The organism is Comamonas sp. AG1104, assembly GCF_003350425.1.
Lineage (GTDB): Bacteria > Pseudomonadota > Gammaproteobacteria > Burkholderiales > Burkholderiaceae_C > Comamonas > Comamonas testosteroni.
In genome coordinates, this window is record NZ_QQAS01000008.1 from 110,493 (window position 1) to 167,414 (window position 56,922).

Annotated in this window: 48 protein-coding genes and 2 tRNA genes (2 of these 50 running past the window's edge); 26 read left to right on the plus strand and 24 right to left on the minus strand. The window is 63.1% G+C overall.

Annotated elements, in window-relative coordinates:
* Positions 1-1,487 carry the 5' portion of a sulfoacetaldehyde acetyltransferase gene (gene xsc / locus DFO48_RS20910; protein ID WP_114864644.1) on the minus strand. It extends 325 nt beyond the left edge of the window, so 1,487 of the gene's 1,812 nt are visible here — the first part of the coding sequence; it begins with the start codon at positions 1,485-1,487; the stop codon falls past the left edge of the window.
* Positions 1,488-1,621: 134 nt separating this feature from the next.
* Here xsc and DFO48_RS20915 point away from each other — a divergent pair, with 134 nt between their 5' ends.
* The 3 genes from DFO48_RS20915 to DFO48_RS20925 are packed head-to-tail and all read left to right on the plus strand — an operon-like array spanning position 1,622 to position 5,119.
* Positions 1,622-2,446: an IclR family transcriptional regulator gene (locus DFO48_RS20915; RefSeq protein ID WP_114864645.1), complete on the plus strand. Its 825-nt coding sequence runs from the start codon at positions 1,622-1,624 to the stop codon at positions 2,444-2,446.
* Positions 2,439-3,422: an AAA family ATPase gene (locus DFO48_RS20920; protein WP_114864646.1), complete on the plus strand. Its 984-nt coding sequence runs from the start codon at positions 2,439-2,441 to the stop codon at positions 3,420-3,422. The genes DFO48_RS20915 and DFO48_RS20920 overlap by 8 nt, the downstream gene beginning before the upstream one ends.
* Positions 3,419-5,119, plus strand: a complete 1,701-nt coding sequence (locus DFO48_RS20925; RefSeq protein WP_114864647.1) for a cobalt chelatase — start codon at positions 3,419-3,421, stop codon at positions 5,117-5,119. Before DFO48_RS20920 ends, DFO48_RS20925 begins: the two co-directional genes overlap by 4 nt.
* A gap of 163 nt (positions 5,120-5,282) precedes the next feature.
* Here DFO48_RS20925 and DFO48_RS20930 read toward each other — a convergent pair whose 3' ends face one another.
* The 4 genes from DFO48_RS20930 to DFO48_RS20945 form a co-directional block, all read right to left on the minus strand.
* Entirely contained in the window at positions 5,283-6,164 is an 882-nt protein-coding gene (locus DFO48_RS20930) for an ABC transporter permease subunit (protein WP_003072805.1), read from the minus strand.
* Positions 6,157-6,945 carry a taurine ABC transporter ATP-binding protein gene (locus DFO48_RS20935; protein WP_003072826.1) on the minus strand — a complete coding sequence of 263 codons (789 nt, stop codon included), beginning with the start codon at positions 6,943-6,945 and terminating at the stop codon, positions 6,157-6,159. Before DFO48_RS20935 ends, DFO48_RS20930 begins: the two co-directional genes overlap by 8 nt.
* A gap of 67 nt (positions 6,946-7,012) precedes the next feature.
* Entirely contained in the window at positions 7,013-8,020 is a 1,008-nt protein-coding gene (tauA, locus tag DFO48_RS20940) for a taurine ABC transporter substrate-binding protein (protein ID WP_003072828.1), read from the minus strand.
* Between the two features lie 565 nt (positions 8,021-8,585).
* Positions 8,586-10,007, minus strand: a complete 1,422-nt coding sequence (locus tag DFO48_RS20945) for an FAD-binding oxidoreductase (RefSeq protein WP_003072830.1) — start codon at positions 10,005-10,007, stop codon at positions 8,586-8,588.
* A gap of 753 nt (positions 10,008-10,760) precedes the next feature.
* Here DFO48_RS20945 and DFO48_RS20950 point away from each other — a divergent pair.
* Positions 10,761-11,159, plus strand: a complete 399-nt coding sequence (locus tag DFO48_RS20950; protein ID WP_003072832.1) for a nuclear transport factor 2 family protein — start codon at positions 10,761-10,763, stop codon at positions 11,157-11,159.
* 189 nt (positions 11,160-11,348) lie between these two features.
* On the plus strand, positions 11,349-12,785 hold the full coding sequence (locus DFO48_RS20955; protein WP_114864648.1) for an amino acid permease: 1,437 nt from the start codon (positions 11,349-11,351) through the stop codon (positions 12,783-12,785).
* Positions 12,786-12,838: 53 nt separating this feature from the next.
* On the opposite strand, the gene DFO48_RS20960 is transcribed toward DFO48_RS20955, so the two are convergent.
* Positions 12,839-14,362, minus strand: coding sequence for a PLP-dependent aminotransferase family protein (locus tag DFO48_RS20960; RefSeq protein WP_114864649.1), 1,524 nt, complete (start codon positions 14,360-14,362; stop codon positions 12,839-12,841).
* Between the two features lie 276 nt (positions 14,363-14,638).
* On the opposite strand from DFO48_RS20960, the gene DFO48_RS20965 reads away from it, so the two are divergent.
* The 3 genes from DFO48_RS20965 to greB all read left to right on the plus strand — a co-directional run bounded on the left by DFO48_RS20965 (position 14,639) and on the right by greB (position 15,608).
* A tRNA-Arg gene (locus tag DFO48_RS20965) sits at positions 14,639-14,715 on the plus strand.
* A gap of 148 nt (positions 14,716-14,863) precedes the next feature.
* Positions 14,864-14,940: transfer RNA gene (locus tag DFO48_RS20970), tRNA-Arg, on the plus strand.
* Positions 14,941-15,041: 101 nt separating this feature from the next.
* Positions 15,042-15,608, plus strand: coding sequence for a transcription elongation factor GreB (gene greB, locus DFO48_RS20975; RefSeq protein WP_003072843.1), 567 nt, complete (start codon positions 15,042-15,044; stop codon positions 15,606-15,608).
* A 135-nt stretch (positions 15,609-15,743) separates the two neighbouring features.
* Here the strand turns inward: greB and DFO48_RS20980 are convergent, their stop codons facing one another.
* From DFO48_RS20980 to DFO48_RS21000, 5 genes are all read right to left on the minus strand, one after another.
* Complete coding sequence (locus tag DFO48_RS20980) at positions 15,744-17,075, minus strand: lytic murein transglycosylase (protein ID WP_114864650.1); 1,332 nt, start codon at positions 17,073-17,075, stop codon at positions 15,744-15,746.
* Positions 17,076-17,195: 120 nt separating this feature from the next.
* Positions 17,196-19,451 carry a bifunctional (p)ppGpp synthetase/guanosine-3',5'-bis(diphosphate) 3'-pyrophosphohydrolase gene (locus DFO48_RS20985; protein WP_003072847.1) on the minus strand — a complete coding sequence of 752 codons (2,256 nt, stop codon included), beginning with the start codon at positions 19,449-19,451 and terminating at the stop codon, positions 17,196-17,198.
* 104 nt (positions 19,452-19,555) lie between these two features.
* On the minus strand, positions 19,556-19,759 hold the full coding sequence (rpoZ, locus tag DFO48_RS20990) for a DNA-directed RNA polymerase subunit omega (protein ID WP_003052081.1): 204 nt from the start codon (positions 19,757-19,759) through the stop codon (positions 19,556-19,558).
* An 18-nt stretch (positions 19,760-19,777) separates the two neighbouring features.
* A complete protein-coding gene (gene gmk, locus DFO48_RS20995; RefSeq protein ID WP_003072850.1) occupies positions 19,778-20,407 on the minus strand; it encodes a guanylate kinase in 630 nt (209 codons plus the stop codon).
* Positions 20,408-20,468: 61 nt separating this feature from the next.
* Positions 20,469-21,362 (minus strand): YicC/YloC family endoribonuclease, encoded by an 894-nt coding sequence (locus DFO48_RS21000; protein ID WP_034348093.1) that lies wholly within the window; start codon positions 21,360-21,362, stop codon positions 20,469-20,471.
* Positions 21,363-21,451: 89 nt separating this feature from the next.
* Here DFO48_RS21000 and DFO48_RS21005 point away from each other — a divergent pair, with 89 nt between their 5' ends.
* The 4 genes from DFO48_RS21005 (at position 21,452) to hemW (ending at position 25,514) form a co-directional block, all read left to right on the plus strand.
* A complete protein-coding gene (locus tag DFO48_RS21005; protein WP_034348094.1) occupies positions 21,452-22,483 on the plus strand; it encodes a serine/threonine-protein kinase in 1,032 nt (343 codons plus the stop codon).
* Positions 22,480-23,385: a PP2C family serine/threonine-protein phosphatase gene (locus DFO48_RS21010; protein WP_003072858.1), complete on the plus strand. Its 906-nt coding sequence runs from the start codon at positions 22,480-22,482 to the stop codon at positions 23,383-23,385. Before DFO48_RS21005 ends, DFO48_RS21010 begins: the two co-directional genes overlap by 4 nt.
* Positions 23,386-23,479: 94 nt before the next feature.
* Positions 23,480-24,079, plus strand: a complete 600-nt coding sequence (locus DFO48_RS21015) for a non-canonical purine NTP pyrophosphatase (RefSeq protein ID WP_003072860.1) — start codon at positions 23,480-23,482, stop codon at positions 24,077-24,079.
* A gap of 205 nt (positions 24,080-24,284) precedes the next feature.
* Entirely contained in the window at positions 24,285-25,514 is a 1,230-nt protein-coding gene (gene hemW, locus DFO48_RS21020) for a radical SAM family heme chaperone HemW (protein ID WP_114864651.1), read from the plus strand.
* A 14-nt stretch (positions 25,515-25,528) separates the two neighbouring features.
* Here hemW and DFO48_RS21025 read toward each other — a convergent pair whose 3' ends face one another.
* The 5 genes from DFO48_RS21025 to DFO48_RS21045 all read right to left on the minus strand — a co-directional run bounded on the left by DFO48_RS21025 (position 25,529) and on the right by DFO48_RS21045 (position 30,461).
* Positions 25,529-25,888, minus strand: coding sequence for an I78 family peptidase inhibitor (locus DFO48_RS21025; protein WP_114864652.1), 360 nt, complete (start codon positions 25,886-25,888; stop codon positions 25,529-25,531).
* A 152-nt stretch (positions 25,889-26,040) separates the two neighbouring features.
* Positions 26,041-27,378, minus strand: a complete 1,338-nt coding sequence (locus DFO48_RS21030; protein ID WP_114864653.1) for an SPOR domain-containing protein — start codon at positions 27,376-27,378, stop codon at positions 26,041-26,043.
* 98 nt (positions 27,379-27,476) lie between these two features.
* The gene (gene fahA / locus DFO48_RS21035) at positions 27,477-28,790 is read right to left on the minus strand and encodes a fumarylacetoacetase (RefSeq protein WP_114864654.1); all 1,314 of its coding nucleotides are present in this window, start codon (positions 28,788-28,790) and stop codon (positions 27,477-27,479) included.
* Between the two features lie 118 nt (positions 28,791-28,908).
* The gene (locus DFO48_RS21040; protein ID WP_114864655.1) at positions 28,909-29,730 is read right to left on the minus strand and encodes a 3-hydroxybutyrate dehydrogenase; all 822 of its coding nucleotides are present in this window, start codon (positions 29,728-29,730) and stop codon (positions 28,909-28,911) included.
* On the minus strand, positions 29,727-30,461 hold the full coding sequence (locus DFO48_RS21045; RefSeq protein WP_114864656.1) for a GntR family transcriptional regulator: 735 nt from the start codon (positions 30,459-30,461) through the stop codon (positions 29,727-29,729). Before DFO48_RS21045 ends, DFO48_RS21040 begins: the two co-directional genes overlap by 4 nt.
* Before the next feature lie 268 nt (positions 30,462-30,729).
* On the opposite strand from DFO48_RS21045, the gene DFO48_RS21050 reads away from it, so the two are divergent.
* The 4 genes from DFO48_RS21050 to DFO48_RS21065 all read left to right on the plus strand — a co-directional run bounded on the left by DFO48_RS21050 (position 30,730) and on the right by DFO48_RS21065 (position 35,092).
* Positions 30,730-32,949 carry a hypothetical protein gene (locus DFO48_RS21050; protein WP_114864657.1) on the plus strand — a complete coding sequence of 740 codons (2,220 nt, stop codon included), beginning with the start codon at positions 30,730-30,732 and terminating at the stop codon, positions 32,947-32,949.
* 169 nt (positions 32,950-33,118) lie between these two features.
* Entirely contained in the window at positions 33,119-34,396 is a 1,278-nt protein-coding gene (yedE, locus tag DFO48_RS21055) for a selenium metabolism membrane protein YedE/FdhT (protein ID WP_255413116.1), read from the plus strand.
* A 17-nt stretch (positions 34,397-34,413) separates the two neighbouring features.
* Positions 34,414-34,653 (plus strand): sulfurtransferase-like selenium metabolism protein YedF, encoded by a 240-nt coding sequence (yedF, locus tag DFO48_RS21060; RefSeq protein WP_114864658.1) that lies wholly within the window; start codon positions 34,414-34,416, stop codon positions 34,651-34,653.
* An 82-nt stretch (positions 34,654-34,735) separates the two neighbouring features.
* On the plus strand, positions 34,736-35,092 hold the full coding sequence (locus tag DFO48_RS21065) for a DsrE/DsrF/TusD sulfur relay family protein (RefSeq protein WP_114864659.1): 357 nt from the start codon (positions 34,736-34,738) through the stop codon (positions 35,090-35,092).
* 343 nt (positions 35,093-35,435) lie between these two features.
* On the opposite strand, the gene DFO48_RS21070 is transcribed toward DFO48_RS21065, so the two are convergent.
* Entirely contained in the window at positions 35,436-36,485 is a 1,050-nt protein-coding gene (locus tag DFO48_RS21070; RefSeq protein WP_114864660.1) for a DNA/RNA non-specific endonuclease, read from the minus strand.
* Between the two features lie 118 nt (positions 36,486-36,603).
* Positions 36,604-37,404, minus strand: coding sequence for an AraC family transcriptional regulator (locus DFO48_RS21075; RefSeq protein WP_114864661.1), 801 nt, complete (start codon positions 37,402-37,404; stop codon positions 36,604-36,606).
* 57 nt (positions 37,405-37,461) lie between these two features.
* On the opposite strand from DFO48_RS21075, the gene DFO48_RS21080 reads away from it, so the two are divergent.
* On the plus strand, positions 37,462-38,190 hold the full coding sequence (locus tag DFO48_RS21080) for an aspartate/glutamate racemase family protein (RefSeq protein WP_114864662.1): 729 nt from the start codon (positions 37,462-37,464) through the stop codon (positions 38,188-38,190).
* An 11-nt stretch (positions 38,191-38,201) separates the two neighbouring features.
* Here the strand turns inward: DFO48_RS21080 and DFO48_RS21085 are convergent, their stop codons facing one another.
* The 4 genes from DFO48_RS21085 to DFO48_RS21100 form a co-directional block, all read right to left on the minus strand.
* The gene (locus DFO48_RS21085) at positions 38,202-39,275 is read right to left on the minus strand and encodes an XdhC family protein (RefSeq protein WP_114864663.1); all 1,074 of its coding nucleotides are present in this window, start codon (positions 39,273-39,275) and stop codon (positions 38,202-38,204) included.
* 168 nt (positions 39,276-39,443) lie between these two features.
* Positions 39,444-40,739, minus strand: coding sequence for a cytochrome c (locus DFO48_RS21090; protein WP_114864664.1), 1,296 nt, complete (start codon positions 40,737-40,739; stop codon positions 39,444-39,446).
* Positions 40,740-40,762: 23 nt separating this feature from the next.
* The gene (locus tag DFO48_RS21095; RefSeq protein WP_114864665.1) at positions 40,763-43,057 is read right to left on the minus strand and encodes a xanthine dehydrogenase family protein molybdopterin-binding subunit; all 2,295 of its coding nucleotides are present in this window, start codon (positions 43,055-43,057) and stop codon (positions 40,763-40,765) included.
* A gap of 2 nt (positions 43,058-43,059) precedes the next feature.
* A complete protein-coding gene (locus DFO48_RS21100; RefSeq protein ID WP_003072903.1) occupies positions 43,060-43,668 on the minus strand; it encodes a (2Fe-2S)-binding protein in 609 nt (202 codons plus the stop codon).
* A gap of 466 nt (positions 43,669-44,134) precedes the next feature.
* Between DFO48_RS21100 and DFO48_RS21105 the strand changes: the two genes are divergently transcribed.
* Complete coding sequence (locus tag DFO48_RS21105; protein ID WP_114864666.1) at positions 44,135-44,614, plus strand: VOC family protein; 480 nt, start codon at positions 44,135-44,137, stop codon at positions 44,612-44,614.
* 307 nt (positions 44,615-44,921) lie between these two features.
* Positions 44,922-45,980 (plus strand): 3-keto-5-aminohexanoate cleavage protein, encoded by a 1,059-nt coding sequence (locus tag DFO48_RS21110; protein ID WP_003072908.1) that lies wholly within the window; start codon positions 44,922-44,924, stop codon positions 45,978-45,980.
* A gap of 487 nt (positions 45,981-46,467) precedes the next feature.
* On the opposite strand, the gene DFO48_RS21115 is transcribed toward DFO48_RS21110, so the two are convergent.
* Positions 46,468-47,310 (minus strand): TauD/TfdA family dioxygenase, encoded by an 843-nt coding sequence (locus DFO48_RS21115; protein WP_003072912.1) that lies wholly within the window; start codon positions 47,308-47,310, stop codon positions 46,468-46,470.
* Between the two features lie 349 nt (positions 47,311-47,659).
* On the opposite strand from DFO48_RS21115, the gene DFO48_RS21120 reads away from it, so the two are divergent.
* Positions 47,660-48,676: an AraC family transcriptional regulator gene (locus DFO48_RS21120; protein ID WP_114864667.1), complete on the plus strand. Its 1,017-nt coding sequence runs from the start codon at positions 47,660-47,662 to the stop codon at positions 48,674-48,676.
* A 73-nt stretch (positions 48,677-48,749) separates the two neighbouring features.
* Here the strand turns inward: DFO48_RS21120 and DFO48_RS21125 are convergent, their stop codons facing one another.
* Positions 48,750-49,667 (minus strand): LysR family transcriptional regulator, encoded by a 918-nt coding sequence (locus DFO48_RS21125; protein ID WP_003072917.1) that lies wholly within the window; start codon positions 49,665-49,667, stop codon positions 48,750-48,752.
* 112 nt (positions 49,668-49,779) lie between these two features.
* On the opposite strand from DFO48_RS21125, the gene DFO48_RS21130 reads away from it, so the two are divergent.
* The 6 genes from DFO48_RS21130 to DFO48_RS21155 all read left to right on the plus strand — a co-directional run.
* Positions 49,780-51,897, plus strand: coding sequence for a 3-hydroxyacyl-CoA dehydrogenase NAD-binding domain-containing protein (locus DFO48_RS21130; protein ID WP_114864668.1), 2,118 nt, complete (start codon positions 49,780-49,782; stop codon positions 51,895-51,897).
* A gap of 246 nt (positions 51,898-52,143) precedes the next feature.
* Positions 52,144-53,340: an acetyl-CoA C-acyltransferase gene (locus tag DFO48_RS21135; RefSeq protein ID WP_114864669.1), complete on the plus strand. Its 1,197-nt coding sequence runs from the start codon at positions 52,144-52,146 to the stop codon at positions 53,338-53,340.
* 148 nt (positions 53,341-53,488) lie between these two features.
* The gene (locus DFO48_RS21140; RefSeq protein WP_114864670.1) at positions 53,489-54,688 is read left to right on the plus strand and encodes an acyl-CoA dehydrogenase family protein; all 1,200 of its coding nucleotides are present in this window, start codon (positions 53,489-53,491) and stop codon (positions 54,686-54,688) included.
* Positions 54,689-54,861: 173 nt separating this feature from the next.
* A complete protein-coding gene (locus DFO48_RS21145; RefSeq protein WP_114864671.1) occupies positions 54,862-55,995 on the plus strand; it encodes an acyl-CoA dehydrogenase family protein in 1,134 nt (377 codons plus the stop codon).
* Between the two features lie 47 nt (positions 55,996-56,042).
* The gene (locus DFO48_RS21150; RefSeq protein WP_114864672.1) at positions 56,043-56,834 is read left to right on the plus strand and encodes an oxepin-CoA hydrolase, alternative type; all 792 of its coding nucleotides are present in this window, start codon (positions 56,043-56,045) and stop codon (positions 56,832-56,834) included.
* Between the two features lie 39 nt (positions 56,835-56,873).
* Positions 56,874-56,922 carry the beginning of a CaiB/BaiF CoA-transferase family protein gene (locus DFO48_RS21155; protein ID WP_114864673.1) on the plus strand. It continues 1,199 nt past the right edge of the window, so only the first 49 of its 1,248 coding nucleotides appear in the window; it begins with the start codon at positions 56,874-56,876; the stop codon falls past the right edge of the window.

Consider the following 56,922-nt stretch of genomic DNA (forward strand, 5'->3'; position numbering starts at 1 on the left):
GGGATGTCGTGGCGCACGGCGGTCATGATTTCCATCATGCTCATGCCCCAGGCACCGTCACCTGCATAGGCGATGGCCGGGCGATCGGGGGCTGCGCACTTGGCACCGATGATGGTGGGCAGGGCATAGCCGCAGTTGCCGAAACTCATGGGGGCAAAGAAGCTGCGCGGCTCGTCGAAGCGCAGATAGCTGTTGGCCACCGAGTTGATGTTGCCGATGTCGGTAGACACCATGACGCGCGCCGGCATGGCTTTTTCGAGTTCACGCAGCACCTGGCGGGGATGCAGATAGCTGCCGCCGGTCGGCGTGCGCTCGCCCTTGGCCTCTTCGATCATGTCCAGGCTGTATGCATCGCGTTCATGGGTCCAGCCGTCGAGCTCCTTTTCCCAGGCGGCTTTTTCCGTGGCGATGGTGTCGGCGCGCGCGGCCTTGGTGGCGTCACAGCCCAGCGTCACATCGGCCAGGCGCCTGCTCAGCTCGGCCGCTACGGCCTTGGCATCGCCGTTGATGCCCACGGCAATCTTCTTGACCAGGCCCAGATTGGTGTGATCGGCCTCGATCTGGATGATCTTGGCGGTCTTGGGCCAGTAGTCCATGCCATGCTGGGGCAGGGTGCCGAAGGGTCCCATGCGCGAACCCAGCGCAATCACCACGTCGGCCTGGGCGATCAGCTTCATGGCAGCCTTGGAGCCCTGGTAGCCGAGCGGGCCGGCCCACAGCGGGTGCTTGGCGGGGAAGGCATCGTTGCGCAGATAGCCGGTGGCCACGGGCGCGCCCAGGCGCTCGGCCAACTGCCTGGCTTCCTCCACGGCATCGCCCATGACCACGCCGCCGCCGGCCAGGATCACCGGGAACTTGGCGGTCTTGAGCAGCTCCACGGCGGCCTGCAGGCTGGCCTCGCCGCCATGGCCGCGGTCCACGCGCATGGGCTTGGGAATCTCGCACTCGATCTCGCCGTAGAAGTAATCACGCGGAATATTGAGCTGGGTCGGGCCCATCTCGGACATGGCGCGGTCGAAGACGCGGCCCGTGAACTCGGCCATGCGCTTGGGGTTGCAGACATGGCCCTGGTACTTGGTGAACTCCTGGAACATGGGCAGCTGATTGGCCTCCTGGAAGCCGCCCAGGCCCATGCCCATGGTGCCGGTCTCGGGAGTCACGATCACCACCGGGCTGTGCGCCCAGTAGGCTGCGGCAATCCCGGTCACGCAATTGCTGATGCCGGGGCCGTTCTGGCCGATCACCACGCCGTGGCGACCCGAGACGCGGGCATAGCCGTCGGCCATGTGGGCCGCACCTTGCTCATGCACCACCGGGATCAGGCGAATGCCTGCGGGCGCGAAGATGTCCATGGCATCCATGAAGGCGGAACCCATGATGCCGAACATCTCGCTGACGCCATTGGCGACGCAGGTTTCCACGAATGCTTCCGAAGGGGTCATCTTGTGAACGCCTTCAACCACTTTACGATTGTCCGTTGCAGCCATCTTTGTCTCCTTGAAAAATTGAAACCCATGGTTCCGAAAAAAGAAATAACGATGTCAGTCTATGGCATTTTTTCGAGTTTATGCAAGTAAATTTCTTTTTGCGGAACAAATTGACTCGAAAAATGGAAATTACTATGATCGACAGCGATATGAAGCACAGCGAAGACACCCCCTCGGCTCGCCTGGACGGAGACACGCCCAATCTGCGTTTGTTCGCGCTGCTGGAAGCCGTGGCGCAGAAGAGCCAGCCCTTCACCTTGCAAACCATGGTGGAAGAGACAGGGCTGCCCAAGCCGACCATGCACCGCATGCTTGCGCAGCTGGAGGGCGCCGGAATCCTGCAAAGAGATGGCAACGGCCGCCACTACGGCACGGGCCAGCGGCTGATGCGGCTGGCGCAGAACGTGTTGCTCAACAACACCACGCATGGCGCGCGGCATGCGGTGCTGACCCAGCTGGTGCGCGAGCTCGGCGAGAGCTGCAACATCACGGCTTTTTCGGGCAGCGAGGTCCTGTATCTGGACCGCGTGGAGACGCCGGCCCCGCTGCGCTTTTATCTGCATCCGGGCTCGCGCGTGCCCGCGCACTGTTCGGCCACGGGCAAGCTGTTCCTGAGCCAGATGTCGCCCGCACAGCGCCGCCGGCTGCTGGCCAATGTGCCGCTGGAAGCGTTCACCGGCAACACGCTGACGACCTTCGAGGCGCTGGAGCAGGAGCTCGATCAGGTGCGGACGCAGGGCTACGCCTTCGACAACGAGGAGTTCCTGCCCGGGTTGCTGTGCCTTGGTGTGCTGGTGCCTGCACCCAATGGCAACTCCAATATGGGGCTTGCCGTGCAGGCGCCCATCATGCGTTTTTCCAAGGAGAAGGCCTTGTCCTTTCTTCCCAAGCTGCAGGCGGCCGTCGAGGCGATCGCCCGCATTAACGATGACGTTCCACCGGAAACCGATGATGACTGACCTGAGCCAGCTGCAGCCCACCCGCACCGTCAGCGTGCGCGATGTATTTGGCATCGACACGGACATGAGCGTGCCGGCTTTTGCCGAGCCGAGCGAACATGTTCCCGCCATTGACAAGGCCTACCGCCTCAATCCGCAGGTGACGCAAGCCATCCTGGCGGGCTTCGCGCACAACCGGCGCGTCGTCATTCAGGGCCTGCATGGCACGGGAAAATCCACGCATATCGAGCAGGTGGCCGCCAGGTTGAACTGGCCCTGCGTGCGCGTGAATCTGGACGGTCATATCAGCCGCCTGGATCTGGTGGGCAAGGACAGCATCGTGCTGCAGGAAGGCAAGCAGGTGACCCAGTTCCAGGAAGGCATTCTGCCCTGGGCACTGCAGCGGCCCGTGGCCATGGTGTTTGACGAGTACGACGCCGGACGCCCCGACGTGATGTTTGTCATCCAGCGGGTTCTGGAGCGTGAGGGCAGCTTTACCCTGCTCGATCAAAAGCGCGTGATCCAGCCGCATCCGTGCTTTCGGCTGTTTGCCACCATGAACACCCTGGGGCAGGGCAATCTCAACGGGCTCTATCACGGCACGCAGCAGCTCAACCATGCCCAGCTCGATCGCTGGAATCTGGTCACCAGCCTGAACTATCTGCCCCCGGCCGAGGAAGCGGCCATCGTGCTGGCGCGTGTGCCGGAGCTCGCCACAGCCGACGGGCGCCGCAAGGTGGAAGCCATGGTGGCGCTGGCCGGGTTGACGCGCAAGGGCTTTGCCGTGGGGGATCTGACCTTGCTGATGTCTCCGCGCACGGTGATCAACTGGGCGGAAAACATTTCCATCTTTCACGATCTGAAGCTGGCCTTCGAGCTGTCGTTCCTCAACAAATGCGAGCCTGCAGAGCGCGCCATCGTGAGCGAATATTTCCAGCGCTGCTTCGCCCAGGAGCTGGCGCAGCCCGCAGAACCAGCACTGGCGTTGCTGGCATGAGCGCCGGGACCTCCGGCCCTGCCTCGCTGTCCCGCATGGAGGCCTGGGGCGGCGCCATGCTGCGCGCGGTCACCGGCGACGCCAGCCTGCAATGGAGCGGTCAGACGCTGTACCGCGGCACCACGCCCATACCCCAGGCGGCGGCCCACCATAGCCAGGTGCCGGTGCAGCAGACGGATCAGCGCGGCCTGCTCGACAGCATGGGGCTGCGTCTGCAGTGGAGCGACCAGGCCCTGTTCCAGGCACATCTGCCCGAGGACCCGGTGGAGCGCATGGTGTTCGAGCTGCTCGAGCAGTTGCGCGTGGAGAGCCTGGTGCCCGATGCCTGGCCCGGAGCGCGCGAGAACATGCGCCAGCGCTTTGTGAACTGGTGCCAGGCATTCGTGGATTCCGGCCTGACGGAAAGCAGTCTTGGCATCTTGCTGTTTACGGTGGCCATCACGGCCTGGAGCCGGCTGACCGGGCATGAGATACCGGAGCGCATGGCTGATCTGGTGGAGTCCACGCGGATGTCCATGGCTTGCCCGCTGGGCCGGCACTGGGATCGGCTGCGGCGCTTCAGAGACCGGCAGCTCCAGTTTGTCGAGCCAGCCCTGGCCGTCAGCCGCTGGGTCGGCATGGCGGTGCGTGCGGCGCAGGAGGATGCGCCGCGCGGTGCCGGCGGCCCCAGGCGACGCAGCAGTTTTGCCCTGCCTCTGCACTTTGAGTCTCAGAGTCAGGACGGCATGCCCGTGGCGCAAAGCGGCGACAGCCGGGCCTGGGCCGGTACCGCGCAAAGCTACCGGGTTTTCACGCGCGAGTTCGATAGGGAGGTGCAGGCCGGTGAATTGATCCGCGCGTTGCAGCTGGCCCAGTTCCGGGAGCAGATGGATGAGGAACTGGCGCGCTCGGGATTGCAGCAGGCCGGGCGGCTGGCGCGCTATCTGCAGCAGCGCCTGGCCAGCACGCAGCGCAATGGCTGGAACTTCGGGCTGGAGGAAGGCCATCTGGACGGCAGCCGCCTGTCCCAGCTGGTGACGGACCCGCAGCAGCGCGCGATTTTCAAGGACGAAATGCAGCGCCCCGTCAACGAGACCGCAGTCACCATTCTCATGGACTGCTCGGGATCCATGAAAACCTTTGCCAAGCCCCTGTCGCTGTTGCTCGACGTGCTGGGGCGAGCGCTGGAGATGGCCGGTGCGAGCGTGGAGATACTGGGTTTTTCCACGCAGGCCTGGAATGGCGGCAGAACGCGCCGCCGCTGGCAGCGCGCCGGCCAGCCCCAGTTTCCGGGGCGTCTCAACGAGCGCCTGCACATTGTCTTCAAGGACGGGGCCAAGCCCTGGCGTCACGCCCGGCATGGCATTGCGGCGCTGCGCAAGCCCGACATCTTTCGTGAAGGCATCGACGGCGAGGCCGTGGAATGGGCGTGCCAGAGGCTGCGCGCCAAGACCGCGCAGCGTCGTATCCTGCTCGTGATCTCCGATGGCTGTCCCATGGACACGGCGACCCATCAGGCCAATGACGAGCATTATCTGGATCAGCATCTGCGGCAGGTTCTTGCCGCCCAGGAGCGTATGGGCGGCGTGAAGGTCTGTGCCCTGGGCGTAGGGCTGGATTTGGGGGTCTTCTACCGTCAAAGGCTTGCCGTCGATCTGCAGCACGATATCGACGAGGCCCTGCTGTTTTCGGTGGCCGAGATGCTGTGCAAACGATGACAGGGATGGACTGTGCGACCCATCCCTGCGATGGGGCCGCACACGGCTGAGCAACTATACCCAGCAAGCCAAAAAAAGAGGCGGCGGGAAGGCGCAATGTCTGCTCCGTCGCCTGCTTGTCCGACTACTCCCCGCCGCTCGCGCAGGCGGGAAGTGACAGGGCTTACATGCGTCCCTTCCATGGAACCAGGCGCTTTTCGACCCAGCGCATGAACAGATCGAACACATAGGCGATCACACCGATGACGATGATGCCCATGATCACGATGTCGGTGCGCAGGAAGTTCGAGGCGTTGAGCACCATCTGACCCAGACCCACGTTCGCTGCCACCATTTCGGCGGCCACCAGAGTCGTCCAGCCAAAGCCGATGGCAATGCGCATGCCCACCAGAATGTCGGGCAGGGCCGCCGGCAAGATCACATGGCGGATCACCTGGAAGTAGCTTGCTCCCATCGAATAGGCGGCATTGATCTGCTCCTGTGCGGCGCTGCGCATGCCCGAGCGTGCCGCCAGAGCCAAGGGCGCAAAGCAGCTCAGGAAGATCAGCAGAATCTTCGGCGTTTCATCGATGCCGAACCAGATGATGATCAGCGGCAGATAGGCCAGTGGTGGCAGGGGGCGGTAGAACTCGATGGGGGGGTCGAAGATGCCGCGTGCAAAGCGCGACATCCCCATCGCAATGCCTAGTGGAACGGCAATCAGGAAGGCCAGCCAGAACGCCACGGTCACGCGCAGCAGACTTGCCGAGAAATGCTGCCACAGCGGTTTGTCGTTGGCCTGCCCGGTCAGGTATTCATAGAACTGCTGGAACACCGCCTGCGGGCTGGGCAGGAACAAGGGCTTGATCCAGCCGAGATTGGTGGCGGCGAACCACAGTGCCAGCAGCAAGGCCACGGTGACGATGCTGATGCCAAGGCTGGAGCCTTCGCCGGGGGTCTTGAAGCGACTGGTCTTCACCGGTCCTGACGCCTGCGGGGCAGTGGCCTTGGGCTGCACGCGCGCTGTCGTGGCGGGCAGATGGTTGATTTGGACTGCTTCAGACATTGGCAGGCTCCCGGTGGTGAATCAGACTCAGAACTTCTTCGCGCATCCTGATGAAGTCGGGGCGCGACTTGACGGCACGCGCATCGCCGGTGCGCAGAAACTCATGGCAGAACGGCATGTCGTCGTAGACATGGGAGATGCGGCCCGGGCTGGGGCTCATGACGATCAGCCGGCTGGCCAGAAACAGCGCCTCCTCCACCGAATGGGTGATGAAGAACACCATCTTGTGGGTGGCATGCCATACCCGCAGCAGGATTTCCTGAACCTGTTCGCGCGTGAAGGCATCAAGCGCACCCATGGGTTCATCCATTAGCAGTAGTGCCGGATCGTTGGCCAGCGCGCGGGCAATGCCGACACGTTGCTGCATGCCGCCAGACAGTTCATAGACAGCACGCCTGGCGTAGTTCTGCAAGCCCACGAGACCCAGTTTCTCTTCGGCGATCTGCGTGCGCGTCTTCAGATCCATGCCGCGCATGCGCAGTCCCAGCGCGACGTTGTCGATCACATTGAGCCATGGCATCAGCGCATGCTTCTGAAACACCACCCCCTGATTGGCTCCGGGGCCCTGAATGGGTTTTCCGTCCAGCAGGATCTGGCCGCTGGAAGGTGCCAGAAAACCTGCCATGCAGTTGAGCAGCGTGGTCTTGCCGCAGCCCGATGCCCCCAGCGCGACCACGAAGTCGCCTTCATGCATGGTCAGGTTGACGGGCGCCAGGGCCTGCAAGTGCCCGCCCTTGACCTCGTAATTGACGGTCAGGTCACGTATATCCAGAGTCGGCATGACATTGCCCTCCTATGTGAAACAAAGCTGGGAGCCACGACGGGAAACTCCCGTCGTGGGCGGGCAGTCAGCGGCCGATTGCCTGCTTGACATAGCTGCTGTTGACGTACGCGGCGTAGTCGGGCTTGACCTCCTGGATTCGTCCCTGCGACTTCAGAAACGTTGCAGTATTGGTCATTGCCTTGGCCGCACCGCCTTCCAGCCACTGCACGCCGAGCTGCTCCTCGGCGCTGGGGAAGCGGTAAAGCGCCATGGCTGCGGGCACGTCCTTGGGGTCGGCCTTGCTCCATTTGGCAATCGCCTTGATCTCGGGCGAATCGGGAGTCCACCTGGCCAGGTTGTCGCGCACCTGGGCGCTGGCCCGATTCAGGGCCTTGATGAAGGCCACCATGAACTGGGGATTTTCCTGGGCGAACTTGCTGCTCACAGCAATGCCCTCAAAGGTGGGATAGCCCATCTGCGCAATGGAGCCGGAGGTGGCAATCACCTTGCCCTTTTGCTTGACCTTGGCCAGCACCGGATCCCAGACGAAGGTGCCGTCAATATCGCCGCGCTCCCAGGCAGCGGCAATCTCTGGCGGGCGCATGTTCATGATGTTGACCTTGCGTGCGTCAACGCCTTCCTTGCCCAGGGCCGCGACCAGCTGGTAGTGTGCGGTGGAGACGAACGGCACGCCTATGCGTTTGCCCTCCATGCTCTTGAAATTGCTGATGCCGCCGCCATCACGTGCCACCAGGGCTTCGGCGCTGGCGATGTCTGCAGAGATCCAGAGCAGCTTGATGTCCTGCCCCTGACTGGCGGCTGCGGTCAGCGGGCTGGATCCCACCTCTCCCATCTGCACGTCACCCGAGGCCATCGCCCGTATCACGTCGCCGCCGCCCGAGAACATGCGCCAGTTGATCTTGTAGCCCGTCTCCTTTTCCACCTCGCCCGACTCCATGACCAGTCGCAGAGGCACCAGCATGTCCTGGTTGGCGAAGGTCACGGTTTTCTGCTGCGCCAGCGCGAAGCCGGTCATGGCCAGTGCTGCTGTCGCGGCACCCGCTTTCAGCATCCATCGTTTTTGCATTTTCATTGCCAATTTCTCCTTGGTTAGAGCGATATCGGTTGAAGACTTAGACCAGAGAACCCTTGCTGTGCTCACTCTTGCTGACTTGCTTTCCCATTCCCGCTTCTGGCTGAACCGGTTGAAAGCCGCATCGCGAGGCTCAAAGAGCTTTCTGAGCGGATCGTAGTGAGCAACCTTGTGAGGCCAGTAGGGCCAGTTGATGTGAATCGTTAGGTCCAGTCGCGCACGGCCTCGGATGGTGCGTGCAGCACGGGTTGGCGTGCACCGCGACCGTGCATTGCAAAGCCTTGCATGGCGCGGCTTGCACGGGATATCTCGGTTCTGGTGGAAGGCGTTTTTGCGGTGTCCGCATGGGCTTAGGTGGTTTCACTGATCGCGGACAGATGCGGGAGGATTGGGCTGTCCGAGAGGCATGAGCGCTTGCGCAATATGCGTGCCACAGGGGCGGTTTTTCCTGTGGCCGGGACGCCCGAGAGGGGGCTGCACCGCATCCGTAGATAGGATGAAAAAAAAGCACCTTCCTTGCGGAAGGTGCTCTTCGTTGCGTGAAGCCGAACGGCGGCTGGCAGGGTCAGTTTTTCTCGTCGTTCATGTGATACCAGTGGTAGAGAAAGCGCTGGCCCATGCGGCGAAATGGTGCAAATGCCTCCGAGCGCACCATATTGAACACATTCGGATATTCGAGCGATGAGTTGTAGATTGGCAACTCGAAGGCCTTGAGGTTCTGGCCTGCGATGCGCTGGGCCATGCGACGGCCTGCATGCGCAGAGAACGACACGCCATTGCCGCCATAGCCGACCGCATAGAAGACGCTTTGCCTTGGATCGGGCTGGGTGATGCGCGGCATCATGTCGTGGCTTACATCGACCCAGCCCCACCAGGAGTAGTCCACCTGGATTCCCTTGAGGGCCGGGAACTTGTGGTGCAGGCCCTCAACCAGCTTGGCCATATGGACCGGATTGGGCGCATCGGCGCCGGTGATCGAGCTGCGGCTGCCGATCTGCACGCGGTTGTCGGGCAGCTTGCGGTAGTAAAAGCGCAGGGTGCGGGTGTCGGTGATGACTTGCGTGGTCTTGAAATTGGTGGCGGCCAGCTCTTCTTGCGTCAAGGGCCTGGTGACCAGCGAGTTCGAGAGAATCGGCATGATCTTGGAGCGCAGGCTGGGGTGAAGTCCGTTGCTGGTATAGCCGCCGGTGGCAAAGCCGACGGCGCGTGCCTTGACCGTGCCGCCCGGTGTCTGCAGGTAATGCACTCCGTTTCGCGTTTCCATGCCCAGCACGGGACTGGCGGGATGCACCTTCACTCCCAGCTCGCGGGCCTTGCGCAGATAGCCGAACGCCAGCTTGAGCGGATGCACGCCAATGCCGTCGGGCTCATGCATCGCGCCACGGCAGTCGGCGTCGTCGACATAGTCGCGGCGCACTGCGTCGACGCTGAGTATGCGGGCGTCATAGCCGAAGACTTCGCGCATGACGCGGGTCTCGTTGCGCAGAAAATCCATTTTTCGGTCGCGGTGGGCAATATACAAATGCCCTCCCGGTTGCGGCTCGCATTCTGGAAACTCGGCAACCAGGTTCTTGAAGGTGTCGAATCCTTCGCGGATTTCCGCGTCCAGCTTCAGGGCCACGTCCTTGCCCCAGCGCTCTATCCACTGCGAGCGATACAGACGGCCGCTGGCATTCTGGCCCTGGCCGCCGTTGCGGCTGGTGCAGCCCCAGGCGCTCTGGTTGGCTTCGAGAACCACGGCGCGAATACCGTGTTCGCGGGCCAGAAACAGCGCAGTGGACAGGCCCGTGAAGCCCGAGCCGACGATGACCACATCGGCTTCCATGTCGCCGCAGACCGGGCCATCGTCGTCAGGCGGTCTGCCTGCCGTTCCTACCCAGTAGGTCGGAGCGTAGCCGGCGCCATGTCCGGGGTTTCTTGCAACCAGGGGGTCGTACTGCGGGTCGTATGGATTCAGATGGCTGGGGCGGATGTCCTCGGCTTTCATGGCGGTGGTCTCCTGGTGTGGCTGCGTTTGAAGCGGCGCTCTATTGCTATGGAATTGATGTGCGCAAAGTCAATGCTGATGCACTGCTTGCGATGTCCAGAGCAGCATAGCCAGCCCCCTGTGTCGCTGGTTAGGGCCACGGCACAGGTTTTGATGGAGCCAGCTTGCAAGCCTGGTCATTCGAACCTCGGGATTGCCGCAGAGGGGCTGCGGCGAGTCTCTTGCAAACCGGGCGCCCCATCGAGTCGCACTCGCCGGGCGGGGCTGCGTGCTGGCCTGCTTCAGGCCGGCATGACCAGGCGGTGTCACTCGCCACCTCAGGGGGATGCATTGGAGTCCACCGCAACCTGTGCAGCCAGCGGGCGTTGCCGTGAGCTTTCCCTGCGCCTGCGGCGGCGATGACCGCATTGAGCGTGTTGATGCTCTCCTATCGTTTTCACCTAAATGAGGCCGCACAAGAGGCGTTTGCCGACGGGCCTCGGTCTGCATCCGCAAGAGCTGCGGCAGAGCGTCTCGCTCAGAGGAAATGCGGCCTTTTTCAAGGCATTTTTTCGGTGCGTGCCGCCGTCTTTGCGCGAGGGGTCCGCGCCTTGCGCGGCAAGGCCTTGGACTTAACGATAGCCAGCAACTGGTCCTACGAAATGGAGCCAGTGCTACCTACCATGAGCCATCGGAATTTCAGGCATTTTTCGATCGAAAGGGGTCGCTTTTGCAATGGTCGGCCCCATGACATGACAGCAATCTGGAGAGCATATGAGCAAGCAAGAATCCCAACCCGATGTCCAGTTTCTGGCGCGTTTCTCCGACGCGTGGAATCGGCATGACATTGACGCATTGATGGACTTCATGGCCGACGAATGCGAGTTTCACGCCGTAGCCGGCCCTGATCTGATGGGGCGCAGTTTTGTGGGCCGGGAGGCGGTACGCGAGGGCTTTCAGCTGGCCTGGCAGGCCTTCCCCGATGCCGCCTGGGTGGACGGAGAGCATTTCGTCCAGGGCGCGCGCGGCGTCTCGGAAAGCACCTTCAAAGGCACCAAGGCCGACGGCCTGCGGGTAGAGGCGCGCATGGTCGATGTGTTCACCTTTCGCGACGGCAAGATCGCCGTCAAGAACGCCTACCGCAAGGATCGTCCTCCAGTGGCGCTTTCCTGACACACGTCAGGCCTGCGGGCACACCTTCTTGCCTTACGGTGGGAGGCGTTGCACGCAGGGCTTCTCACGACAATTTTCAAGCAGATAACTGAACGACCACGGCAACGGCCTGCACGAGCAGCAAGGCACGACCAGATACATAAAGCCGTGGCGACCGGCATTCCCATGCCGGCAAGACAGGAGACAAAAATGATTGGAAATCCGCATTCGTCGCCGGACGGGCTGTCGCACAGCCTCAAACAGCGGCACATGACCATGATTGCCCTGGGCGGCGTCATCGGAGCCGGGCTGTTCGTCGGCAGCGGCGTGGTCATCAAGTCGGCCGGGCCGGCGGCCGTCATCTCTTTTCTGATCACCGGCCTGCTGGTGGTGCTGGTGATGCGCATGCTGGGCGAGATGGCCTGTTCCATGACAGGCGGCTCGTTTTACGAGTACGCCCGGGAAGCCTGGCGCGACCGGCCCGCCGTGGGGCAGCTGGCGGGGTTTCTGACGGGCTGGATGTACTGGTACTTCTGGGTCATCGTCGTGGCCATCGAAGCGGTGGCGGGGGCTGAGCTGGTGCGCTACTGGCTGCCCGACGTGCCGGCCTGGAGCATCAGTCTGGTCCTGCTGGTCATGATGACGCTGACTAATCTGGTCTCGGTCAAATCCTTTGGCGAGTGCGAGTTCTGGCTGGCTTCCGTGAAGGTGGCGGCCATCGTGGTGTTTCTGTTCATCGCCGGCGTCTATGTGCTGGGCCTGACACCGGGAGGCGGCGGAATGCATGTCGCCAACCTGAGCCAGAACGGCGGCTTCATGCCCAACGGCATCGTTCCGGTGCTCACGGGCGCGGTGGCCGCGACCGGCTTCTATTTCGGCGCGGAGATTGTGACGATTGCGGCGGCCGAAACCGCTGAGCCCCAGAAGGCCGTGGCCAAGGCCACGAATTCGGTCATCCTGCGCGTGCTGGTGTTCTATGTGGGATCGGTGCTGCTGGTGGCCTGCCTGGTGCCATGGAACTCCACCGGCATGTCCACGCCCTATGTCAGCGCTCTCGATGCCATGGGCGTGCCGGCCGCAGCCCAGATCATGAATGCAGTGGTGCTGACCGCCGTGCTGTCGGCGCTCAACTCCGGGCTTTATGCTTCGTCGCGCATGCTGTTTGCGCTGACGCGACGCGGCGATGCGCCCAAGGTGCTGGCCCAGGTCAGCCGCAACGGCGTGCCCGTGTACGCGATTTTGGTGGCCACATTGTTCGGCTACGGCGCCATCGTCATGTCCTATCTGTCTCCCGACAAGGTGTTCGCCTTTCTCGTGAACTCCTACGGAACGGTTGCCATCTTTGTCTATATCCTGATTGCGATTTCCCAGCTGCGCCTGCGCTCGCGTCTGGAGCGCGAAGCGCCGCATCTGCTCAAGGTGCGCATGTGGTGCTTCCCTTATCTGACCTGGCTGGCGATTGCGGGCATGCTGTCCATCGTGGTGGCCATGGGCTTCATTCCCGAGCAGCGCACGCCGCTGGCCCTGGGTGTGGCCAGCCTGTGCATCTTGCTGATTGCCTATCGCGTGCGCCAGGCGTTGCGGCGCGGAATGAGTCCCGAGGGGCTGCTCGACGAGCTGGCTCCGCCCAAGCTGCACAAGAGTTGATGAGACCAACAAAAGCCCCGGACCCTGAGTCCGGGGCTTTTTGTTTTGCGCCTCTACAGGCAGTGCATGGCTTCTGCCAGGGCCTTGATGCCCTGGGAGATTTGTCCCGCAGGAATGGATTGGTAGCCCAGGCGTATGAAGTTGCCCGTGTTGCGAGGGGAAGTGAAGAACACATCGCCGGGCTCGATCAGCACTCCATGCTCGGCGGCCTGGCGTGCCAGTGACTGTGCGGGCACATGGTCGGGCAGTTGCACCCAGCACGAGCCGCCGCCGCGTACCGGCGTGATGCGGCATTGGGGCAGGTAGCGAGCCATGGCTGCCGTCAGCTCGGCATGACGCTCTTTCTGGGCCTGGCCGAGGCGGCGCAGCTGGGCTTCGTAGTGGCCCAGCGAGATGAACATGGCCAATGTGCGCTGGATGAAGGTGGACGGATGGCGGATCATCAGACGGCGCAGCGCGCGCAGCTCCTTGATCAGCTCGGGCGGAGCCACGATATAGCCCACGCGAAGGCCGGGTGCCAGACTCTTGGAGAGACTGCCGATATAGATCACGCGGTTGTTGCGGTCCAGGCTTTTGAGTGCCGGGATGGGTTGTTCGTCGAAGCTGCTTTCGCTTTCGTAGTCGTCCTCGATGATGATGAGATCGTGCTTTTGTGCGGCCTCGAGCAGGGCTTCGCGCCGCTCCAGCGGCATGGTGACGCCGGTGGGGCACTGATGGCTGGGCGTGACGTAGAGGTACTCGAGCTTGCGCATGGCATTGACGATAGGCAGCCCATCGCCATCCACGCCAATGGGGATGACCTGCGAGGTGCGGCTGCTGAAGATATTGCGCGCATCGGGGTAGCAGGGGTTTTCGATGCCGATGGAGGTGCCCTCGCGCATCAGCAAATCGGCCACCATGTACAGCGCATGCTGGGCGCCGACAGTGATGATGATTTCGTCGGGTGACGCCCAGACGCCGCGGCGCGGCAGGATCTTGGTCTGCACCTGCTGGATGAGGCTGTCGTCGTCGCGGGTGATGTGATCGGGTGCCCACATGCGGATGTCCACCACGCCCAGGGACTTGAGGCAGCATTCGCGCCAGGCGGCGGTGGGAAACAGCTCCTTGTCGAACTGGCCGTAGAGAAACGGATAGGGGAACTGCTGCCAGTCGTCTTCCTTGACGATGCTGCGCTGCAGGCTGGGGCGCATCCACAGGCGGCGCGACCAGTCCGTGTGCGCCTCGGTGTCCGCATTCCTGACGTTGCCGGGGTTGCGCTCTGCGGTGCGGCCCTGCAGTACATCGGGGTGGATGAAATGGCCTTTTCTCTCGCGGCTCAGCAAAAAGGCCTCTTCGGTCAACTGCTGGTAGGCCATGACCACGGTGATGCGGCCCACGCCCAGCAGCTTGGCCAGCTCACGACTTGAGGGGACGGCATCCCCGGGCGCGAGAATGCCGGTGAGGATGGCATCGACCAGCATTTCGCGAATCTGGCCCTGCAGGCTCAGCGAGGGCCTGGCGCTGCGGCGAAACAACTGCTCCCACATGGCCACGGATGGAGGAATCGAAGGCGAGGCCTGTTTTCTGTCTGTCGTCATTGATGGTTCTGAATGCACTGCCGCAGCCCGTGGTGGCCTGGAGCGACCGGCTGCCCTGACGCGCGGGGTCTGGTTCTTTGGGGTCCATGAACGAGACATCGCAGAGGCCGCCAGCAGCTTGCTGGCGGACCGGTTTCAGCGCTCGAGATTAGCGCATATGCACGTGCTTGGAATCAGGCTTTTCATGTGGTTGCACGCGCGCAGCGGCGCCCGGAATTTGAAAATCCTGGGAGATTTTTCTGCAAGCCCCAAAATATGTATATAATTTGAGGCTTAGCGGCTGTAGCTCAGCTGGATAGAGTACTTGGCTACGAACCAAGGGGTCGTGGGTTCGATTCCTGCCAGCCGCACCAAACGACAAGCCTCAGAACTGAAAAGTTCTGAGGCTTTTTCGTTTCTGCTCTGCCTGTTGCGACGGGGCTGACGTGCCTGGAGGGTCTTGGAAGAAAAATTCGGGTTTTCACCGAGTAGCTTCAAAAACTGTATATAATTCGAGGCTTAGCGGCTGTAGCTCAGCTGGATAGAGTACTTGGCTACGAACCAAGGGGTCGTGGGTTCGATTCCTGCCAGCCGCACCAAACGACAAGCCTCAGAACTGCAAGGTTCTGAGGCTTTTTCGTTTCCGGGCTTTGACGAGCCCTGGCCTGATCAGTCATCGATCTGTGTGAAGATCGGCCTCATGAGCAAGGCTTTCACCAAAGAATCGGACGGCGACGACGATGATGACGTCGGCGCTCTGCCGCCATTGCCCGCAGGCGGCAAGAACTACATCACGCCCCGGGGCTACCAGCGCATCAAGGACGAGCTGCTGGATCTGATCGACAACGAGCGCCCCAAGATCGTGGAGATCGTGCACTGGGCGGCCAGCAACGGCGACCGCTCCGAAAACGGCGACTATCTCTACGGCAAGAAGCGCCTGCGCGAGATCGATCGCCGCATCCGCTTTCTGACCAAGCGGCTGGAGATCGCCGAGGTCGTCGATCCTGGCGTGCACGCAGGCAGCGACCAGGTCTTTTTCGGCGCCACGGTCAGCTACGTGGATGACGAGGGCGTGGAGCGCACCATCACCATCATGGGCATTGACGAGGCGGACAGCGCGCAGAACCAGGTCAGCTGGATTGCCCCGGTTTCGCGCGCGTTGCTCAAGGCGCGCGTGGGCGATGAGGTGGCCTTGCCCACGCCGGCCGGCGTGCGCATGCTGGAGATTCTGGACGTCAGCTATCCTGAGCCCACAACTCGATCCTGAGTTCAGCGGCAACAAAAAAGCGCGGTTTCCGTATCGGATGCCGCGCTTTCATTTTGTGAGCTGCACTCGCTTTATTTCCAACGATTTCAGATAGTTTTAATATTGAAATCATTGATAGATAAGCGATAAAAGCTATTATTTTTGAGGATGATTGCCAGCCTGCAGGCGTTGCAGCAGCTCCAGCGTGGGGTAACCGTCTGCCGCCAGACCCTGGCTCTGCTGGTACTGACGAAGCCCTGCGCGGGTGGCCGGGCCCATCACGCCGTCGGCCGCTCCGGTGGCAAAGCCGAGCTGCGTCAGGGCGGTCTGCAGCGCCCGTGTCTGCTCACGCGTCAGTGCGCCGAGATCGCGCGGCCATTCGGCGCTGACGCCGCCATTGCCTGCCAGTTGCGATGCAAGCAGGCCCACGGCGAGTGCATAGTTGGTGGAGTTGTTGTAGCGCAGGATGGCGCGGAAGTTGCTGCCCACCATGAAGGCCGGACCACGGACACCGGCCGGTGCAATGATGCTGGCTCCGGCCATCGCGGGCAAGGCCTGGCCGTTCACGCTTTGCACGCCTTCTGCAGCCCAGGCATTGCTGTTCTGGCGCGTGGAAAGTTCGGTGCGCGCGTAATCGAAATTGGCTGGCAGGCGCACTTCAGCGCCCCAGGGTTCGCCAGGGTTCCAGCCCGAGCTTGCAAGATAGTTGGCCGTGGAGGCGGCCACATCGGCCATGGAGCCCCAGATGTCGCGGCGGCCGTCTCCATCGGCATCGACTGCATATTGCAGGAAGACCGAGGGCAGAAACTGTGTGTTGCCCATGGCACCGGCCCACGAGCTGATCATATGGGCGGCATCGATGTCGCCGTTGTCGATGATGCGCAGCGCGGCAATCAGCTCCTTCTGAGCCCATTCGGCGCGGCGGCCGTCGAAGGCGAGAGTGGCTAGTGCATCCACGGCCGAGAAGCTGCCGAAATTGCTGCCGTAGTTGCTCTCCATGCCCCAGATGGCTGCAATCACGGGTGCCGGCACGCCATAACGCTGGCTGGCCGCTTGCAGACTGGCTGCGTATTCCTGCATCTTGAGCTTGCCGGTCTTGATGCGCTGTGCGGAGACGGCGCTGTCCAGATACTGCCAGGGCGTGCGCGTGAACTCGGGCTGCGAGCGGTCGAGCTTGATGATGCTGGGTTGCAGCTTGGCGCCTGCCAGGGCGCTGCGCAGTGTGCGCTCCGAAATGCCTGCTGCGCGTGCACGTGGGGCAAATTCCTGCTTCCAGTGTGCAAAGTTGCTGGCCTGTATGGGACTTTCCATCGCTGCTTCGTCAGTGCCTTGCTCTGTTTTGGCAGGCTGTGCCGGTTCGGACACCGCTGCTGCTGGAGGCTCGGACCGGGTGGCGCAGCCTGCGAGCAGGGCTGTTGCGATGGCGGTGATCAGCAACGGCTGACGGACATTCAGAAGCGAAGGTGCGGTTTGGAGCATGAATGCCATTGTCGCTTGCTGCCGTGGCCTGAGGGCTGTTGCATGGCGGGATAGCGCCCGCAGAATGCAACAAAATCTTTCGCCCATGAAAAAGGCCGCCCGAGGCGGCCTTGTGGAGCATGGAGGAGGTCAGGCCATGACGCGGCTGGCACGAATGACCGAGTGCAGGCGGCGCAGATTGCGCAGCGCATTCTCCAGCTGAACGCTGTTCTGCACGGAGATGACAAAGCGCAGGTCGGTGGTGCCGATCGCGGCTTCGTCGGTCATCTCGACGCGCACGATATCGGCTTCGGCGTTCGATAGCTCGGCTGCCACGCGGGCCAGCACGCCCTTGTTGTTTTGCACCGTGACCACGATGCCGGCCTCGAACAGGCGCGTGACGTCGTCGGACCAGTCCACCGTGATGAAACGGTCGGCATCCTTTTCACGCAGCTTGATGGCATTGTTGCAATGGGCGTGGTGCACGACCAGGCCCTGACCGCCCAGGTAGCCCAGAATCGGGTCGCCCGGCACGGGGCGGCAGCAGTGCGAGTAATAGACCGAACTGCTCTCGTCGCCGTTGAGCGTGACTGCGCCCTGGAAGGGGCGGTTGTGCGTGTTGAAGCGCTCCTGCGTGATGAGCAGGGCATCCGGGCGCACACCCTGCTTGGTCATGAAGCTGGTCATGCGCGCGGCCACCAGGGAGGCGATGCGGCGACCCATGCCGATATCGACCATGAGGTCTGCGGGCGTGCGGTTGCCCGTGATGCGCAAAATCTCGTCCCAGACGCCCTTGTTGGCATCGTCCTGCGACGGTACGCTATCAATGCCTTCGGCACGCAGGGCCTGGGCCAGCAGAGTTTCTCCGAGCTGGCCGGCTTCGGTCTGGGCCGCATTCTTGAGGTAGGAGCGAATCTTGGAGCGGGCGCGTCCGGTTTTCACAAAGCTCAGCCAGGCCGGATTGGGCGTGGAGGTCTCGGAGGTGATGATCTGCACCACATCGCCGCTCTTGAGTTCAGTGCGCAGGGGCACTTCCTCGTCATTGATCTTGGCGGCCGTGGTGCGATGCCCGATCTTGCTGTGGATGGCGTAGGCAAAGTCCACCACCGTGGCACCGCGCGGCATGGCCATGATCTCGCTCTTGGGCGTGAACACGTACACGGCATCGGGAAAGAGGTCCACCTTGACGTGATCCCAGAACTCCGCCGCGTCGCGGGTCTCGTTCTGGATATCGAGCAGGGACTGCAGCCACTGGGTGGACAGATGCTCGGAGTCATGACCTTGCTGCGCCTTGTACAGCCAGTGGGCCGCGACGCCGGCCTCGGCCACGATGTTCATCTCTTCCGTGCGAATCTGGAATTCGATGCTGACGCTGGAGGGGCCGACCAGCGTGGTGTGCAGCGACTGGTAGCCATTGCTCTTGGCAATGGCGATGTAGTCCTTGAAGCGGCCCGGCATGGGCTTGTACTTCTGGTGCAGCACCCCGAGGGCCGTGTAGCAGTCCAGCGTCTTGGGGACGATGATGCGAAAGCCGTAGATGTCGGTGACCTTGGCAAAGCTCAGCTGGTTCTTCTGCATGCGCTGGTACAGCGAGTACAGCGTGCTCTCGCGGCCCAGCAGCCGCACTGGCAGACTGTGTGTGGCAAAGGCAGTGCTGACCTCATCCTGCACGCGCTGCACCAGATCACGGCGGCGCGTGCGCGAGCGGTCTATGGCTTTTTCCAGCGTGGCATAGCGCCAGGGATGCAGATGCTTGAACGACAGATCCTGCAGCTCGCGATAGGTCTGGTTCAGACCCAGGCGGTGCGCGATGGGAGCGTAGATCTCCAGTGTCTCGGACGAGATGCGGCCCCACTTGCTGCGCGGCATGTCGCTCATGGTGCGCATATTGTGGGTGCGGTCGGCCAGCTTGATCAGGATGACGCGCACATCGCGCGCCATGGCCAGCAGCATCTTGCGAAAGGACTCGGCCTGGTTTTCCTCGCGGGTATTGAACTGCAGCTTGTCCAGCTTGGTCAGCCCGTCCACCAACTCGGCCACATCCTCGCCAAAGCGCTCCTTCAGATCCAGCTTGGTGATGCCGCAATCCTCCATGGAGTCATGCAGCAGGGCCGCCATCAGCGCGGGGGCATCGAGCTTCCAGTTGGCGCAGATCCCCGTGACCGCGATGGGGTGGGTGATATAGGGGTCTCCACTGCTGCGCCACTGATCTGTATGTGCTTGATCTGCGTAGACATATGCCTGGCGCACGCGCTCGGCGCTGTCGGCATCCAGATAGCCCAGATGCTCCATCAACCCGTCAAAAGCAGCAGCCGACACACGTGCAGCCTGCTCAGCGGGCATGCGCTGAGGCTTGGCCGGTGCCGTAGAAGAAGGTGCAATCGTCGAGTTCTGGGCCGCTGTCATATTCCTTAAATGTAGCCTGCAAGTACCGAGTGCAAGGTGATAGGTACAAAAAAGCACCGACGAGCGGTGCTTAATTGTCTATTTTGGTGCTGCGATGCAACAGCTTAACCCGGCACCTTCTTCAGCATTTCCAGGCCTACCTTGCCGTCTGCGATTTCACGCAGGGCAGTGACGCTGGCCTTGTTCTTGGTTTCAATCTTGGGGGTATGGCCTTGATTGAGCATGCGGGCGCGGTAAGTCGCGGCCAAAACGAGCTGGAAGCGGTTGGGGATCTGCTCCAGGCTATCTTCAACAGTAATGCGTGCCATCAGGAACTCCGGGAACGGTCAGTTGGATTCAGGGATATTGAGCGACTCGAAGGTGTCGGCGCGAAGGCGCCGCTGGGCCGCATATTTGAGGCGTTGCGCGTGAATGATCGCCTTGAGATCAAAGAGCGCACTCTCAAACAGTTCGTTGATTATAACGAAGTCGAATTTTGCGACCTGCGCCATTTCCTCTTCGGCGTTCTTCAGGCGCATTTCAATGACTTCGGGTGCGTCCTCGCCACGATTTTCCAGGCGCGCGCGCAGCTCGTCCCAGCTGGGCGGCAGGATGAAGATCAGCACAGCATTGGGAAAGGCCTGCTTGACCTGCAGGGCGCCCTGGTAGTCGATCTCGAGCAGCACATCGGTGCCGCTCTGGATGCGCTCTTCAAGAGACCTCTTGGCCGTGCCGTAGCGGCGGCTGTGCACATTGGCCCATTCGACAAAGCCGCTGTTGGCGACCATGGCGTCGAATTCGGCGTCCGAGACGAAGTAGTACTCGCGGCCGTGCTTTTCCTGGCCGCGCGGCGCGCGCGTGGTGTGGGAGACGGAGGGGTAGACGCGTGCGTCGAATTCACGCAGAGCGCGTACCAGAGAGGATTTGCCGGCACCGCTGGGTGCCGACACGACAAATAGATTTCCGGGATGGTCCATGACTTTGGGCATGACTTTGGGCATGAATCGAGCGTACGGGGTAGGTACGCTCAGGGCTTGCTTACTCGATGTTCTGCACTTGTTCGCGCATTTGCTCGATCAGCACCTTCATGTCGACGCTGATGCGGGTCAGCTCCAGCGTGGCTGATTTGGAGCCGAGGGTGTTGGCTTCACGGTGCAATTCCTGGATCAGGAAGTCCAGGCGCTTGCCGATGTCGCCACCCTTTTTGAGCAGACGCTCGATTTCGTCGAGGTGAGAGCCCAGACGCGTGACTTCTTCTGCCACGTCGATGCGGATGGCAAAGGCCGTGGCTTCGGCCAGGGCACGGTCCTGGGCGGCCTCGGGGGCAACCGAGCCTTCACCGAGGGCCATGGCCTCCTTCCAGCGCTCGAGGAACTTCTGGCGCTGCTGCTCCACCAGTTGCGGCACCAGCGGCGCGGCGGTCTTGGCCAGCGCGCGCAGCTGCTTGATGCGGTCGAGCAGCATGTCGGCCAGGCGCTCGCCCTCACGGGCGCGAGCTGCGAGCAGTTCGGTGATGGCCTGTTCGGCCAGGGCCGGAGCAATCTCGCTCCAGTCCGTGGTGGCGGAGGCGGTGCCGCTGCACAGGCGCAGCACATCGGCCACGGACAGGTCGCGTGCCTTGGGCAGCCAGGCCTGAACCGAGTCCTGCAAGGTCACAAGGCGTTGCAGCTGGGTGGGTGCGGGAATGGGCAGGGATTGGTTGCTGGAGACGTCGATGGCGGCTCGTACTTCCACCTTGCCGCGCTTGAGGCGCGCGGTGAGCAAGGTGCGCAGGGCCGGTTCAAGGGCGCGCAGTTCGTCGGGAAGGCGGAAGGACAAATCCAGAAAGCGGCTATTGACCGCGCGGATCTCAAGGCCCAGACGGCTGTTGGACTGGGACTCTTGACCACCCTCAACGGATGCGCTGTGCTGGGCACTGGCGTATCCGGTCATGCTGTAAACTGGCATTGGACTTTTGATGGATGCTTGCAATTTCCCGATTATCCGGGTTTCGTATCATCCTTGAGGTTTACCGGTAAAAAATGTCTACAAAAACCAAGCCAGCCCCCCTACCGTCGGGCAGCACAATAGGCGGATACCGGGTGGTGCGCAGGATTTCCTCGGGGGGGTTCGGGATTGTCTACCTGGCTCTGGACGCCGATGGCCAGCAGGTAGCGATCAAGGAGTACCTGCCGGCTTCGCTTGCCACTCGGGCACCTGCCGAACTGCAGCCCATGGTGGCGCCAGAAAAGCTGTCTCTCTATCGACTCGGGCTCAAGAGCTTTTTCGAGGAAGGACGCTCGCTGGCGCAGATTTCCCACGCCTCCGTGGTGAGCGTGCTGAATTTCTTTCGTGAAAACGAAACCGTCTACATGGTGATGAACTACCTGGAAGGGGCGACCCTGCAGGAGTTCATCGTCACGGCGCGCGAGCTCAAGGCCGACAAGGTGTTCAGGGAGTCGACGATTCGCTCTCTGTTTGATGAGGTGCTGCGTGGCCTGCGCATCGTGCATCAGCACAAGATGCTGCATCTGGACATCAAGCCCGCCAATATCTTCATCACGAATGACGACAAGGCCGTGCTGATCGATTTCGGCGCGGCGCGTGAAGTGCTGTCCAAGGAGGGCAACTTCATTCGTCCCATGTACACGCCGGGCTTTGCTGCCCCTGAGATGTACCGGCGCGATTCCCAGCTGGGTCCCTGGACCGATATCTACGCCATTGGCGCCTGCATCTATGCCTGCATGCAGGGCATACCGCCCAACGAAGCTCCGCAGCGTCAGGACAAGGACCGTCTGGCCCTGGCCTTGAACAAGCTGCGCGGCGTGTATTCGGACAATCTGATCGAGGTGGTGGAGTGGTGCATGGCGATGGATCCGCTCTCGCGCCCGCAGTCGGTATTTGCTCTGCAAAAAGAGCTGAGCCGCGAAGGCGAGCGTCGCTATACCAAGCTCAGCATGCAGGAGCGCATGCGCATGCAGTTTGACAACATGGTGCAGGACGCCAGGAAGAATCTTCAGAAACTCGGCGGCTCCGAACGTGGAGCGGTGACCGACAGCAATCGCAAACCATGAAATTTTCCGTCTTCCAGCTCAGCCGCCGAGGAGGCCGTGCCCTCAACGAAGACCGCATGGGCTACTGCTATACGCGAGAGGCGGCGTTGTTCGTGCTGGCGGACGGCATGGGCGGGCATCCGGACGGCGAAGTGGCCGCACAGATAGCATTGCAGGTGGTTTCCACGCTTTTTCAGCAAAAGGCCAAGCCCATGCTGGAAGAGCCTGCCCTGTTTCTGGAAGAGGCGCTGCTGCATGCCCATCGCCAGATCCTGCGTTATGCCAGCACCAAGGGCATGATGGACACACCGCGCACCACGCTGGTTGCGGCCGTGCTGCAGGATGGCAAGGTGACCTGGATCCACTGCGGCGACTCGCGTCTGTACTGGGTGCGCGACGGGCAGCTCGTGGAGCGAACGCGGGACCATTCCTACAGCGAGATGCGCAAGGTCTCCGGTGCATTGGCACCGGCCAACCGCAATGTGCTGTTCACCTGCCTGGGCTCGCCTTCCAAGCCCATCTTCGATGTGAGCGAGACAAGGCGGCTTGAAGAGGGCGATCAGCTGATGCTGTGCTCCGATGGTCTCTGGGGGGCGGTCCCGACACCGGAAATTCTCCAGATCATGAGTGGCAAGGCCGTGGCCCATTTTGTGCCCATGCTGGTCGATACGGCGCTCAAGCGAGCCGGGGACGCCAGCGACAATGTCACCGTGCTGGCACTGGTATGGGAAACGCCGAATAATTTCGAACCGTCTTCCATCTCCACGCAGGAGATCGAAGGTCAGGGCTTCGAGTCCACGATACAGGTGGGGCCGATCGACGAATGCGAGGATGAACTCGACGATGAGGCCATCGAGCGATCGATTGCAGAAATCAACGAGGCCATACGCCGTTCGGCACAGCGCCAGAAAGCCAAGACCTGAACACGGTTGCGCGCTGCAATAGGCGCTGGCTTGAAACTACTGAATCAATAGCTGATTGCGCAAGCGCCATAAGCGCTTGCATGGATTTTTTATTATGAAAATTGTGCTGGCATCCAACAACCGCGGAAAGCTCGTCGAGTTGCAGGCCATGTTTGCCCCGCTGGGCGTGGAGCTGATCCGCCAAGGCGATCTGTTCGAGGGAGAAGCTCCCGAGCCCTATGGCACTTTTGTGGAGAATGCCCTGTCCAAGGCGCGCTTTGCGGCCGAGAAGACCGGCTTGCCTGCCATTGCCGATGATGCCGGCATGTGTGTGGATCATTTCGGCGGTCTGCCCGGTGTGGACACGGCCTACTATTGCACCCAGTTCGGCTACGAGAAAAGCGACGAAAACAATGTGCGCGCGCTGCTCGAGCAGATGCAGGGCGTGACCAACCGCCGTGCCGCCATGGTCAGCACCCTGGTGGGCGTGCGTTCGCCCAAGGACCCAGAGCCGCTGATTGCCGTAGGTCGCGTGCAGGCTTTGCTCACGACCGAGCGCCGTGGCAGCAATGGCTTTGGCTTTGACCCGGTACTGCTGATCCCCGAGCTGGGCTTGACCTTTGCCGAGATGGAGCCCGAGCTCAAGCATGCACACAGCCATCGAGGACTTTCTTCTCGGAAGATGATCGCGATGGTGAAAGAGAGATGGTTATAACCAGCGGTCTTTGACCGCACTCCCCCTGAGGCGCTTTGCCTAGGCGGCCCCGCGCCTTCCCCCTTTCTCTGCGCGCTATGGAAGGGGGACGACAGCCTCGCTGCGGGGCGGCGGGGCCGCCTAGGCCCTTGCTTGCTGTCCCCCGGTTGGGGTGTGCCAGTTTTAGCGGTGTCGGTTTTGTTTGCGCTAGAAAAGCATATTTCCCATGATCCCCATTCAGCCTCAAACAGAGACTGCCGAAGCGGCGGTGCAGCGCGATATTCAGCACTACATGCGGCCCGGTACATTGCAGCTGGGCAGCTTGCCGCCGCTGTCTCTGTATGTGCACCTGCCCTGGTGCCTGAAGAAATGCCCGTATTGCGATTTCAACTCGCATGCCTGGGCCAAGGGAGATGCGCTGCCCGAGGATCGCTATATCGATGCTCTGATGGCCGATCTGGAGTCTGCACTGCCGCTGATCTGGGGGCGCACGGTGCACAGCGTCTTCATGGGCGGGGGCACGCCCAGCCTGTTTTCGCCCGAATCCATGGACAAGCTGATTGCCGGTCTGCGCGCGCGTCTGCGCATGGAGCCCGATTGCGAAATCACCATGGAAGCCAACCCCGGTACCTTCGAGAAGGACCGCTTCAAGGCCTTCCGTGCGGCCGGCGTGAACCGCCTGTCAATCGGAGTGCAGAGCTTTGACGACCGCTATCTGCAGGCTGTGGGCCGTGTGCATGATGCGGCGCAGGCCCAGGCTGCGGTGCGCGAGGCGGCCGACAATTTCGAGACCTTCAACATCGATCTCATGTATGCGCTGCCCGGCCAGAGCCTGGTCGATCTGCAGCGCGATGTGGACACGGCACTGTCGTTTGCACCGCCACATCTGTCGATTTATCACCTCACCATTGAGCCAAACACCTATTTCGCCAAATATCCGCCCGTGGTGCCGGAGGACGATACGGCCTATGAGATGCTGGACCTGATCACGGCCAGCACCCAGGGAGCCGGCATGCAGCGCTACGAAGTCTCGGCCTATGCCAAGGATGGTCACCAGTGCTTTCACAACAGCAACTACTGGCAGTTCGGCGACTATCTGGGCATTGGCGCTGGTGCGCACAGCAAGCTGAGCTTTGCCCACCGCATCGTGCGCCAGGTGCGTTTCCGCGATCCGGCCCGCTACATGGACATGGCGCTGGCCGGAACGCCCTTGGCACAGGACAACGAGGTCAAGCGTGCCGAGCTGCCGTTCGAATACATGCTCAACGCGCTGCGCCTGCGCGGCGGCTTTGCCTTGCAGGAGTTCATGGAGCGCACGGGCCTGCCCATGTCGGCCATTGCCAAGGGGCTCGATCAGGCCCAGGCCAAGGGCCTGATCAGCCGTGATCTGGGCCGCGTGGTGCCCACCGAGCGCGGCTTTGACTTTCTGAGCGACCTGCAGGAAATGTTCCTGTAAGTCCTGCTGGGTGCTCAGCCGCAGCGCAGCGCCGTGATCTTGCCTGCTTCATTGGTGATGACGTTCAGGCGCTCCTGGTTGTATTCCATGGTCGCGGGCTGACCCTCGCGCAGCACGCGCAGCAGATACGAGCCGGATTTCTGGCGGATGGTCTCCAGCGTCGACGCCACCGTGCTGTGGCCGATATAGATCTGTACGGGCTCCGCATGGCATACCTGCAGTTGACGCGCAGGCGGGGCGGTCGTGCCGCCTGCGACCGTGCCGTTGCTGGCGCAGCCAGCCATCAGCACAGCCATGCAGGCAGCAGCCATGCCCAGCAAAGGGCGGGTGGAAATATGCAGATTGGGGGTTCGATGCTTCATGCCCCACACCATAGCGCCCCCCAGGTCCCCGCGCCTGCCAGACCAGGCCCCGATATGCAAGCGGGTGCAACAAGGTTGTTGGCGAAATTGATAGCTATAAACGCAATGCAACCAAGGGATTTACTGTGTTTTTTGCATAAGTTCCTGGCGTGCTTGCGTCTGGTCTATGGCTTGTGGGTTTCGTCTGTACTCTGAAAGATGCCGGCTTCGATATTTGCGGCCTGCAGCTTGCGCGCAGCCTTTTCAGCGCGCTTTCGGCTCTCGAAGGGGCCGCTGCGCACTCGGGTGACTTCCCCTTTGTTGCTGCTCATCTTCTGCGTCAGCGCGGGCAGTCTGGACTTTTGCAGCTGCGCCAGTACCTTGTCTGCATTGCCGGCCTCGGAATAGACGCCCAGATTCAGATAGAACTTGCCAGGAACCAGATCCGAGCCGGCTTGCGGCGCCGCTTTTGACGCCGCTTGTGACGCAGCTGTTACGGGCTGCTCTTTGGGCTCCGCTGCAGGCTTGGCGGCGGGCTTGTCAGCCGGTGCTGCCGGCGGTTGTGCGCCAGGCTCGGCCTGGGCCGCCGTCTTGTCTTGCACCTGGGCAGGTGCTGGAGGCACCGCTTTGCCGGCGCTGCCGTCCGTTTCGGCTGCGGCGGTGGGCACCGGCTCTGGCGGACGGGTCTCGGGCTGGGCGGCTGCGGCGGGACCTGCCGGGGCCGGGCTTGCCATGGGGCGAGGGGCGGAGGCGCTGTCTGCAGCGGGCCGGGTGATGGCTGCAGGCTCGGCGCTCCTGGGAGGTACAGGGTTGCCTGCGGGCAGCAATGCCAGGCCTGCGCCTGCGAGCGCTGCAACAGGCAGGGCCAGCACCAGCATGGCTGCGGTTCTGTTGCGAGGAGAGCCGACTTGTGCCTGCAAGGCGGCATGGGCGGCAGCCATATTGGGTGCGTCCGTGATCGCCTGCAGCGTCTGGGCCCTGATCTTGCGCCAGTACCAGCCATTGCCCAGCAGGCCGGGTACGGCTACGGCGACCAGCCACAGCGCAATGCCCAGGCCCAGAGCCATGGCTTCGGGCAGAGCCGGGCGCAGGCCAAACCACCAGATCAGCGCGGTTGCCGTGACGGCTGCCAGGTATTTGGCAGCCTCGCGCCACAGGCCGTGCAGGCTGCACCAGGCCAGGGTCAGCAAGGCGGCCGCCATATTCCAGCTGGGCAGGCTGCGGTCCAGGGCATCGAAGCGCTTGAACTGGGCCAGGTAAAAGTCGCGCGAGCGCGGGTTCAGGCGGCTGGCATAGAGTTGGGGCAGCAGGCCGCTGTCCTCCTCTTCAGGCGCAGCGCTCTGCCCGGGCTCGTGTTGCAGACTGTGCTGCATGGAATAGGCCGCGGCTGCAAAGGCTCCTGCAATGGAGGCAGGCAGGGGGCTGGCATCCGAGCGTGCAGGCTGGTCCAGCACGGGCTCCTGGCGCTGGTTTCGGCCAGCAGGGGCGAGCGCAGGGGTGGGGGTGTCCGAAGCGGAAGGCATGGCTGCAATTGTGTCATGGCGTTACGAGCGGGCCGAAGGCAGATTCCCAACAAAAAACCGGCGCCAGGCCGGTTCTTTGGGGGATGGCCGAGGCGCGCTCAGGCCTGGTGCGCGGGCAGCACGGTGGCGCGGCATTCGCCAAAGCCGATGCGCGCGACTCCGGGCTTTTCGCACCAGCCGGTAAAGACCACGGCGTCGCCGTCGAGCAAGAAGGTGCGGGTTTCGCCGTTGCTCAGGCTCAAGGGCTTTTTGCCGCCTTCGGTGATTTCCAGCAGGGCGCCGGCTTCGGCCATGGTGGGGCCGGACAGCGTGCCCGTGCCCAGCAGGTCGCCGGGTTGCAGATCGCAGCCGTTGACGGTGTGGTGGGCAATCAGCTGGGCCATGGTCCAGTAGGCGTGGCGGTAGCTGGTCCGGGTGATCTGCTCGGCGGCCTTGCCTTCGGCGCGCATCCTCTCGGTCTGGATGGCGACCGTGAGCTGCACATCGAGCGCACCGCGCTGCGAGTTGGCCTCGCAGCTGAGGTAGGGCAGGGGCTGCGGGTCCTCGGAGGGGCGCACGAATGCCGTGCGATAGGGCTCCAGTGCTTCCAGCGTCACGATCCAGGGCGAGATGCTGGTGGCGAAGTTCTTGGACAGGAAGGGGCCCAGCGGCTGGTATTCCCAGGCCTGAACGTCGCGTGCCGACCAGTCGTTGAGCAGGCACAGGCCGAAGATGTGGTGTTCGGCGTCCTCGATGCCGATGGCCTCGCCCCAGGCATTGGCCGAACCTGCATAGATGCCCATCTCCAGCTCATAGTCGAGGCGGTTGCAGGGCTTGAGCACGGGGTCGGAATCGGGGGCCTTGAGCTGGCCGTTGGGGCGCTTGAAGTCCACGCCAGAGATGCGGATGCTGGAAGCACGACCGTGGTAGCCGATGGGCACCCACTTGTAGTTTTCCATCAGCGGGTTGGTGGGGCGAAACAGCTTGCCCACATTGGTGGCGTGATGCACGGAGGTGTAGAAGTCCGTGTAGTCGCCCACCTGTGCGGGGACGCTGTACTCCACATCGGCCTGGGGCACGAGGCAGGCCTTGAGGGCGGCTTCTTCGGCGGCGCCGGCACGCAGGGCGCGCGACAGGGCCAGGCGCAGGGCCGACCATGACGCAGGGCCCATGGCCATCAAGCTGTTGAGCTGACCCTGCGCCGCTGCTTCGACCTGGGCCTGCACATCGCCGCTCAGTGCCTGGGCATCGCGAACGGCCGCCATGTCCAGCACCTGGTCGCCAATCGCCACGCCGCCGCGAAAAGTCTCGCTGCTGTTCTTGCGACGAAAGACTGCAAACGGCAGGTTCTGGATGGGGAAGTCGCTGCTGCCTGTGTTGGCGCTGGTGACCCAGCTTTGCAGGCCGGCGTCGTGGGTTTCGTTCAATGCCATGTTCGTCTCCTTAAACGATTTGAATAAAAACAGGCTGCAGCGCTGATCTGCTGTGCGCTGTCAGCCATTGATCTATGACCGATCCATGGGATCTGGCTTGTGCTGGCTTGTGGACCTTTCATGCCGCGGTAAAGCCTCCATCCATATTCCACTGTGCACCACGCACCTGGGCGGCGTTGTCGCTGGCCACGAAGCTGACCAGCGCCGCAACCTGCTCCACCGTTACAAAAGCCTGCGAGGGTTGCTTGGCTCCCAGCAACTTGGCGCGGGCTGCGGGCTCGTCCAGGTTTTCGCGTAGCGCCAGGGCCTGGATCTGGGCCTGTACCAGCGGTGTGAGCACCCAGCCGGGGCAGATGGCGTTGCAGGTCACGGGCGTGGTGGCCAGCTCCAGCGCCACGGATTTGCTCAGGCCCAGCAGGCCGTGCTTGCTGGCCACATAGGCGGGCTTGTGGGCCACGCCGACCAGGCCGCTGACGGATGCCATATTGATGATGCGCCCCCAGCCGCGCTCCAGCATGGCCGGTGTGCAGGCTTGTATGGTGTGAAACGGTGCGCTCAGGTTGACGGCCAGCATGGTGTTCCACTGGGCCGCAGGGAAGCTGAGCACCGACTCCACATGCTGCATGCCTGCGTTGTTGACCAGAATGTCCACTTCCCCCAGATCGGCGGCAATACGTCGGGCCAGGGGAGCAATGGCTTCGCCGTCAGCCAGGTCGAGCGCGTAATAGCGGGCTGCCACACCCAGTGCCTGCAGCTCGGCCAGCTGGGCATCGGTGCGAGCGCTGGGGGCGGCGCTGCCATGCAGGGCAATGGCGGCACCTTCGCCGGCCAGTTGTCTGGCAACGGCCCAGCCTATGCCGCTGGTGGAGCCGGTGATCCAGGCCACGCGGCCGCTATGGGGCTTGGAGAGCTGCTGGACTTGGGGCAGGACGGTGTTCATTTGAGCAGGTCCATTTCGATATGCACGTATTCGCTGATGAAGCGTACCTTGGCCCAATAGACGATCAGGCCTTGTGGATTGCAGGCCCAGCGCAACGCCTGCATCAATGGCGTGCCCAGCGGCACGCCCAGATGCTCGGCAATCAGCTCGTCGGCCGGGGCTACGCTCAGATACTGGCGGGCCGTGGCGATCTGCGCTGGATCATTTCCCAGCGCCTGAGCCAGCGTGGTGCGCTCCAGCTGTTCTTGCAGCCTGGGGTAGAGGTTCTGTTCCAGGTACAGCTCGGACAGGCAAAAGCGTGCATCGCCGTGCTTGTGCACGCGCAAAAAATAGGTATAGGCAGGGGCCAGTTCGCCAGGGGAAGGGAAGCCGGCCGGAATGGGCGGCACGCAGTCATTCGCCTGCTGCAGCGTGGTCTGCTGAATCAGCTCGCCAAAGGCCACCAGCTCCTGCCAGGTCGTGGGCAGCAAAAAGGATGGGGGCTTGTAGGGCTGGCCCACGACCTTGGTGCCGCCGCGCTTGCGGGTCTCCAGCAGGCCTTCGTCGACCAGCGCATGTACGGCCATGCGCACCGTGGTGCGCGAGACGCTGTGCAGGGCCTCAAGCTCCTCGACCGTGGGAATGCTTTGTCCGACCGGCCACTCGCCCGTCGCTATCTTGTTGCGAAACAGCCGGGCCAGCTGCAGGTGCAGCTTGTCGCGAGATTGGGAGGCGGTGGACGTAGCAGTCATAAGCAACGGTTTCGCGGGGCAGTGTAGCAAATAAAGTATCTAAAAAAGTACTTTATTAAAGAAAACAAGCAGCCACTCACGATGGCGCGATAAGGCAGTGGGAGGGAGTGCAGACCAGCCCCAAGAAGCGCAAGAGTTCACAAATGTCACCATTCAGCCAGTGCAAATGACTTTTAAACTCCTCGCTTTTGATAGCGGATAGTGCAGGCAGCCATTGGTTGCAATGTGCTTTGACAAGGGCAATCCTTGCCTGGGAGTTGGTAGTTTCATGCAGAAGCAGTACGAGTGGCAGTTTTTCCGCGCCGGCGAGGTGGACCAGGTGGTGATTCGCACGGGCCAGGACATTGCCCATATTGGTGAGCTGGATCAGAAGCTGTGGGTGGCTCTGGCCTGTCCCACGCGAGGCATTGAGTTCGACAGCGCAACGCTGGATTTGATTGATGTCAGCAAGGACGGGCGCATTCGCCCCCCCGAGCTGGTGGCCGCCTGTGAATGGGCCGTGGCAAGAGTGCGTGACCCGCAGGTTCTGGCCGATGGCGGCGATGTGCTGCAACTGGACAGCATCAACGACGCGACGCAAGAAGGCGCGCTGCTGCTGGCAGAGGCCAGGCGCGTGCTGGAACTTGCAGGCCAGCCCGATGCCCGCGCCATCACGCTGGCTCAGGTGCAGGAGCGTCTGGCTTCGCTGCAGGCCCTGCGCTTCAACGGCGACGGCGTAGTCAACGCGGCCACGGCAGAAGGCAATGAGGCGGTGGCAGGCCTGATCGCCCGCATTCAGGAGCTTTATGGCGCGGTGGATGGCCACGATGGCGTGCCGGGAATCGATCGCGCCAAGGCCGAAGCTTTCTGGGCAGATCTGCACAGCCTGCAGACCTGGTTTGCTCAGGCGGCCGAGTTGGGCTGTCATCTGCAGCCGCGCGCGCTGGCGCTGGCGGCTGCCGGGGCTGTGAACGCCGTGCAGGCCAAGGTCGATGACTTTTTTGCCCGTACGCGTCTGGTGGAGTTCGATACCAACGCTCGTGCTCCTCTCAACCCGACCGAAGAAGGCTATGCCGCCCTGGGCGCGCAGGTGCTCAGCAATACCTCCGAATCGCTGGCCGCGCTGCCGCTGGCCGCAGTGACGGGCGAGCGCAGCCTGCCGCTGGTGAATGGCGTCAACCCCGCCTGGGCCGCTGCCCTGCAGACCCTGCGCGAGCAGGCCGTGCAGCCCGTGTTTGGCGAGGCGCTGACAGTGCTGAGCGAAGCGCAGTGGGAGCAGCTCAAGACCATGCTGGCCAACTGCCAGCAATGGCTGGCCGCCTGCCCCGCCACGCCCCTGGGGGCAATCAGCGAAGCCGAGGTGCAGCAACTGCTGGCCAGCGGCATGCAAGCAGCGCTGACCCAGTTGCTGGACCATGACGACGCTGAAAAAGAGCATGCCGTGCAGGCCAGGGCGCTGGAAAAGCTGATTCGCCTGCAGCGCGATCTGCTGGAGCTGCTCAACAACTTTGTCTCCTTCTCCAGCTTCTATCGCCGCGAAGGTGCGGCCTTTCAGGCCGGCACGCTATTTCTCGACGGCCGCAGCTGCGACCTGACGGTGGAAGTGGCAGATGCCGCAGCCCACTCGGCGCTGGCGGCCATGGCCAAGACCTATCTGGCTTACTGCGAATGCAAGCGCGAAGGGCAGAAGAAGACCATCGCTGCGGCCTTCACGGCTGGCGACGTGGACTTTCTGTTCGTGGGCCGCAACGGCGTGTTCTATGACCGCGCGGGCAACGACTGGGATGCCACCATCGTCAAGCTCATCGACAACCCGACCAGCATCGGCCAGGCCTTCTTCTCGCCCTACAAGAAGTTTGTACGCATGATCGAGGAGCAGGTGGCCAAGCATGCAGCCGCCAAGAACGATGTGGTGAACGCCAGCCTGAGCGACAACGCCACCAAGCTGGTGACGGCCCCCAAGGATCTGACCCCGGCAACTGCAGCCCCCGCCGCGGCGCGCAAGACCGATGTGGGCACGGTGGCGGCGATTGGCGTGGCATTGGGCTCGCTGAGCGCCGTGATCGTCGGCATCTTTGGCAAGTTCATCGAGCTGGGGCCATGGATTCCCATGGCGATTCTGGGCATCATCCTGGCCATCTCGGGGCCGAGCATGCTGATTGCCTGGCTCAAGCTGCGCCAGCGCAGCCTGGGGCCGATTCTCGATGCCAGCGGCTGGGCCATCAATGGCCGCATGAACATCAATCTGGGTCTGGGCCGCAGCCTGTCGCAGACGGCCAAGGTGCCAGCCAACGCCAAGCGCAACTACACCGACCCTTATGCCGACAGCCATGGCCTGCGCAACAGCCTGTGTGTGCTGGCACTGGTGGCGGCCGCCGCGCTGCTGGCCTGGCGCATGCACTGGCTGGACGCCGTGCTGCCCGTCAGCTGGCAGCACGGCCCTGCAGTCGCTGGCGCGGCCACGGCCATGGAGCCAGCTGCACCTGCGGGTGGCGCAGCAGCAAGGTAAGGTAAGCACCGCTGCCTTGTGCATGTGCCAGAGTGCAGATGGATAATCGCCAGCCATGTCTGAAACCAGGGTCAACCCTGGTTTCTAGCCCCTGAGCGGGCCACTTTTGTAGCCATCCACCAGCTTGTTGAAGACGCAAAAGCCAAGGGTTTTTGCGTCTTTTTTGCTGGTGCGACTGGAAAAACGTCCACGCAGCTTCGCGTGGCAGGAAAGCAAGGCAATGAGCTGGCAAGATTTCAAGCACCAATATCTGGTGCGTTTCTGGTCGCCCGTGCCCGCAGTGATTGCGGCCGGCGTCCTTTCTGCGTATTACTTCGGCATTACCGGCACCTTCTGGGCCGTGACGGGGGAATTCACCCGCTGGGGCGGGCATATCCTGCAGTTCCTCGGTGTCGATCTCTCCGATTGGGGCTATTTCAAGGTCATCGGGCTGCAAGGCACGCCGCTCACACGCGTGGACGGGCTGATGATCATCGGCATGTTTGTCGGCTGCTTCTCGGCTGCGCTTTGGGCCAATAACGTCAAGCTGCGTCAGCCCAACCACCGCATTCGCGTGTTTCAGGCCATTGTGGGCGGCATCATCGCGGGCTTTGGCGCGCGTCTGGCCATGGGCTGCAATCTGGCGGCGTTCTTTACCGGCATTCCGCAGTTTTCGCTGCATGCCTGGTTCTTCGCCATTGCCACGGCCATCGGCTCGCTGGCCGGTGCCAAGGTCAGTCTGCTGCCAATGTTCCGGATTCCCGTCAAGCTGCAGAAAGTGACGGCACCCAAGCCCCTGGAGCAAAGCGAGGCCCAGGCCAGGCGGCGCTTTCGCATCGGCGTGGCGCTGTTCCTGGCCTGTGTGGCCTGGGGCATCTGCAAGGCTGCCGAAGCGCCCAGGCTGGGCATGGCGATTCTGTTCGGTCTGGCCTTCGGCCTGATCATCGAGCGTGCCCAGGTCTGCTTTACCTCGGCCTTTCGCGATCTGTGGATCACGGGCCGCACGCAGATGGCCAAGGCCATCATCGCGGGCATGGCCGTGGGCACCATCGGCATCTACAGCTATGTGCAACTGGGCATGGATCCCAAGATCTTCTGGGCCGGCCCCAATGCCGTCATCGGCGGCCTGTTGTTCGGCTTCGGCATTGTGCTGGCCGGCGGCTGTGAAACCGGCTGGATGTACCGTGCCGTCGAAGGCCAGGTGCATTTCTGGTGGGTGGGTCTGGGCAATGTGATCGGATCGACCTTGCTGGCGCTGGTCTGGGACGACATCTCGCCCGTGCTGGCCACCAGTTACGACAAGGTCAATCTGCTCAAGGCGCTGGGCCCGCAGGGCGGCCTGTTGCTGACCTATGTGATGCTGGGTATCTCGCTGGCTCTGGTGCTGTGGTGGGAAAAGCGTTTCTTTGCCAAAAAATCCCGTCTGGCCGCTGCCACAACAGCTGCCCCTGCCTCGCGCATTGCCTGAATCTCAAGGAAACCATCATGAGTGACACCAAATACGTTCCCGATTTCCGCCTCGACATGCTGGGCGAGCCCTGCCCATACCCCGCCGTTGCCACGCTGGAGGCCATGCCCAGCCTGCAGCCGGGCCAGATTCTGGAAGTGGTCTCGGACTGCCCGCAGTCCATCAACAATATTCCGCTGGATGCCAGGAATCACGGCTATGAGGTGCTGGAGATTCAGCAGGACGGGCCGACGATTCGATACTTGATCAGGAAGTAGCTCCCCCTGAGGCGCTTGCTTGCTGTCTCTTTGTCGGGTTGTGCCAGTTCTGGGCGTTGCGCTATTTGCTAAGGAATTTTTAATGTCCCAAAAAATCGTCATCATCGTTCACGCCGCGCCCTATGGCAGCGAGCGCTGCCTATCGGCGCTGCGCGTGGCGACAGCCTTGCGCGGCCATGATGCCAGGCCTGAGGTGAAAGTCTTTTTGATGTCCGACGCCACCGTGGTCGGCCTGCCCAATCAGCACGATGGTGCGGGCAGCGGTCTGCAGGCCATGGTCGAGCATCTGGTTGCCGAGGGCGTGAGCGTCAGGCTGTGCCGCACCTGTGCACTGGCTCGAGGCCTGGCCGCGCTGACACTGATTGCCGGCGTGGAAATAGGCACTCTGCCTGAACTGGCAGACTGGACGCTGGCGGCCGACAAGGTCATCACCTTCTAAGAAGGACGTTCACAGCATCGTTCAATACCGCCCGCATGGTTGCGGTATTGAAGGCTGGGGGCAGCGGTCCGTCCTGGAGTGCGGCTCTGCACTTACCGAGCATCTTGGATGTCCATGCATTCAAAGCGTGGTTTCACCGGCATGGCCAATGAGCGCACCCGCCACAAGGCCTGGCTGCTGCCGGATGTGATTCTCAAGCTGGAGGGCAGGCAGGCTTGAATCCGCAGAGTCTCTGTGAATCTGGTTTTGCTATTAAAAATGTAGCTTTTTGCGATTGTCAATCATTGATTTCAATATGAAACCTCATTGAAAACATTGAATGGATTGCGCAAGCAGCTCACTTTTATGCGTGAGGCAGATTCACGGCCGACAGCAGCGGCATGCCGGTGCGGCGCGTGAACTCCTCGTAGCTGATGGGCGGTCCCATGCGGGTGTCGGCACTATTGGCCTGCCAGTACACCCAGCTCTTGCCGGTGCTGGCGTCATAGACCAGCTTGAAGAGGTAGTCGGGCACCGCCACCTTGCCCGCACCGATGGTCGAGGCATTTTTGCTGAACACCGGGCCGGTGAAGACATAGACGTCGCCCCGGGCACGCAGCGCGTATTTGCGCGTGGCCTGTTCCACCTGGCTCCAGGCTCCCGCGTTGTGCACCTGGTTTTGCGGAACCATATTGGCGAGGCTGAAACTCTGGGCCATGGCCTCGGGCGTGCTCATGTCGGCTGCCGGGGCCATATGGCCGCGCGAGAAGCCGGAGCGCTTGTAGTCATCAAGCTCGGAGCGCTCGGCGCGCGGCAGGCGGGCATCGGCATAGAACTTGTCGCTGCGCTGCAAGCCCTGGGCCTGCTGCAGCGCCTGGCGGTTCAGACGCTCGGCCACAAACACCGGGGTCTTGGTGCTGCCGTTGTGCAGCACGGCAAAACCCGAAAAGCACAGCTCGCGCTCATGGGAGTGCAGTTGCAGGGCCGGAGCCTTGCCGCCGGGAAAGAACTGGGGGCAGCTGGCAAAGTGCGTGGGCTGGGCCGTGGCCGTGACATCGGCCTTGTCCACCTTGCCGCCCACGCTGGGCGTGTGGGAGCTGGAGCCGGAACCGGAACCGGAACCGGAACCGGAACGCAGACCATCCAGATCCGGCCAGCCGTTCTTGCGAAAGGCCTGCAGGCTCTGGCCCAGCGCATCGAGTGCAGGAATATGCAGGGCCGCGAGCGCCTGACCCAGCAGTTTTTCGGCAGAGGCACCGGGATTGAAGCTGCAGCTGGCAATCTGGAAGCTGGCCAGCGCCGCTGCACCCGCAGACAGGGCAAAGCGCTTGATGCGGGAGAGACTGTAGCGAGCAGTCCTGGAAGCATTGCCGCGCTTGCGCGCAGGCGTTTTCTTTTTCTTGGCGGTCGTCATTGAGGCGGCAATGGTACGCCGCTTGAATGCTGCTTGAAGCATGGTGCGCCCCGCAGGCCGCACTTTGTGTGTCCGGCAATGAAACCGTATGTGAATCGCGTGCCTGCAGGCGCGCAACTCAAGGGCCGGGTGTTGGTTTCACGCCGTGATGTTGCCGGTACTGGCCTGGCGTCAGGCCCAGGTGCTTGCGAAACACATGGCCCAAATGCGACTGATGGTTGAAGCCGCATTCCAGCGCGATCTGCGTGAGGGGCAGATCGGCGCCTCGCATCATGGCGCGGGCCGCCTGCAGCCGGGTCTCCGTGATCCAGGCATGCGGCGTCATGCCCGTGAGCCGTGTGAACTCGCGCAGAAAGCGCAAGGGGCTGGTGTCCACCATGGCGGACAGATCGGCAATGCTCAGCGGTCGATCGAACTCGGCGGCAATGCGCTCCAGCACGCGTCCATAGCCGGCGCCGGGGCGCGCGTCGGCGCCGCAGGCGCTGCCCTCCTGGCAGGCCATGAACCGCAGCGCCGTCTGCTCGATGGCCAGGGCGTCCGGCCGAGGGCTGAGCAGCAGCAGGCGCAGATGCAGTGCCATCTGCAAGGCCGAGCGCTGGCCATGTTGCGAGATGCGCTGCGACGGCCTGGGCGCGTCAGCCTCATGGGCGGCATAGCGCAGCACCAGATATTCGCCGCCGGTGGCCGATTCGGAAAATACCTCCACTCCCGGCGGCGTATAGCTCAGAGTGCCGGGCCAGGTATCGAAGTCCTCGCGCCTGTCGGAGACAATGGCGTGCACGCCTTGCTGTCTTTGCAGCGCAATGCCCAGCGCATGCATACGCACCGGGTCGCGGCTGCTGTAGGCGGCGCGCCCGAGCAAATGGATCTGCACGGATGGCGTATCGGTTGCCGAAGGCTGAATCAGATGGGTCTTCATGGCGGGCTGAAATTTCATGATAGACGATGGTGGCCGGCCAGCCTCACACTGCTGCTCATGAATCAAGACCTGCAAACAAGCACCGGGCCGAATCACGTCATAGGCCTGATTGGCGGCATGAGCTGGGAGTCCAGCGCCGAGTACTACCGCCTGATCAACCAGGGTGTCCGGGAGCGTCTGGGTGCGTTGCGCTCGGCCAGGCTGCTGATGTACAGCGTGGACTTCGGCCCTGTCGAGCAAGCCCAGCATGAAGGCCGCTGGAACGACGCGGCGGTGCTGCTGGCCGATGCAGCTCGGCGTCTGCAAGCCGGAGGCGCAGACTGTGTGCTGCTTTGCACCAACACCATGCACAAGGTGGCGGATCAGGTGGCGGCAGCCGTGTCGATTCCGTTTTTGCACATAGCCGACCCGGTCGGGGCGGCCGCGCGCGCAGCCGGTGTGCAGGTGCTGGGGCTGCTGGGTACGCGCTTCACCATGGAGCAGCCGTTCATGCGCGAGAGGCTGGAGCAGCAGTTCGGCCTGAAGGTACTGGTGCCGGGCGAGGCCGAGCGCACGCAGGTGCACCGCATCATCTATGAGGAGCTTTGCGCGGGGCAGATCAGCGATGTGTCGCGCAAGCTCTATCAGCGTGCCATCGAATCATTGGCGGCCCGTGGGGCGCAGGCCGTGGTGCTGGGATGCACGGAAATCGGCTTGCTCATCAAGAGCGAAGACAGCGTGCTGCCGGTGCTGGACACCACGGCCTTGCATGCTGCAGCGGCCGTGGACTTTGCGCTGCAGGCCTGAGCTGACGGATATCAGTGCGCCGAGCCCGGCTGGAGGATCTCCGGAATGGCGCAATGCGTGCTGGCCTCGTTCATGGCGATGTCATGCTCGTGCTTGGCCACTTCCACCGACATGGCTTGCGGCAGCGGCACGGCGTTCTTCACGGCCAGAATCTCGGCCATCACGCTCACCGCGATCTCTGCCGGAGTCTTGCTGCCGATATAGAGGCCGATGGGGCCGCGCAGCCTGGCCAGCGAGGCTTCGGTCTCGGCGAAGTGCTCCATCATGCGCTCGCGCCTTGCGTGGTTGTTGCGGCGCGAGCCGATGGCGCCCACATAGAAGGCCGGGCTGTGCAGGGCTTCGAGCAAGGCCAGGTCGTCTAGCTTGGGGTCGTGGGTGAGGGCGACGATGCAGCTGCGCGCATCGGGCTTGAAGGCCGTGACGGCATCGTCGGGCATGTCGGTGACGGTGTTGACCTGGGGCACCGACCAGCTGCCCATGTATTCCTCGCGCGGGTCGCAGACGGTGACCGTGAAGCCGTTGAACAAGGCCATGGTGGCCAGGTATTCGGCCAGGGCCCCCGCACCGATCAGCAGCATGCGGTAGCCGGGGCCGAGGTGGTTGACGAGTTGCTGGCCGTCAAACTCCAGTGCGTCGGGGTGCTCGGCCGTCTGCAGGCGGACTTCACCGCTGCCGCAGTCGACACTGCGTTTCACCAGTGATCCAGCTTCCAGCTCGGCCACCAGTTGCTGCAGGTTGGCCGCATCGGGGTTGAATTCCAGCAGCAGCTCCAGCGTGCCGCCGCAGGGCAGGCCGAAGCGGTGGGCCTCGTCGGCGCTCACGCCGTAACGCACCAGCTGCGGCGGGCCGTCGGCAATGCCCAGGTTCTGGTTCAGGGCCTTGGTGTGGCGGGCGATCAGATCGTCTTCGATGCAGCCGCCCGATACCGAGCCAATGGCGCGTCCGTCCTCGCGCAAGGCCATCATGGAGCCCACTGGGCGTGGGGACGAGCCCCAGGTGCGCACCACGGTGGCCAGCAAGGCGTGCTGGCCGGCCGAGCGCCAGTCACGCAATGCCTTGAGTACCAAGACGTCGATATTGTCCATTGCTTGCTTTCTCTGTTTCTCTCGCTCGCTGCAATTTTGAAGCATCAGGCGGGCACCGGGTAGCGGCGCTACCCGTAAATGATCACCCGTAAAAAGGCCTTCCGAGGCCTGAAGGACAGGGAAGGCCGGCTTGTGCAGAGCTGTGCAGCGCTTTGGCAGCGCCTGCTGTCAATGCGCCTGGGTCTGCTTGCGCAACTGGCCTACCTTGGCGGCCAGGTCTTTCCACTCGTCCACGCCGTACTGGGCACGCATGGTGTTGAGCAGGGTGGCGATCTGTGCATCGCTGAGTGCATGGCGGAAGGCCGGCATGGTGCCCAGGTCTGCATGAGCCGGATGTTGCACGCCTTCGAGCACGGCCATGATGGCGTTGTCGGGCGATGCGGAATGCAGGCTGGTGCTCAGCGCCAGCTGGGGACGCACGCCGAAGCTGCTGCCCGAGGGATCTGCCTTGTGGCAGGCCATGCAGGCGCCCTGGTACAGACGATAGCCTTCGGCATCGAGCGCCAGCTTGGGCTTGGCGGTCTTCTCTTCAATGAGTGCCTTGGCATCGCCAGGGGCGGCGTCAGCCTTGCGGTAGCTCATCAGATAGGTGGCAATGGCGTCGAGGTCGGCATCGCTTTGCTGCGACAGGCCGTGGGCCACGGGAGCCATGGGGCCGGCTGCCACGCTGTGACGGGCCGAGAAGCCGGTCTTCATATAGTCGACCAGATCCTGCTTGGTCCAGGGCAGGGGCGAGGCCGTCTTGTCCGTCAGGGCGGGAGCATCCCAGCCTTCGGCGCTGCCGCCGGTGAGGTGGAACTCACCCGTTTTCTCGGCGGCCAGACCGTTGCGCGGTGTGTGGCAGGCGCTGCAGTGACCCAGGCCTTCGACCAGATAGGCACCGCGATTCCACTCGGGAGCCTGCTTTTCATCGTCCTTGACGACGCCGGGCTTGAGGTAGAGCCAGTTCCAGGCCGCAATGCCGCGGCGCACGTTGTAGGGGAAGTTCAGCGCCGTCTTGGGCGCCTCGTTCTCCACGGCAGGCTCGCTCATCAGAAAGGCGTACAAGGCCTTCATGTCCTCATCCGTCACGCGGCTGAAGGCCGTGTAGGGGAAGGCGGGGTAGAGGTACTGGCCTTCGCGGTCCACGCCGTGGCGCATGGCGCGCTCGAAGGCTTCATAGCTCCAGCTGCCGATGCCGGTCTGCAGATCGGGCGTGATGTTGCTGGTGTAGATGGTGCCGAAGGGGCTGGGCATGGCCAGACCGCCTGCGTTGGTCTTGCCGTTGGGCGCAGTGTGGCAGACGGCGCAGTCGCCCATGGCGGCCAGCAGCTTGCCCTTGGCAATCTGCTGGGGCGTGAAGTCGGCAGCGGCAATGGCTGACTGGGGCGCAATCTCGCCCTGATGGGTGAGTGCCAGGCCGGCGGCAGCCAGCACGACCACTACAGCCGCACTGCCCGCCAGAATCTTTTGGAACGTTCGCATATCTATGTTCTTTATCGGTGGAGTCACTTGGACGAGGCGGCGCCGCTCTTGGCAGCCTTGAGCGCGGCCAGCACGCGGCTGGGCGTGAACGGCACTTCCAGCAGGCGCACGCCGGTGGCGTCAAAGATGGCGTTGGCCACGGCGGCCGCGCTGGGCACGGAGGCCGATTCGCCGGCACCCATGGGTGCCTCGTTGGGACGCTCGACCAGCAGCGAGTCGATCTCGGGCAGCTCGTCAAAACGCAGGATGGGGTAGCCGCCCCATTCCACGGAGGTGACGCCGCTCTTGTCGAAGGTGACGAACTCCTTGAGCACGCGGCTGGTGGACTGCACCACGTTGCCGTGCACCTGATGACGCACGCCTGCGGGGTTGACCATGGCGCCGGTGTCCTGGGCGACAAAGACCTTGTCGACCTTGACTTCGCCGGTTTCGCGGTCCACGGTCACGTCGACCACCCAGGTCGCCCAGGCCGCACCGTAGCCGGGGAACTTGCTGTGGAAGTAGCGGGCATAGGCAAAGCCGCGACCCTTGACCAGGCGCTGATCGTCAGCAGCCGCATTGCGGCGCGCCGGGCCTTCCTGCCAGTTGCACTGCTTCTTGGCCTCGGCAATCAGCGCCACGGCGCGGGGGTCCTTGAGATAGCGCAGGCGGTACTCGATGGGGTCGGCCTTGGCCAGGTAGGCGCATTCGTCGATCCAGGACTCATGGGCGAACACATTGGGCAAGGCGGAGACGCCGCGCATCCACGAGGCGCGCACGATCGGCACGGCGTCCTGGGAGATCACGCGCATCTTGGGGTACTCGTACTGCGGAATGGCAGTGCGGTCGCCCATTTGCTGGGCATCGATCTTGGCGGACACCTTGCCCGTGAGGATCAGGGCCAGCGCCGAGGCGTTGTTCGAGGGGTAGCAGGTGCGCAGCTCGTAGGCGGCCACATTGTTTTGCTCATCCAGGCCGCCGCGCACGCGAATCAGCTGGCCCGTGCCCTTGGGCTCCCAGCCGGCTTCCTGCTCGCGCATCAGCTGCACGCGCACGGGCTTGCCCACGGCGGCCGACATCAGCACGGCGTCCGAGCAGACGTCGTCCGCGCAGTTGCGGCCGTAGCAGCCGGAGGCTTCGAGGCGGGTGACGTTGATGTTGTCGGCATTCACGTCCATGAGCTTGGCAATGTCCTTGCACACGTCGTGAGGGTTCTGCGAGCCGGTCCAGACCTGGATCTGGCCGTTGCCCACTTCGGCAATTGCACAGGACGGGCCGATGGAGCCATGAGCGTGATAGGGCCAGACATAGTCGCGGGTCAGCGCAGTCTTGACCTGCTCGATGGCCTGCAACGCGCCTTCGTCTTCCTGCAGCACGCGGTCGGTCTTGGCGTGGTCCACCAGGGTCTGGTGCAGGCCGCTCAGCGACATATCAGGCAGGCCGCTCCATTCCTTCCAGGTGACCTTGAGCTGGCGCATGGCAGCGATGGCCTGCTCTTCACGCTCGGCCACCACGCCCACGAAGTCGCCGTTGACGACGACCTTGACGATGCCAGGCAGATGGGCGATGGACTTCTCGTCCACCGACACCAGGCTGGAGCCCAGGGGGGCCGTGGCATCGGCGCCGGTGTAGGGAGGACGGATCACGCGGCCGTGCAGCATGCCGGGCACGCGCAGGTCGTGGATATAGGTCAGTGCGCCCAGCACCTTGTTGGGGATGTCCACGCGCTGCACCGATTTGCCGATGTACTCGAAGCCGGACTTGCGCAGCTCGATCTTGTCGTCGACCTCGATCTGCAGATCCTGGCCCTGGACCAGCTCGCCATAGCCGTAGCGCTTGCCGCCGGCGATGACAACGCCTTTCTGGGTGGTGATGCGGTCAGCGGGAACACCGGACTTTTCGCTCGCCAGCTTGATCAGCAGCTGGCGCACCTGCGCTGCGGCATGGCGCATGGGCAGGGACGATACCTGGATGGTGTTGCTGGCAATGGTGGGGCCCAGATCCGGGGTGCGGGCGGTGTGGCCCAGCACCATGGTCACGGCGGCAAAGTCCACATACAGCTCGTCGGCCACCAGCTGGCCCAGAGCCGTGCGCACCCCCGTGCCCAGGTCCACGTGGCCGTTGTAGGCCGTGACGGAGCCGTCGGCGCCAATCGCGATGAAGCTGTCCACCAGCTTGGCCGAGGGAATGGGAAAAGCGCCCTTGGCAGCCGCTTCGGGGGCGGTCTGGGCCATCAGCAGATGGCCGCCTGCCACGGAGCCGACCATCAGCATGCCGCCGGCCTTGAGCAACTGGCGACGGGTCAGTTGAGCGTGATTGTCTTTGGTGAAGAATTTCATGATCAGGCAGCCTTTGCGGTGGTGGATGCGCCGGCGGCGGGGAGGGCCGGGCTGTGGCCCTTGGCAATCAGCTCACGGGCGCGGGCGGCGGCCTGCATGATTTCCACATGGGTGCCGCAGCGGCACAGATGGCCGGACAGGGCGTGCCTGATTTCTTCGTCGCTGGCCTTGGGTTGCTGGTTGAACAGGGCGACCAGCGCCATGATCATTCCGTTGGTGCAATAGCCGCACTGCGCAGCCTGTGCATCGACAAAGGCTTGCTGCACCACGTGCAGGGTGTAGGTGCGTGCGGTGGCAGGCGCCTTTGTCTCGGCGGCGCTGACATCCAGCACGGCGCGGTCCTGCAGGGCCTGCGCGTTGGCGGCCTTGCTGGCGTCAGGCGACAGGCCTTCCAGTGTGGTGACCTTCTTGCCGTCGACCGCCTTCAGGGGCACGGAGCAGGAGCGCGCCACCTTGCCGTCGATCAGCACGGCGCAGGCACCGCATTCGCCCAGGCCGCAGCCGAACTTGGGGCCGTTGAGCTGCATGTCATTGCGCAGCACATACAAAAGAGGTGTGTCGGCAGTGGCGCTTTGCGCGTCCACTTCCTGGCCGTTCAGAGTGAATTTCATGACGTCAACAAATCGTAGGTTTCAAGGATTGAGTCTTATATATGTGTAGTCAATTATATGACTAGACAAAAATGAAAGAGATCTGCTTGATATAAAGCAGATTCGATTGCTCTGGTGTGCGCTAGCGAGGCAAGGCCGGGCCGGTGCTGAGGGACAGCCTCTGAGCCCGGATCTGCGACAGCAGGGCAGGACTGGCGTGGCTCCGGAGGCGGCCCAGGACGGCCTTGAAATCGGCAAGGCTGATGCGGCCTGATCCATTTCCGATGTCTTGGTGAGAGCAGGGACGCCATGGCTATATCGGGGGGGGATGGTCCTGCACCGACTGACATGGGGATTGAAGAGGCGAAGAAATGCGGCTTCAATGCACAGACGCCGAAAGCCGCCGGTGCACCGGTGCCTCGATAGAGAGGGGTCCGCGGTCTGCGGGTTTGCAGACATTCATCAGTTCCTGTTCAGGAGAGCCAAGATGGTCAGCAAAAACACGATTTGTCTCTGGTACGAAAGCGAGGCACTGGAAGCCGCCAGGTTCTACGCCCAGACTTTTCCCGATAGCTCCGTGGGCGCGGTTCACCACGCACCGGGCGACTACCCGTCCGGCAAGCAGGGCGATGTTCTGACGGTCGAATTCACGGTCATGGGCATCCCCTGCCTGGCCCTGAACGGCGGCCCTGTCTTCAAGCACAACGAGGCGTTTTCGTTTCAGGTCGCGACCGACGATCAGGAGGAAACGGACCGGCTGTGGAATGCCATCGTCGGCAATGGCGGCCAGGAGAGTCAGTGCGGCTGGTGCAAGGACCGCTGGGGGCTGTCCTGGCAGATCACGCCGCGTGTGCTGACCACAGCCATTGCCGACCCGGATCGCGTGGCGGCCAAACGGGCTTTTGAAGCCATGATGGAGATGAGGAAGATCGATATCGCCGTCATCGAGGCTGCCTGGCGCGGCTAGGCAAGGCTGCGAAAGGCTGGCGGGCGGCATTCATTGTCGCGGCACAGCTGTGACGGGCCCAGTCGGTCCGGCCCAAGGGCGCATCGGGGCGCCCGCATGCGCTGGCGCACTTTGCCAAGCTTTGAGCGTCCTGGGGCAAACGCTTTGCGGACAGCTCTCCTACAGTGAAATTGCTTTCAATTTCGACGATCCGGTACCTGCCGGCCGGTGTTGCCCATGTCTTCTGAATGCCTGGCGGCAGTGCACAGGATGGGCAAGCCGAGGCCGTGGCTGTGCGTCGAAGCCCGCATTCACTTGGAGACATGTCATGAACTTTCTCGACGGCCACCTGTTCCCCGAAAACCAGCAACCCTTGATCATTACTGCGGCGCCCTATGCTCCGGGCTGGCTGCCTTCGGACTTCCCCGAAGACATTCCCGTCAGCATGGAGGCGCAGATCCAGAAAGCCGTGGACTGCTATAACGCGGGCGCCACGGTGCTGCACCTGCATGTGCGCGAGCTGGACGGCAAGGGCAGCAAGCGCCTGTCCAAGTTCAACGAACTGATCGCCGGCGTGCGCAAGGCCGTGCCCGAGATGATCATCCAGGTCGGCGGCTCCATCAGCTTTGCTCCCGAAGACGAAGGTCAGGCGGCCAAATGGCTCTCCGACGACACCCGCCACATGCTGGCCGATCTGGACCCGGTGCCCGATCAGGTGACGGTGACGGTAAACACCTCGCAGATGAACGTGACCGATCAGGCCGAAGACGCGGACTTTGCCGGCACCTCGCGCGCCAATCCCACGCTGTTCAATGCCTACAAGGAAATGACCGTGCCCGCCCAGCCGGGCTGGGTGGAGGAGCATGTGCGCCGCCTGACCAAGGCCGGCATCCAGAGCGCCTTCCAGTGCTACAACCTGAACAGCTTCGAGTCGGTGGAGCGCCTGATGCGCCGTGGCTTCTACATGGGCCCGCTGGTCATGAACTGGGTGGCGATTGCCGGCGGCATGGATACGCCCAGTCTGTACAGTCTGGCCAACTTTGTGCGCGCCGTGCCCGATGGCGCCGTGCTGACCGTGGAAAGCAATGTGCGCAACGTGCTGCCCGTGAACATGTGGGGCATTGCCGCCGGTCTGCATGTGCGCTGCGGCACCGAAGACTGTCTGTGGAACCAGACGCGCACCGAGAAGGCCAGCACCGTCTCGCAGATCGAGCAACTGGTGCGCATCTCGCGCGAATTCGGTCGTCCTGTCGCCACCGCCAGGCAGGCGCGCGAGATCAGCAAGATCGGCGTGTTCTACGACAGCGTGGAGGAAAGCCTGGCCGCCAACGGCTTTGCGCCCAACCGGCCCGGTGCCAACCAGGGTTTCCTCAGGAAGACTTCCTGATCCTCCGGAGCCGGCTTTGCCGAATCTGAACCGACATGCGCAAGAGGCCTCCATCTGGAGGCCTTTTTCATATCCGGATGATGGCGGGCAGGTCCGCAAGAATGGCTGCGGCAAGGTCGGGGTCGGGCCTGATGCCGGTGCCCGAAAGCGCCTGGGCCGGGTCAGGTCCTGTCAACCGGAAAGGGGCACGGCATGCATGCCAGGCATCGCGGTGCGGCCGACGCAAGACAGAGCCGCTCAAGGTCTGGCGAGCCGCGCATTCATATTCTGGGAGATGAAGAAAAAATAATAGCTGCCTGCGCTTGTTTTCAAAGCGTTTCAGGCAGCTATGGCTTTGCTTTCAAGATTAAGCAAACGATGCCAGCTATTGTTTTTGTACAGCGCCGGTGTGATGCACTGTGTTCCGGCGCCGACATGCGGCGGCGCAGGTGGCTGGCAGTAGCGGGTCAGAAAAAGCGGGTCAGAAAAAACGGCTCGGATAGCTCGCTCAAAAAGGCTTGTCGCCGATGATGGCAGCGCGCTCCATCTTGCGCGCGGCGGGCCAGTAGTCTTGCACGGCGTAATGCTGGGTGCAGCGGTTGTCCCACATGGCGACGCTGCCGGGCTTCCAGCGAAAGCGCACCTGGTACTCAGGGATGGCCGCCTGGCTGATCAGGTAGTTCAGCAGCATGCTGGCACCGGGCGTCTTGTCCTGGCCATAGCGCACGTTCTCGGGCGTGTGGTAGTTGGCAAAGTGGGTGGTGAAGCTGCAGACGTAGAGAACCTTCTCGCCGGTTTCGGGGTGGGTGCGCACCACGGGATGCTCGACCGGGGGATGCTGGCGGCCCAGCTCCAGACGCTTTTCTTCGGGCATGACGGCACCGAAGCCATGCTCGATGCTGGACTTGGCCTTGAGGCCGGCTATCTTCTGCTTGATGTCTTCGGGCAGATTGCGGTAAGCCTCGGCCATATTGACCCAGATGGTGTCGCCACCGACGGCCGGGCCTTCGATGCAGCGCAGCACGCAGCCCATGGTCGGGTTCTCGCGCCACTGGCCGTCGCTGTGATAGGTGTTCTCGTAGTTTTCGCGCTTTTCGCTGCGGTAGATCTGCACCAGACCGGGGTGGTCGGGGTCGCTGCCGGCCACGGGGTGGTCCTCCAGATCGCCGAAGTGGCGGGCAAAGCCCACATGCTCGGCCCGCGTGATGTCCTGATCGCGGAAGAACAGCACCTTGTGCTGCAGCAGCAGGGCGCGAATTTCCTCGGCCAGGCCCTTGTCGCGGGACGCATCGCCGAGGTGGATGTCGGAAACCTCAGCGCCGATGCTGCAGGTCAGTTGTTCGACTTTCATGGTCTTCTCCTAAGTACCCGGCAAGGCCTTGATGCAGGGCGCCGCCGTCTGATGGAAAAATTCTCGGCGCAGCAACGGCCGCAGGGCTTGACCGATCGCGTCAGCTTGTTGCCCTCTTGGGTGGGTGCAAGGAAAACCCTAGGGGCGGGCCTGGGGTGTCATGAAGTGGGCGTATCTGCGCGCCGAACCGTCATATCTGTCGTGATCTACTGGTATCCATTGATTGACTGCTTGTCGTGATATTGATACACATCAACACCCGAAATGCAGGTTGCCCTTGAGGCCTGTTTCCATCCATGAAATCCGGGCCTGTTGCGCAGTACCCGGGTCAACCGTTTTCCTGGTCACGATGAAGCCCCGTATCCGAAGTGTGAGCCTGTGCAAATACGCCAAGGTGGCGAATGAGCTCGGCATCGATCCGCTGCGCATGTTCCGCCAGGTGGGGCTGGATCACAGCTGTCTGAGCTCTCCCGACCTCATGGTTCCCGAAGCGGCATTTGCGCAGTTGCTCGAGGCGTCGTCCGCCCAAGCCGGCCAGGCGTCGCTGGGCCTGCTCATGGGCTCGCATTGGCGTCTGTCCGACTTCGGGCCGATCAGCCTGCTGCTGCAGCACCAGGCCAGCCTCTCCAGCATGCTCAAGACCTTCAAGGACTATGACCACATGATCAGCACCACCGTGGGCACGGAGGTGGTGACCCAGGGGCGTTATTCCATCATCCAGCTGAACCTGGATACCGAGCGCGAGAGTCCGGGGCGTCACCCGGTTGAGTTGGGCATCACGGCGCTGATGAGTCTGTGCCGCTATCAGCTGGGCAAGCACTGGAGCCCGGCCAGCATCCACTTCTCGCACAGCGCACCGGGCAGCACCATGAGCCATCGCCGCGTGCTGGGCAGCGAGATCGTGTTCGGCTCGGACTTCGACGGCATCGTGGTGAGCAACGAGGATCTGGAGGCCATCGATGCCGATCACGACAGCCTGATGGAGAGCCACGCCCGCAGCCTCATGGAGAGCCACGCACCGCGGCCCATGGCCAGATCGCTGGAGCAGCAGGTGCGCAGCACCTTGCAGTCGCTGCTGCCCCACGGCCGCCACAGCATTGCCCATGTGGCCGGCGCGCTCGGCTATACGGCCCGTTCGCTGCAGCGGCACCTGGAAACCCAGAACACCAGCTTTCAGGAAACGCTGGACGCCGTGCGCAGCCAGGCCGCGCTGCGTGCGCTGCAGAATCCGCAGCTGTCGGTGAGCGAAGCGGCAGCCCAGACCGGCTTTGCCGAGAACAGCTCATTCACGCGCTGGTTCAGCAAGCATTTTCAGCAAAGCCCCAGCAGCTGGCGCCAGCAGAATCTGAGCCGCAGGCTGTCCTGAGAACGCAAAGACGTTCCAAGACTTCTTTCCGAATGAAGACGCCAGCCTGCGTGCTGGCGTTTTTCATTGCGGCTCAGGGCTGGGGCATCGCGGCCAGCCGGGTGGCTTCGGGCTGGGCCTTGGCCAGCAGAAAATCGATGCAGGTACGCACGGCCTTGGTCTGATGCCGGTTGGGCAGGTAGAGCAGATACATGTGGGTGCCGAAAATGCTGAGCCGGTACTCGTCCAGCGTGCTCAGAACCTCGCCCGTGGCCAGTTTGTCCTGCACCACATAGTCGGGCACCAGGCCTACCCCCAGGCCGGCCAGGATGCCGTCGCGAAGAAAAGGGAAATGCTCGGAGATCATGGTGGGCTCCAGCATCACCTCGTGGCGCTCGGTGCCCAGATAGGCGGCCAGGCGCAATTGCCGCCCCGTGACGCCGGCGGTGATCAGCGGGCTGGCGCGCAGGGCATGCAGGGTTCTGGGCAGGCCGTGGGTCTGCGCATATTCACGGGAGGCGCAGGCCAGGTAGCGCACCGTGCCCAGGCTGCGCGCCACCAGGGACAGCGGCGGCTCCTGGATCACGCGCACGATGATGTCCACATCGTCGCGCAGATTGTCGGCCCGGTTCTCGAACAGCACGTCGAGCACGATGCCCGGGTACAGGCGCTTGAACTCGATCAGCCACTCGCTCATCACGATCTGGCCGTAGCCGCTGGGCACGCTGATGCCCACACGCCCCTGCAGGCTCTGGCCCAGCGCCGTGATGGCCTCGCGTGCGGCCAGCATTTCGTTGTGGATGTTGCGCCCGTGCTCGTACAGGCGCATGCCGATCTCCGTGGGCTCCACGCGGCGCGTGGTGCGCTTGACCAGTTGCACGCCCACGGATTTTTCCAGCTGGGTCAGGTGATAGCTCACATTGGCGCGCGTCATCTTGAGCTTGCGCGCCGCCTGACTGAGATTGCCGCTATCGATGATTTCGACCAGCAGGGTCAGCGATTGGGAGTCCATGGCGTGTTTGTCCAATTTCCTTTGACAGTCTGTCAATGATTCATGGGATTGTTAGAAAACATTGTCGTCGTAAGAATAAAGCCCATTCCATAAAGAGATTCAGGAGACACGCATGACCGCCCAAGCCAGCACCTCTGTCGTCGAACTCAGGCAAGACGGTGACGTCCTGCTCGTCAGCGTCAACAATCCGCCCGTCAATGCGCTGGGCGCTGCCGTGCGCCAGGGTCTGATGGCGGCCATGGAGCAGGCCGATGCCGGCGCCGCGGTCAAGGCTGTGGTCATCGTGGGCGAGGGCAAGGCGTTCATCGCCGGTGCCGATATCCGCGAATTCGGCAAGCCCCCGGTCCAGCCTTTCCTGCCCGATGTCTGCAACCGTATCGAGGCCTGCAGCAAGCCCGTGGTGGCCGTGATCCACGGCGCGGCACTGGGCGGCGGTCTGGAGATCGCCATGTCGGCGCATTACCGCCTGGCGCTGCCTGGCGCGAAGCTGGGTCTGCCCGAAGTCTCTCTGGGTCTGCTGCCCGGCGCTGGCGGCACCCAGCGTGCGCCGCGCCTGATGGGCGTGAAGGCCGCAACCGAGCTGATGCTCAGCGGCCAGCAGATCGGCGCCAAAGCCGGACTGGCAGTCGGTCTGGTGGACAAGCTGGAAGAGGGCACGGACCCTGTGGCTGCGGGTCTCGCCTATGCGCGTGAGTTGCTGGCGCAGGGCGCGCCGCTGCGTCCCGTCAGCGCCACGCCGGGCCGTCTGGCCGACAAGGCCGCCGCCCAGGCGGAACTCGATGCGCTGCGTGCCGACACGGCCAAGAAGTCGCGCGGCCTGTTCTCGCCCCTGAAGATCATCGACTGCGTGCAGGCCGCGCTGGATCTGCCTTTTGCCGAAGGCCTGAAGTTCGAGCGTGCCCAGTTTCTGGCCTGTATCGACAGCCCGCAGCGTGCCGGCCTGATCCACGCCTTCTTTGCCGAGCGCGAGACGGCAAAGATTCCCGAAGCCCGCGCTGCCCAGCCGCGCGCCTTCAGCAAGATTGCCATCATCGGCGGCGGCACCATGGGCGCGGGCATCACCGTCTCGGCGCTGGATGCCGGCCTGGTCGTGACCATGATCGAGCGCGATGCCGAATCCATCGCACGCGGCCAGGCCAATGTGGAAAAGGTCTACAACGGCCTGATCGCCAAGGGGCGCATGAGCGAGGAGGCCAAGGCCGCTATTCTTGCGCGCTATACGCCATCGACCCGCTATGACGACATTGCCGATGTGGATCTGGTGATCGAGGCGGTCTTCGAAGACCTGGAAGTCAAGAAGGCCGTTTTCAAGGAGCTGGACCGCGTCTGCAAGAGCGGCGCCGTGCTGGCCACCAACACCTCGTATCTGGACATCGACGCGATTGCCGCCGTTACCAGCCGCCCGCAGGATGTGATCGGTCTGCACTTCTTCAGCCCGGCCAACATCATGAAGCTGCTGGAGATCGTCGTGCCCGCCAAGGTGGCGCCCGATGTGGTGACCACGGCCTTCGAGCTGGCCAGGAAGATGAAGAAGGTGCCGGTGCGCGCCGGCGTCTGCGACGGCTTTATCGGCAACCGCATTCTGGCCACCTACAAGCAGGCCGCCGACTATCTGATGGAAGACGGTGCCAGCCCCTACGAGATCGACGAGGCCGTGCGCGGTTTCGGCTTCGCCATGGGGCCCTTCCAGGTCACCGACCTGGCCGGCGGCGATATCGGCTGGGCCACGCGCAAGCGCCGCGCCGCCACGCGCGACCCCAAGGCCCGTTATGTGGAGATTGCCGACCGCATCTGTGAAAACGGCTGGTTCGGCCAGAAGACGGGACGCGGCTTTTACCTCTACCCGCAAGGCGCGCGCATCGGTCAGCCCGACCCCGAAGTGCTTGCGATTGTGGATGCCGAGCGCGCCAAGAAGGGCGTGACGCCGCGAGCGTTCACGGCCGAGGAAATCATGCGCCGCTACATGGCCGCCATGGTCAACGAAGGCGCCAAGGTGGTGGGCGAGGGCATTGCGCTGCGCCCGCTGGATGTGGACGTGACCTTTATCTCCGGCTACGGCTTTCCGCGCCACCGCGGAGGCCCCATGAAATGGGCCGATATGCAGGGCCTTGACAAGGTGCTGGCCGATATCGAAGCCTTTGCCAAGGAAGACGCGCTGTTCTGGAAGCCTGCGCCGCTGCTGCAGAAGCTGGTGGCCGAGGGCAGGAACTTCGAAAGCCTGAATAAGTAACACCCCTGAGCCGCTGCGCGGCTTCCCCTCTCTCTTCGGGAGGGGACGACGCCATCGCCGCGAGGCGGCTCTTGCTCGGCGTCTTGCGCTTGGAGTGCGCCAGTTTCTATCGCCCGGTTAATTTAAAAAAGTAGCTGCTAGCGATTGATTTGTATGAGTTTCAGTATGAAAAGAATCTGAAATCAATGAATGACAAGCGCAGACAGCTATCAGAAATAGTTTTCAACATTCACAGAGACAAGCACCATGCGTGAAGCCGTTATCGTTTCCACCGCCCGCACACCGCTGACCAAGTCGCATCGTGGCGAGTTCAACATCACTCCTGCGGCCCAGCTGGCTGCTTTCTCCGTCAAGGCGGCGGTGGAGCGCTCGGGTGTCGATCCCGAAATGATCGAGGACCTGATTCTGGGCTGCGGCAACCCCGACGGCTTCCAGGGCCGCAATCTGGGCCGCCAGACCGTGTTGCGTGCCGGGCTGCCGCTGTCGATCGCCGGCACCACGATCACGCGTTTTTGCGCCTCGGGTCTGCAATCCATCGCCATCGCGGCGGGTCGCGTCGTGGCCGAGGGCGTGGACGTGATGCTGGCCGGCGGTATCGAAACCATCTCCGGCATCCGGGCCGGCAACAACCTGCCCACCGACATGGACCCCTGGCTGGTGGAGCACAAGCCCGAGCTCTACATGGCCATGATCGACACTGCCGATGTGGTGGCCAAGCGCTACGGCATCACGCGTGAAGACCAGGATGCGTTCTCGCTGCAAAGCCAGCAGCGCACGGCAGCGGCCCAGGCCGCCGATCTGTTCAAGGACGAGATCATCGCCTGCTCCACACGCATGATGGAGAAGAACAAGGAAACCGGCGAAGTCACCTACCGCGACGTGGTGGCCACCCAGGACAACTGCAACCGCGCCAGCACCACGCTGGAGGGGCTGGCCAAGCTGGAGCCTGTGAAGGGCCCTGGCAACTTCATCACGGCCGGCAATGCCTCGCAGCTGTCCGACGGCTCCAGCGCCTGCGTGGTGATGGAAGCCAGGCTGGCAGAGCGTCTGGGCCTCAAGCCCCTGGGTGCCTTCCGCGGCTTTGCCGTGGCCGGCTGCGAGCCTGACGAGATGGGCATTGGCCCCGTGTTTGCCGTGCCCAAGCTGCTCAAGCGCCACGGCCTCACGGTGGATGACATCGACCTCTGGGAGCTGAACGAAGCCTTTGCCTCGCAGGCCCTGTATTGCCAGCGTCAGCTGGGCATTCCCAACGAGCGCCTCAATGTCAACGGCGGCGCGATTGCCATCGGCCACCCCTTTGGCATGACGGGCGCACGCCTGACCGGCCACATCCTGCTCGAAGGCCAGCGCCGCAAGGCCCGCAACCCCCAGGTCAAGTGGGGCGTGGTGACCATGTGCATTGCCGGCGGCATGGGTGCTGCTGGCCTGTTCGAGATCTTTTGACGCCCCCTGAGGCGCTGCGCGCCTTCCCCCAAGGGGGACGGCTGCATCGCTGCGGGGCGGCCCTTGCTTGCAGCCTCTGGCGCAAGGGCATGCCAGTTTGAAGATTAAAGGCGCAAGAAGCCGCGCCATGGATTACCAGGAAATAGCAATGGATTTGCAATTCACCCCCCAGGAAGAGGCGTTTCGCGCCGAGGTGCAGACTTTTCTCAAGGAGAAGCTGCCCAAGCATATTTCGCTCAAGATCAAGGCCGGCCAGCGTCTGAGCAAGGCCGATCAGGACGAGTGGCATGCCATCCTCAACGAGCGCGGCTGGTATGCGAATCACTGGCCCCAGGAGCATGGCGGCCCGGGCTGGGGAGCAGTCGAGAAGTTCATCTTCGACACCGAGTGCGCCCTGGCCGGCGGCCCGCGCATCGTGCCCTTCGGAGTGAATATGCTGGGGCCGGTGCTGATCAAGTACGGCAACGAGCAGCAAAAGAAGTACTGGCTGCCGCGCATTCTGAGCGGGCAGGACTGGTGGTGCCAGGGCTATTCCGAGCCCGGCGCGGGCTCCGATCTGGCCTCGGTGAAGACCATGGCCGTGCGCGATGGAGACTTCTACATCGTCAACGGCCAGAAGACCTGGACCACCCAGGGCCAGCACGCCAATATGATCTTCTGCCTGGTGCGCACCAACCGCGAGGCCAAGGCCCAGGCTGGCATCAGCTTTTTGCTGGTGGACATGAACACCCCCGGCGTGGAGCTGCGCCCCATCCGCACGCTGGACGGCGACAAGGAAGTCAACGAAGTCTTCTTCACCGATGTGAAGGTGCCTGTCGAGAATCTGGTGGGCGAGGAAAACCGGGGCTGGACCTATGCCAAGTATCTGCTGACCTATGAGCGCACCGGCATTGCGGGCGTGGGCTTTTGCATCTCGGCCCTGGCCAAGCTCAAAGTCATCGCCGCCAAGGTGCACAAGAACGGCCAGCCTTTGAGCCAGGATCCGCTGTTCGCCGCCCGCATGGCCCGTGTCGAGATCGACCTGGAGAACATGAAGACCACCAACCTGCGCGTGATCGCCGCCGTGGCCGGTGGCGGCGTGCCCGGTGCGGAAAGCTCCATGCTGAAAATACGCGGCACCGAGATCCGCCAGGAGATCCTGTCGCTGATCCGCCGCGCCATGGGCGTGTATGCCGTGCCCTATATCGACGAGGCCCAGTACGAAGGCTATGACCAGGCGCCCGTGGGCGGCATCGACGAGGCCGCCACGGCCTCGGCCAACTATTTCAACTACCGCAAGCTGTCGATCTTCGGTGGCTCCAACGAAATCCAGAAGAACATCATCTCCAAGATGATTCTGGGCTTGTGAACCTGTAACCCCCTGAGTCGCTTCGCCTGGGCGGCCCCGCACCTTCCCCCCCAGGGGGACGACGCCCTCGCTGCGGGGCGGCGCGGCCGGCCTAGGCCCTTGCTGGGCGTCCCTGGCGAACCGGGCCGTGGCATGCGACACCGACTCGTTCGATTGGGTAGAGAGAATTTGTCATGAACTTCACACACACCGAAGACCGCCGCATGCTGGCGGACAGCCTGAACCGCTTTGTGGCCGAGCAGTACGGCATCGAGCAGCGCAACCAGCTGGCCTATGGCTCAGAAGGTCACAGCCCCGCGCTGTATGCGCAATTTGCCGAGCTGGGCGCAATCGGCGCGCTGTTCCCCGAAGCGGAGGGCGGCTTCGGCGGCTCTGGCTTTGACATCAGCGTGGTGTTCGAGGCACTGGGCCGCGGCCTGGTGGCCGAGCCGCTGCTGGGCGCGCTGGTCGTGGGCCAGGCCCTGATTGCGGCCGGCAGCGATGCGCAGAAGCGCCTGCTGGAGGACATCATCGCCGGCGGCGTGATCGCCGCCCTGGCACACGACGAACCGGGCAGCCACTACGAGCTCAACAAGGTCACGGCCACCGCGGCCAGGAGCGCCACGGGCTGGGTGCTCAACGGCGCCAAGAGCGTGGTGGCCTTTGGCGAAAAAGCCGATCTGCTGCTGGTGTCCGCGCGCACCGCAGGCGGCGTGTTCGATACTGCCGGCATCAGCCTGTTCCTGGTCGACGGCAAGGCCGCCGGCATCGCCAAGCGTGGCTATAGCCGCATGGAAGGCGGCCGCGCCGCCGAGCTGACTTTCGAGAATGTGCAGCTGGCCGAGGAGGCGCTGCTGGGTGCCGAGGGCCAGGGCCATGGCGTGCTCGAGCATGTTCAGGGCTTTGCCCTGCTGGCGCTGGCTGCCGAGGCGCTGGGCGCCATGGATGTGGCCAAGCAGAGCACGCTGGAGTATCTGCAGACGCGCAAGCAGTTCGGCGTTGCCATCGGCAGCTTCCAGGCGCTGCAGCACCGCATGGCCGATCTGCTGCTGGAGGTGGAGCAGGTGCGCTCCACCGTCATCAATGCGGCCGATGCCATCGACAACGCCCAGGGCACCGAGCGCGAGAAGATGCTGTCTGCCGCCAAGTACACCGTGGGATCCGTGGGGACCCTGGTGGCCGAGGAAAGCATACAGATGCATGGCGGTATCGGCATGACGTGGGAGCTGCCGCTGGCGCATTACGCCAAGCGACTGATCATGATCGACCACCAGTTTGGCGACGAGGATCATCACCTGGGGCGTTTCATGGCCTTGACGCAGGCCTGAGCTTCGGGGCTGAGTTGCTGCGGTTTCGCTAGACATGGAGAACATCAATGAGTGACGCTTTGCTGATTCGCCGCGAAGGTGCCGTGCTGGTGCTGAGCAATAACAACCCGGCTGCGCGCAATGCGCTGTCGCCCGCGTTCTACGCGGCCGTCACGACCGCGCTGGCGGATGCTGCGGCCGACGCCAGTGTGGGCGCGGTCGTGCTCACGGGCGAGGGCGGTCATTTCTGCGCCGGTGGCGATCTGCGCCAACTGGCTGGGCGCCGCGAACTGCCCGTGGAGCAGCGCCGAGAAAAGCTCGAAGGCCTGCACGATCTGATTCGCGCCGTGCGCGACTGCCCCAAACCCGTCATCGCCGCCGTCGAAGGCGCGGCGGCGGGCGCTGGCCTGTCGCTGGCCCTGGCCTGCGATATGCTGGTGGCCGCCCGCGACAGCCTGTTCTCCGTGGCCTATGTCAAGGTGGGGCTGACGCCCGACGGCGGCGCCACGGCCTTTCTGGCCGAGTTCGTCTCGCGGCAGGTATTGACCGAGCTGTGTCTGAGCGGCGAGCGCATCAGCGGCGAACGCCTGCACGCTCTGGGTCCCGTCAACCGCCTGGCCGAGCCCGGCCAGGCCCTGGCGGATGCCGTAGCGCTGGCCGCCCAGATCGCGACCGGCCCGGACCAGGCCATGGCCCTGATCAAGGACCTGTGCCGCCAGGCGCCGCGCAATACGCTGGAGCAGCAGCTGGAGCTGGAGGCGCAGCACATGGTGCACTCGCAGGGGAGCGAGGAATCCCGTGAAGGCATTGCCGCCTTTCTCGAAAAGCGCAGCGCCGATTTCACCAAACTGCGTGCTTGAGCGCTGGACAAAACCAAGATTTTCAAGGAGACAAGGCTCATGGCCGACAGCAATACCGAACAGAACCAGGACATCGACTTCCCGCTGG

Bases quoted from the DNA above. Each gene is read 5' to 3' on its own strand.
- DFO48_RS21125 (WP_003072917.1), bottom strand. From the start codon at position 49,667: ATGGACTCCCAATCGCTGACCCTGCTGGTCGAAATCATCGATAGCGGC.
- DFO48_RS21135 (WP_114864669.1), top strand. From the start codon at position 52,144: ATGCGTGAAGCCGTTATCGTTTCCACCGCCCGCACACCGCTGACCAAG.
- DFO48_RS21115 (WP_003072912.1), bottom strand. From the start codon at position 47,310: ATGAAAGTCGAACAACTGACCTGCAGCATCGGCGCTGAGGTTTCCGAC.
- DFO48_RS21075 (WP_114864661.1), bottom strand. From the start codon at position 37,404: ATGAAGACCCATCTGATTCAGCCTTCGGCAACCGATACGCCATCCGTG.
- DFO48_RS20955 (WP_114864648.1), top strand. From the start codon at position 11,349: ATGATTGGAAATCCGCATTCGTCGCCGGACGGGCTGTCGCACAGCCTC.
- DFO48_RS20920 (WP_114864646.1), top strand. From the start codon at position 2,439: ATGACTGACCTGAGCCAGCTGCAGCCCACCCGCACCGTCAGCGTGCGC.
- DFO48_RS20980 (WP_114864650.1), bottom strand. From the start codon at position 17,075: ATGGCATTCATGCTCCAAACCGCACCTTCGCTTCTGAATGTCCGTCAG.
- DFO48_RS21140 (WP_114864670.1), top strand. From the start codon at position 53,489: ATGGATTTGCAATTCACCCCCCAGGAAGAGGCGTTTCGCGCCGAGGTG.
- DFO48_RS20930 (WP_003072805.1), bottom strand. From the start codon at position 6,164: ATGTCTGAAGCAGTCCAAATCAACCATCTGCCCGCCACGACAGCGCGC.
- DFO48_RS20925 (WP_114864647.1), top strand. From the start codon at position 3,419: ATGAGCGCCGGGACCTCCGGCCCTGCCTCGCTGTCCCGCATGGAGGCC.
- DFO48_RS21015 (WP_003072860.1), top strand. From the start codon at position 23,480: ATGAAAATTGTGCTGGCATCCAACAACCGCGGAAAGCTCGTCGAGTTG.
- DFO48_RS21095 (WP_114864665.1), bottom strand. From the start codon at position 43,057: ATGAAATTCTTCACCAAAGACAATCACGCTCAACTGACCCGTCGCCAG.
- DFO48_RS21045 (WP_114864656.1), bottom strand. From the start codon at position 30,461: ATGACTGCTACGTCCACCGCCTCCCAATCTCGCGACAAGCTGCACCTG.
- DFO48_RS20945 (WP_003072830.1), bottom strand. From the start codon at position 10,007: ATGAAAGCCGAGGACATCCGCCCCAGCCATCTGAATCCATACGACCCG.
- DFO48_RS21010 (WP_003072858.1), top strand. From the start codon at position 22,480: ATGAAATTTTCCGTCTTCCAGCTCAGCCGCCGAGGAGGCCGTGCCCTC.
- fahA (WP_114864654.1), bottom strand. From the start codon at position 28,790: ATGGCATTGAACGAAACCCACGACGCCGGCCTGCAAAGCTGGGTCACC.
- tauA (WP_003072828.1), bottom strand. From the start codon at position 8,020: ATGAAAATGCAAAAACGATGGATGCTGAAAGCGGGTGCCGCGACAGCA.
- DFO48_RS20950 (WP_003072832.1), top strand. From the start codon at position 10,761: ATGAGCAAGCAAGAATCCCAACCCGATGTCCAGTTTCTGGCGCGTTTC.
- DFO48_RS21145 (WP_114864671.1), top strand. From the start codon at position 54,862: ATGAACTTCACACACACCGAAGACCGCCGCATGCTGGCGGACAGCCTG.
- DFO48_RS21080 (WP_114864662.1), top strand. From the start codon at position 37,462: ATGAATCAAGACCTGCAAACAAGCACCGGGCCGAATCACGTCATAGGC.
- DFO48_RS20935 (WP_003072826.1), bottom strand. From the start codon at position 6,945: ATGCCGACTCTGGATATACGTGACCTGACCGTCAATTACGAGGTCAAG.
- DFO48_RS21150 (WP_114864672.1), top strand. From the start codon at position 56,043: ATGAGTGACGCTTTGCTGATTCGCCGCGAAGGTGCCGTGCTGGTGCTG.
- DFO48_RS21005 (WP_034348094.1), top strand. From the start codon at position 21,452: ATGTCTACAAAAACCAAGCCAGCCCCCCTACCGTCGGGCAGCACAATA.
- DFO48_RS21065 (WP_114864659.1), top strand. From the start codon at position 34,736: ATGTCCCAAAAAATCGTCATCATCGTTCACGCCGCGCCCTATGGCAGC.
- DFO48_RS21030 (WP_114864653.1), bottom strand. From the start codon at position 27,378: ATGCCTTCCGCTTCGGACACCCCCACCCCTGCGCTCGCCCCTGCTGGC.
- DFO48_RS21025 (WP_114864652.1), bottom strand. From the start codon at position 25,888: ATGGTGTGGGGCATGAAGCATCGAACCCCCAATCTGCATATTTCCACC.
- greB (WP_003072843.1), top strand. From the start codon at position 15,042: ATGAGCAAGGCTTTCACCAAAGAATCGGACGGCGACGACGATGATGAC.
- DFO48_RS21050 (WP_114864657.1), top strand. From the start codon at position 30,730: ATGCAGAAGCAGTACGAGTGGCAGTTTTTCCGCGCCGGCGAGGTGGAC.
- DFO48_RS21040 (WP_114864655.1), bottom strand. From the start codon at position 29,730: ATGAACACCGTCCTGCCCCAAGTCCAGCAGCTCTCCAAGCCCCATAGC.
- DFO48_RS21100 (WP_003072903.1), bottom strand. From the start codon at position 43,668: ATGAAATTCACTCTGAACGGCCAGGAAGTGGACGCGCAAAGCGCCACT.
- DFO48_RS21105 (WP_114864666.1), top strand. From the start codon at position 44,135: ATGGTCAGCAAAAACACGATTTGTCTCTGGTACGAAAGCGAGGCACTG.
- rpoZ (WP_003052081.1), bottom strand. From the start codon at position 19,759: ATGGCACGCATTACTGTTGAAGATAGCCTGGAGCAGATCCCCAACCGC.
- DFO48_RS21090 (WP_114864664.1), bottom strand. From the start codon at position 40,739: ATGCGAACGTTCCAAAAGATTCTGGCGGGCAGTGCGGCTGTAGTGGTC.
- DFO48_RS20985 (WP_003072847.1), bottom strand. From the start codon at position 19,451: ATGACAGCGGCCCAGAACTCGACGATTGCACCTTCTTCTACGGCACCG.
- DFO48_RS21110 (WP_003072908.1), top strand. From the start codon at position 44,922: ATGAACTTTCTCGACGGCCACCTGTTCCCCGAAAACCAGCAACCCTTG.
- DFO48_RS20915 (WP_114864645.1), top strand. From the start codon at position 1,622: ATGATCGACAGCGATATGAAGCACAGCGAAGACACCCCCTCGGCTCGC.
- DFO48_RS21070 (WP_114864660.1), bottom strand. From the start codon at position 36,485: ATGACGACCGCCAAGAAAAAGAAAACGCCTGCGCGCAAGCGCGGCAAT.
- DFO48_RS21085 (WP_114864663.1), bottom strand. From the start codon at position 39,275: ATGGACAATATCGACGTCTTGGTACTCAAGGCATTGCGTGACTGGCGC.
- DFO48_RS21130 (WP_114864668.1), top strand. From the start codon at position 49,780: ATGACCGCCCAAGCCAGCACCTCTGTCGTCGAACTCAGGCAAGACGGT.
- DFO48_RS21120 (WP_114864667.1), top strand. From the start codon at position 47,660: ATGAAGCCCCGTATCCGAAGTGTGAGCCTGTGCAAATACGCCAAGGTG.
- DFO48_RS20960 (WP_114864649.1), bottom strand. From the start codon at position 14,362: ATGACGACAGACAGAAAACAGGCCTCGCCTTCGATTCCTCCATCCGTG.
- yedF (WP_114864658.1), top strand. From the start codon at position 34,414: ATGAGTGACACCAAATACGTTCCCGATTTCCGCCTCGACATGCTGGGC.
- DFO48_RS21000 (WP_034348093.1), bottom strand. From the start codon at position 21,362: ATGACCGGATACGCCAGTGCCCAGCACAGCGCATCCGTTGAGGGTGGT.
- gmk (WP_003072850.1), bottom strand. From the start codon at position 20,407: ATGGACCATCCCGGAAATCTATTTGTCGTGTCGGCACCCAGCGGTGCC.
- hemW (WP_114864651.1), top strand. From the start codon at position 24,285: ATGATCCCCATTCAGCCTCAAACAGAGACTGCCGAAGCGGCGGTGCAG.